Below are 57,671 nucleotides of genomic sequence, written 5' to 3' on the forward strand. Positions count from 1 at the left end.
TTTTAGGGATTTATGCATTTACCTTGCCGGCTTGTCCGCCCTTGCGTTCGAAATCTGAAAAGTCTACCCTTGCTGGACAACTCGGCCTGAAAGCATTTAAGCTATTTGCGAACTACAAGATGGCGCTATTCTTCGTGTTCTCGATGTTTTTAGGAGCGGCATTGCAGCTTACTAATATGTATGGCGATACGTTCTTATCTCATTTTGAATCGTATCCCGAATATGCGGATTCATTAATAGTACGCAATTCGACCATCATTATGTCTATTTCGCAAATCTCCGAGACCGTCTTCATCCTGGCAATTCCGTTCTTCCTCAAGAGATTTGGCATTAAACAAGTGATGTTGATTAGTATGCTGGCCTGGGTATTGCGCTTTGCACTTTTAGCCTACAGTGATCCGGCTGATGGCTTGTGGATGATTGTACTTTCTTGTATTGTATATGGTATGGCCTTTGATTTTTTCAATATCTCAGGTTCACTTTTTGTAGAAACTTCTACCACGCCAGATATCCGCTCTTCCGCACAAGGTATGTTTATGATGATGACCAACGGTTTTGGTGCTATCTTAGGTAGCCGCCTGAGTGGTTATGCGATAGATACTTTCTTGCTAGATGCACAGGGAAACATGATGTGGACGGAGATTTGGCTTTGCTTTGCTGGTTATTCGCTCGTGATCGCCTTCCTATTCTCCTTTATGTTTAAGCATAAGCACGATCCGGCGATCGCCGCGTAACATTTCCTTTCGAAAGATTTATTCCAGTCACAAATACATTAAAACGGCAAATGCCTTAGGTTTCCCTAAGGCATTTGAAATGATGGCGGTGGCGCATCCGCGCCCCAATCTCTATTGGGGCGATCGCCCATCTGAAATTCTAACACGCCGCCTTGCGCCAATTCTTGGTGGGTAAACCAAGGTTTGTTCCAAGTTTTGCCATTGAGCTTGGCCGACTGTATATATTTGTTTTTGGCAGAACGTCCGTTCGCACGAATAGTGAATTCTTTGCCATTTGATAGCTTCATCGTGATATTTTCGAAGAATGGTGTACCAATAGTATACACAGGAATACCTGGCGTTACAGGATAGAATCCAGCCATTGAAAATACCAAGAAGGCTGACATACCACCTCCGTCTTCATCACCCGGCATACCCATCAAATCATTTCTAAACCACTGATGGATCAAATCATCAATTCGCTTTTGCGACATCCACGGCTTGCCCGAATAGTTATATAAGTACGGAATATGTAAGCTAGGTTCGTTGGCCATCGAAAATTGTCCGACGTTACCGGTATGATCGGGTAATTGGCTATAAAATTCAAATTTGCTCTTGCCTAATGGTTCGCGGAAAGTGCGATCCAGCTCGTAATTGAATTGCTCTTTGCCACCCATTAACGAGATCAGATCACTTACATTGTGCGGTACATCCCAACGGTATACCCAACCGTTGTTTTCTCCATAATACTCACGCGCTCCTTGTCCACCATCATAGCGGTAATCGAATGGCATAATAAATTTGCCCTCTTTATCTTTCGGGTGGAAGAATTTCGTTTCGGCATTAAACAGGTTACGGTAATTCAAGGCATTTTTCAAGAACAAATCAGCATCGGTGGTATGTCCGAGCGCTTGTGCCAATCTGCCCAAGGCCCATTCATCGTACGAAGTACCTAAGGTAACGGCAATCGGCTGACGTCTTTCAAAACGATGTACTTCGGGCACTGTTTCTTCTTCTCCTGGATACAATGCCGGAATGTAGCCATGCTCTTTATAAAAATCATCTAACCAACCTGCAGGTGCAGCAGACCAAGGTGCCAATGTTTTTTCTTGCACGGCACGCTTGCCACTTTCATAAGCTTTCTCAATATCAAAGCTGCGCAATCCTTTGGCGTATGCATCGGCAATCGTCACCACACCGTGGTTAGAATTCATCCTTCTAGAATCGCCCGTAATCTCTGGGAATGTTGGCATCCAGAATTGATCCATTTGCTCGGCCATCCGCACATACGATTGCAAAACATCGGATTCTACTTTTTCATCGATCAACAAACGTAATGGATGCGTGGCGCGATATGTATCCCAAATCCAATCATCGGTATAAAACGGACGGGTATCAGTATGTACTTTTCCGTCGAATGCACTAAAATAGCGGTTGTCTTCACTGATATTTACGGGGCGCTCAAAACAACGGTATAACGAAGTGTAAAACACCGCACGATCATCGGCTTTACCACCAGCCACCTGTACGGTAGATAGACTTTCATTCCAGATATCGCGACCGGTATCGGCTACACGCTGCACATCAAAGTGCGAAATCTCTCGTTGCAAATTGCGCTTGGCTTGCTCGGCATCGATAAAAGAGATACCATATCTAAAATGCAAGGGTTGATCGCCTTTAGCAAACATCAACACAACAGCGGCTTGCTTGCCCGAAACTTCTGTTTTCTTGGTCACTAATTTTCCATTCTCCAAGACACCAGAAGCAGTGGCTTTTTGGTCAAATTCACCATATAAATATACGGTCGTATTATTTTGAAGCTGCTGGGAAGCGGTAATGCTATTGCCTTTCACTCGAACGCTGCCCGATCCAGAATTAAATACGACGGACTTATCTTTTCCTAGTAGAAAGTTCAACGCATAGATCCCTGACTGATGCGATGGCGCATACTGCACATCAATTTGCTCGTCCAACAATGAAACACCATAATAATAGGGCTTGATCTCTTCGTTGTCATACGCATAAGGATAGACATTTTTCCAAGATTCTTGTTGTTGGCTATTCACCGGACTCAGGTTGAATGCCGAACGTCCGCGATGACTCGTGACGACCAAAGGCAATCCACGTAGCTGATCGGTGGTAAAGTCATTGCGCTCGGGATACACACGCAGCATGCTATTGGGCAAATGAACGGTCGGAAAAGTAGGTACCAATAGGTGACTGATATTTCCCATGTATGGATTGACATAATCCACCGGTGTTTTGGATTTTTGACTGGCCGGATCGGATTGAGCAAAGGCAACCTGAGAGAGCGCTATAGCACTCGACAACAAGAAGACGGATTTCAACTTAAACATAATTAGTTTATTTTTTTGATGTTTCAATATAGGGATAATATATAAGTCTGGCGATACAAAAACGTTTTAGTGAATGTAAAATATTGATTGATGAATTGCTTTGAGAGATTTGTATTGGCGCTATATCACGCTTTGGCTAAAGTCTTAACGAGCACCTGCACCGTAGGAATAACACTAAAATTAAGTACCTTAAGGGTATAGAAAGCGGCAATAACATACTATTTTGGAAAAAGTATTTAAAATTGATAAACAAACCTATCAAGATCTGCAGATCTTTGGTGAGCACCAGCGTAGCGTTTTTTCCTGTTTTGATAGTACGGTTACGGCTGGCGGCAAAGAAGCACTTCAATACCTATTTTACACACCTTCTTCGGATCTGAAAGTCATTCAATCCAGACAAGATGCGATTCGAGCTTGCCTGCAAAGTAACGCATCCTTTCCTTTTGAACACACCCTGATTCAGGATTTGTCCCAATACTGGAGATCTGCTTTCTTCGATGCCGATCGGAAAAGCAAATTTTGGTCAATTTTATCATTTTGGCAGATTTACTCCGCAGAGTTCTATTACAAGAAGCGCTATATTCTAGACACGTTGGCGCTGCTTAGGCAACTGGAAGATTTTTTGGTGATCTTGAATAGCCAGAAAATTTCTATTCCAGAGTTTCATACCATGCAGGAAATATTTGCGCACTGTTTAGGTGTGATGACGGGAAGTGAATACAAGAGCAACAAAGCAAAAGTCACGCTAGCAAATATCCATCTATATGATGAGCATATTCGGTTGCATCTCGCGGAAGAATTCAAAACAATTTTAGAATTCATCTATCAACTGGATGCATATATAGCAATTGCCGCCACCGCAAAAAGTAGGCAATTGACTTTCCCTGAAATATACCTACCTACATCTCAAGATCAAATGCGAATAGATAATCTACACCATATTTTTCAGCAAGGAGCGGTTACGAATGATATCGTATTCGAGCGAAAATCCAATCTATGGTTTCTAACAGGTGCGAATATGGCCGGAAAATCGACTTTAATCAAAGCACTATCTATTGCGATCTACCTCACTCATATTGGATTGCCTGTACCAGCGACTGCGATGCATATGCCTGTGTTAGACGGATTGTTCACCACCATCAACCTACCCGATAATCTAGAAGCTGGCTATAGCCACTTTTATCACGAAGCGATTCGATTACGTGATATTATCGGCCAACTTGAGACGAACTCTAATTCATTTATTGTATTGGATGAGCTTTTCACAGGAACAAATTATCAAGACGCCTATGCTTCGACCAAAGAAGTTGTGGATGGGCTAACAAAGTTGGACAGGGCATTCATCATTATTTCATCGCATTTGACAGAATTGAGTGCCGAGATAAAGAGTTATCCAAATCTGAGGCTGTGTTGTATGAAAACCGATCTGGATAAAAATAATATTCCAAAATTCACCTACCGACTAGCTGATGGCGTAGCCAATGAAAAACTGGGTCTATGGCTGCTTGGACGCAGTGGTTTATTGGAATCTGTTGCAGATTTGACAGCCAAATACAACAAGTGATAAAAAATATTTAAAAATAATTCGCACATCAGATAATATTGATATTCAAGTCGGCGTTATATATGTAAATTTTCATAATTTAGGTTAATAATTGGTTTGGTTTAAATCCCGTAGCTCCCCGCTACGGGATTTATTTTTTTAGCCCTACCCGACCAATATTTCGCATTCTACCGACTTTTGATTTTCTATGTTTTTTTCCGCCGAGCAATTTCATTCATTCACCGAAAAAATCGGGCTCCTGATCTATTAGGCATTCTCTAGGCAGCATTTGCGTGCTACTTTTGAACCATAGAAACAAACAAAAAAACTTTAAAACATAGAAATCATGAAAAAATCAATCACCTCCATCGCAGCAGCATTATTAATGATCGCTAGCTTTTCATCCTTCGCCGCAGAGCCTATTCTTGTAAACGCTCCTACAGCATCGAGTAACACGTTGTCGGCATACGTTTCTTCTCTTACGGAAGGGCTAAATGACTTCAATAATATGATCTTCGCTAAAGACTTCGAGTACAGTAACTCCGCGGATCGCACCGAGAAAAAATATAACCGCAGGCAATACATGCAATTTTTGAAACAAAATAAAGGACTCAAATTCGAATGTACCACGACCTATCAGGTATTGGACGAGACGGGAAACACCAGCTTAGCAAAGGTTACTATGGTGTTCCGCGACTTCACACGCGTAGACTACTTAACATTACATGCAGCCAATGGCGGTTGGAAAGTAAGCAAAGTGGTTACGACCTACCCTACCGATAAAAAATAGATCCGCAGAGATACCTTTAACCTACTACCATATACAGCAAAAGCGCTTGATGAAACTGAATTTCATCAAGCGCTTTTGTTAATCTAAAGAAGATATACGATACTACTTATCCAACAATTCAGCCAGCAACGTATGCAATGCTTCGCCGGTCACATTACGCGCAACGATGATGCCGTCAGAATCAATTAGCAAGTTGGAAGGAATAAATCGAACACCATACAATGCAGGTGCTTCGGTATCCCAAAATGCTAAATCTGAAACGTGAGTCCAATCCAATTGATCATCTTCGATGGCTTTCAACCAGGATGATTTGGTACGATCTAAAGAAACTCCAAACACATCAAAGCCTTTGTCCTTATATTGTTGATAGGCTTTTACGATATTGGGATTCTCCGCACGACATGGTGGACACCAGCCTGCCCAAAAGTCTAATAGGACATAATTACCTTTTCCCAAGTGATCAAAGAAGCGCACCTGATTACCATCCGGATCGGTGGACACAAAATCAATTGCTTTATTACCAGGCAATACCGCTTCTTGCTTATCAGCCAGATCGTTTAAGATCTGTACATACTGCGTATGAGCCAAAGAGGGATCGAGCAAAGCCACATGCTCTCTAATCTCTTGCGGAGATAAATCATACGAATAGTTGCGAAACAAAGCGAAAGCCGCTACGATAGATTTCGGATCTTCTTGGATAAATTCGGCCGCCGTCAATTCACTCGCTCTCTTTTTATAACCATCGAATTGCGTTTGCCATTTCGAACCCGAAACGGTTGCTTTTCTAAAATCTTGATCCTTCCCTACCGTGATTTTAGTAGGTTGATCATCTAAGAATACTTGCAGATCTGTACCAGAAGGTTGCAAACTCACCGCATACAATTCTGGTAGAGGGACAGCGGTAGTAAAGGCAAATTTTCCATTCACCACCTGTGTAGAATCAACCAATTTAAAAACTTTATTGTCGTACCGCTGCAGGTAAACAGTACCCTCCTTCAGTCCTTTAATAGATCCAGAAAGTTGTAAGAGGCGATTATCCTGTGCATTTGCGCCAGCAAATGCCCCGAGCAGAATAGCAATAGATAGGATCAGTTTTGTAAACATGTGTAATTAATGATTTAGTACGTGTAGAATAGTCAGATAGATATCTTCTCTTGTTTTATTGGATACGAAGTTAGATAAAATCAAATAATCTACCAAACAGGTATACATTAATGTGACACGGCTTTAACGCAATATGCTAGACTATAAAATATGTGAAAACTATTTAGTAGCTTAACTGTTTCATAAACAACCTATTTGAATCACAAATAATTTACCTATGATTAGTTCACGTCGTCGATTTTTGCAACAACTCACCTTATCTGCCATCGCAGTACCTACGTTAAGTGCTTATCCATTCACCATTCCGGTGCAAAAAACGGAATTAGATAGGGACAAACCCATCTTAAAAGTGGCGCTCATGGGATTGGGTGGTTATGCAGAGCGCGTAGCAGAAGCGATGCAATCTTGCAGCAGAGCAAAGATCACGGGATTAATTAGTGGTACGCCAGAAAAACTAAATACCTGGGGCGAAAAATACCAGGTTCCGGAAGGTAGTCGCTATAATTACGAGAATTTTGACCAGATTATAAACAACCCAGAAATTGATGCCGTCTATATTATTACGCCGAATGCGTTGCATCATAGCCAGACAATTCGTGTAGCCAAAGCCGGTAAGCATGTAATCTGTGAAAAACCGATGGCGATCAACGCACAGGAAGGACAAGAAATGGTCGATGCTTGTGCCGCGGCAGGTGTACAATTACTCGTTGGTTACCGCATGCGCTTCGAACCTAATACGTTGAAGGCAGTAGAAATGCGAGAAACAGGACAATTGGGAAAAATTAAATTTTTCCAAGGACAAACGGGCTTTAAAATTGGTGATCCCAATCAATGGCGTGTCAACAAAGAACTGGCCGGGGGCGGCTCTATGATGGATATCGGTATTTACGCCATTAATGGTGCAAGATACATGGTGGGTGAAGATCCGATCTGGGTAACGGCGCAAGAAACGAAAACGGATTTTGAGACTTTCAAAGAAGGCGTGGATGAAACGATCCAGTTTCAATTGGGCTTTCCTAGTGGTGCGGTGGCTTCCTGTTTGTCTACTTATAATATGAATCATTTGGATCGCTTTTACTTAGTTGGTGAAAATGATTTTGTAGAAATGCAACCTTCTACCGGCTACGGCCCCATAAAAGGGCGCACGAAAAATGGCCCATTAAACCAACCACACACCGTACATCAAACCGTACAGATGGATGAGATGGCACAAATTATTTTAGATGGCAAGAAGCCCATTTTGCCAGTAGATGGGAAAGTTGGCTTGCAAGACTTGAAGATAATCGATGCGATTTATCGCGCTTGCAAAACGGGCGAGCGGCAGGAGTTGCAGTTGGGGTAAAAAAGAGATCAGTTAGAATAGGTCAAGATCTGCATTCATAAGATGCGGATTTTCTGGTGTGAGATACTTCCCAGCAGGTCAAACAGTTTACCGAAGCTCCCTTTAGGAGTTTACAATTAATTAACACATAGTCACCATTAACATAATCATAGATTAACCTCCTGATAACATTCTGCTTATAGATTTGCAACATAATATTAACAATGCTTTAGCTTGAAAGTCATGCTTCCTTTAGTAGGATAAAGGAACTCAAACTTTCCGGTAAAAAGACAACAATATCTACTATGCAATCTACCAAGCATTTATTTTTGGCGTTAGCCTTAGCCTTTGGCTTGTTATCTTTCGCTTCCGCACAACAACAGTATGGTATCAAAGGCGTCGTATTAGACGTGGAATCAATGAAGCCTATTGAAGGAGCCTCTGTTCGTCTACTCGAAAGAAATCGCGAGAGCGCCACAGACAAAGATGGAAACTTCTTTTTCGACCTTCCAAAAGATGGAAAAGAATATACCATCGTTGCTGGATTAATTGGTTATACACCGGATACTTTAGTAATTAAACGTGGACAGGACGATGTCGATTTTGCCACGCTATCTCTAGTCAGCAAAAACTCCGTATTGGATGAGATCGTGATTTCTCGGAGACGCGAACGCATTAGTGAGATCGCTTTGCTGGATATGCGCCGCCAATCCAATTTAATGGTAGAATACATGGGAGCACAAGAGCTCTCCAGAAAAGGCATTTCCGACGCTGGAGCTGCCGTAAATCGTATGACAGGCGTTTCTAGACAAGAAGGCAGCAACGAGGTTTTTGTTCGTGGATTGGGCGACCGTTATAATAACACTACGTTAAACGGACTCCCGGTACCATCTAACGATCCTGAACTCAAAAACTTAGAATTAGGTTTATTCTCCGCAGACATTATTGAGTATATCACTATCGATAAAGTGTACAGCACCTATCTGCCAGGCGATTTCGCAGGTGGAAATGTAGATATTGCTTCTAAAAATTATGAAGGAAAAGGTTTTCTGGAAGTAAAGTTGGGAACCAATACGAACACTAATATCTTAAAAAACTGGAACCGGTTTATATTGCAAGACGGCCCCAATCCATTCGGCTTTGTCAATTATGGAGTTCCAAATGATCCGTTAGGCGGCTTCAACTTCCAAAACAGCATGAATCCAGTCAAGAAGAAACCCATTGCAGGTAACCTTGGTTTATTAGGCGGCAAATCATTCCAATTCGCCAACGGAAATAAATTAAATTTATTTGCTTCGGCGAACTATTCTAGCGATGCCTATCGTCGTGAAGGAGTAAATAGACAACTTAGTGCCGGAGGAGAAACGATCAATAACCTACTTCAGGTTCGCAGTGGATACACGACTAACTCGACAGGAATGTTGACAGCTAATTATGCTTTCAATCCCAACCATAGTATTACTTACAACTTCTTGTTAATGAACTCCTCCGATCAATTTGATGATACATACTTTGGAGCCTTGAGAGACATGGCAGAAGATGGCAGCGGCTTAATAAGACGTTCTACATTTATCCAAAACACCGTAACTACCAATCAATTGTTAGGTAAACACAAACTTAACGATAAGATTGATGTAAACTGGGGATTGGCATACAACCGTGTAAAAACAAAAATTCCAGATCGTATTCAGAACTTTATGCAGTACGACGATGTGAACCAGCAATATGTCTTTATTCAAAATGCGGTAACCAACAATCACCGTTACTTTCAGGATCTCACAGAAAATGAAATTGCCCTTAATTTAGCAGCCAGCTACAAGCTGGATGATGATAAAGGTGTTTGGTCAGTCGGGTATAATGGCAAGATGAAAAAACGTGCATTCGAAGATTTTCAGGTGAACTTCTCAGTACCACGTAATCGTCCAATAGATCCACTTAATTTAGATGAGTTTTTCAACCAAGAAAACTTTAATGCTGGCTTGTTTTCTCAATTGGGTTTCAACGCCGACTTGCCTCAAACGTATGATGGCACGCAAAATATTCATGCACCATTTACCAACTTACAATACAACTTAACCGAAAGATTGAGTGGTACATTGGGATTGCGTTACGAAAATATCCGTCAGGATGTAAGCTTTATGACCCAGTTGGATAGAAGCGGCACCACCAATAGCATCACCAGAAACGAAGTGCTTCCGAGTTTATTGTTGAAGTATGTCTTAAAAGACAATCAAAACCTTCGAATGGGCTTAAGCAAAACCTATACATTGCCACAATTCAAAGAGAGAGCCTTCTTTATTTACCGAGACATCAACGAATCTAAGCAAGGTAATCCAAACCTTTATCCTTCTACAGATTACAACTTAGATCTACGTTGGGAAGCATTCCCGAAATCTTCGGAATTGCTGTCGGCAACTTTATTTGGTAAATACATTCAAAACCCAATCAACGAAGTACTCTTAGCCTCCTCTTCTAATGATATATCCTTCGTGAACATCGGTGATTATGGTACAGTGTATGGATTGGAAGTTGAATTCAAGAAAGATCTCCTGAGCACCGATCAATTTGGTAAGCTATCATTTGGCACTAATGCGGCTTATATCAAAACCGATCAGGTGATTGATCCCGAAAAAGTACGTCGCGAAACGCAGTTTCCATCCGGTGGTTCGTACAATATCAACTTGACCAACACACGCTCAGGATTTACAGGTGCATCAGACTTCTTGGTCAATGCAGACCTTTCGTACTACAAAGCTTGGGGCAATGCTTCAGACATTATGGCGACCGTCGTATACAATTATTTCTCAGACCGCCTGTATGCTTTAGGATCTGAAGGACGTGGCAACCAAATTGATCAAGGGGTAGGAACATTGGACTTTATCTTTAAATACAAATTAAATAACCGCTTTGGTATCGATGCTAATGTATTAAATGTCACCAATCCTAGTTTCAACCGTGTGCAGGAAACGGTCGCGGGTACAGATCAAGCGGTAGCAGCACCCGTATTATTTAATTACAAAAAAGGAATTCGTTTCTCAGTAGGTGTACGATACCGCCTTTAACAATAACATAACATTGTCTTAAACCAAAGGACAAACCGCAAGAGTAATTTTGAAACAGAAAAAATCTATCCACGAAATGAAAAACAAATTTTTGACCAATTTTAAACAAGCTGCTTTAGGAGCTGCTGTATGTTTAATCACGATGGTTTCATGTGAAAGTGACAATAACACAGAGAGACCTTCAAACTTTACTTTGAATCGCGATGACCTCAGAGGTACGATCACTGATGGCGAAGTAGTACTTAGCTCGGGCACGTACAAATTGACAGGTAAATTAGAGGTATCTAATGGCGCAACATTAACCATCGAACCAGGTGTTGTTATTGAGGCGACAGATGTCACTACGGCACAACAAGAAATTCGTTATATTGCAGTAGGTCAGGGAGCAAAAATTAATGTAAAAGGTACAGCTACCAATCCAGTTATCATGACTGCTACTAAAAAGAGCGCTGGTGCTTGGGGCGGTTTGGTAATCTGTGGTAAAGCGCCAATCAACAAAGGACAAACAGCTACTGCGGAGGTTTCTGAGTTGACTTACGGTGGTACAGATGCTAACGACAACTCTGGTTCCGTAAGATACTTACGTTTAGAGTACACAGGTTATTCATTCAACGAAGAAAAAGAATTCAATGGCTTATCTATGTTTGGTGTAGGTAAAGGTACTACTATCGAGTACATACAAGCTTATGAAGGTTCTGACGATGGTTTCGAGTGGTTCGGTGGAACTGTAGACTCTCGTTACCTTGTAGTTCTTAACAAAAGTACCCAAGGTGCTAGCTTTGTAGCTGATGACATGTTTGACTGGACTGAAGGTTGGAATGGTACTGGTGAGTACTGGTTCGGTTTGAAAACAAACGATGGAAACAGAGGTATTGAAGCAGATAACAATAGTGTAAACCACAATGCTACACCTATATCTAACCCAACACTTCGTAACCTTACTTTAGTAGGTAACAATGGTGGTCCAGAAAATCAAGCAGTAAAAATGCGTGTTGGTACTAACGGTACTTTAGACAACGTAGTAATTGCAAACTGGGGTACAGGATTTGATATCCAGCACGACGAAAGTATTGCTTTTGTGAATGCAGGATCTTTGAAAGCAACCAACGTAAGATTTGTGAATGTTGCTACAAAAGTAAAAGGATCAAACACTGCTGGCGGTGCTGTTGATATCAACAAAATGGTTACTGAAAATGCCAATGCAGTTGGTGCTGGCAACGGCGTAGATCAACCGGAATGGGCAAAAGGCTGGACTGTTGGTTTCTAGTACAATCCAAAAATATATAAGGCAATAGCGCCGACAGATAATTCTGTCGGCGCTATTATTTTTACCGCTAATCTCTATTTCTGTATCTTTTTCAATAGATAGCCACTCCTACCCGTCCAAATTAGTTTAAGCCTAAAAAAAGTGTTAATTTGCACATAAAAAGAGGTGAACTTATGAACAACTATGTGCTGCAAACAGAAGGTCTAACTTTTCGTTATGGATCGCAAAGCCCTACGCTGGCTTTCAAAGATTTCCATATCCACAAACAGCAACATACCCTATTGCTTGGCGACTCCGGCACCGGAAAGAGCACGCTGCTCAATCTTCTGGGCGGTCTTTCTAACCCGACAAGTGGACAAGTACGCATCAACAACGAAACTATCTACCAGCTGTCGGAATCTGCATTAGATAAATTTCGGGCGCAGAACATCGGTTTCATCTTTCAAGAAGCACATCTCTTAAAAAATCTTACGCTCTCTGAAAACATCCGATTAGCGCAATCACTCGCTGGATACAAAGTAGATCAAGAGCAAATAGAAGCTTTGCTAGGGCAATTACAACTTGCAGAACACACCGCAAAACATCCCAATCAACTGAGCCGCGGACAACTGCAACGTGCTGCCATTGCACGTGCGATTATCAATCGCCCTGCGATCTTATTAGCCGATGAACCAACGGCATCGTTGGATGATAATAATACGCAACGCGTACTGGCATTACTACGGGAAATGGCCGACACACACGGTTCTACGCTCATCATCGCGACGCATGACAAACGCATCAAAGACGAATTCACCAACACCTACTTCCTTTAATAGATAGCATTGATATGAGCACATTACAATTAGTTTGGAAGAATATTACTCAGCAGCTTGGTTCGGCACTATTAAGCATTTTACTGACGGCTTTTGGTGTGGCCATTTTGGTGGTGATCTATATTACGAGTGATACGTTTGAAAAGCAACTGGACAATAACAGCAAAAACATTGACTTAGTGATCGGAGCCAAAGGCAGTCCGTTACAATTGATTCTAAGTTCCATTTATCATGTGGATTACCCGACGGGTAATATTTTACTGTCGGATGCGCTCCAATTTCGCGACAATCCCTTAGTGGATTTGGCCGTGCCCATGTCGTTGGGCGATAATTTCAATGGACATCGTATTATCGGAACCGATAGCACTTATTTTGAGCTATATGAATTGGAAATCGCACAGGGCGGTATGTGGAACAAAAGCTTTGAAACAGTTATTGGGAGCGAAACTGCACAGAAGAACAACTTGAAAATTGGTGATCCAGTACATAGCGCGCATGGGTTAGCAGAAAATGGTCATGTGCACGATGAGCATCCATTTACTGTAGTTGGTATTTTAGCGCCTACTGGAACAGTCGTCGACAATTTGCTATTATGTGACTTAGCCAGTATCTGGGATGTACACGATATTGCACATGATGATGACCACGTGCATGCAGATGGAGATCATGCACATAATCACGAGTCGCACGATCATGAACATGATCACGATGATCATCATCATACGATGGATGCACATGACGACGATCATGACCATCAACACCCTGAAGAAAACGCGCACGTGCATGAGCAAGATACGGCTAGCGTACAAGTCGTGAAGAGCATCGGCGATGATGTGTACAAATCACAAGGTTTGGAGATCACTTCTTTGCTGATCAGATACAGTAGTCCAGCTGCGATCAGCACCTTACCGCGTATGGTCAACCAATCCACTGCTATGCAAGCCGCTTCTCCTGCGATGGAAACTACACGCTTGTTCTCCCTGTTAGGTGTAGGCATTGATTCTCTAGAAATACTGGCTTACGTAATTATGCTAATTGCCGGATTAAGTGTATTTATTAGCTTATACAACGCGCTAAAAGAGCGGAAGTACGATCTGGCTGTCATGCGATCATTAGGTGCTGGAAAGACTAAACTTTTCACTTTAGTGATAGTCGAAGGATTAGTTATTACACTAATTGGCGGTGTGGTTGGATTATTATTAGGTCATTTGGCCTTGTATTACATCAGCACACAGACGGGACAAAGTGCCGATTTTATCCAAGCATTGGCCGTGAGTCCAACAGAATTGTTGATTCTAGTCATTGCGGCAGCAATCGGGACCATTGCCGCTATATTACCCGCTATCAAAGCGTACAACACAACGATATCCACCATTTTGGGTGACAAATAACATGATAAACAACACGATGAAACAGATATTTATAGCAATTCTCTTTTCTATTGCGACTTATACAGCACAAGCGCAGATCGGTGGTGGCAATCAGTTTCCGGGTATGGAAGTACCGGATCATACACCGATGATGAATAAAACTTGGGAGGCCATCGACAAGATGATGTACAAAGTAACGACCCAAGGAAATAAGAAAATCTATACGCCAGAATATCCGCCAGTGCTTAAGGCCATGGAAAATAAACAAGTGGACTTGCCGGGCTATATGGTACCGCTCAAAAGCGGCAGAAATCACAGTACGTTTATGATATCGGTGCTTCCACTGGCGCAATGTCAGTTTTGTGGTACAAATGGTATTCCGCCGATGGTGGAAATCATCATGAAAAATGGCACAACGGTCAAATTCTCCGACGAACCAGTCAAACTAAGAGGCAAAATGGTCTTCAACCCAGAACCACTGAAAGGCAATTCTGAAATCCAGATTGTGGATGCCGTTGTGGTTAAATAATCGGATATTTGATACGCATAAGAAGGGGTTTTCTGCCGATGGCAGAAAACCCCTTCTTATGCGTTGTCGTGTTGTTATTATCGGTTCAATACCGACACTTCAGCTGTAGCCATCAATGCCGCCGTTTCGGTACGCAGGCGGCTTTCACCCAGCGACATCATCTGGAAGCCATCGGTCATTGCTGATGCGATTTCCTTTTCGGAAAAATCACCTTCTGGTCCTATCAAAATGAGGTAAGCAGATTGCGATGGAAAGATCGTGTTGAGATATGCCTTTTCCATATCGACGCAGTGCGCGATCGCTTTATGAACCGTCGCACTAGCGGCACGTTGTTGCTCCATAAAGTGCGCAAAAGAAATGGCTGGATTGATCTGCGGAAGGTACGCCTTCAGCGATTGCTTCATGGCCGCTACCGCTACTTTGGTCAATCGATCCACCTTGACTTCTTTTCGCTCAGAATGCTCACAGATAATCGGTGTAATCTCGTCTACCCCGATCTCCGTCGCTTTTTCGATAAACCACTCCAGTCGATCTATATTCTTCGTTGGTGCGATCGCGATATGTAGGAAATAATTTCTTTTTTGAAATTCGCGTTCGTACGATAAAATCCTTAACGCGGTACGCTTTGGATGGGCATCAATGATTTCTGCTTGCAGCAGATCGCCTGCACCATTCACCAAGTGCACTGTACTGCCTATTTGCAAACGAAGCACGCGAATGGCGTGCTTGCTTTCTTCCTCCGAAAGGAGGTATTCGGTGTGCGTATGCTGCACATCTGGAGTATAGAATAACAACATAAATTAATCTTCGTAATCGGAATCATCGTGTGGCTTTTCTACCAAATCTAATTTCACAAATTCTATATTTTGCTGTGTCTTTTTCATGATGGTGAAAATATATCCCAGATCTTCACAACTATCTCCCACGTCAGGAATGCGCTCAAATACGTGGCTCACCAATCCAGCTATCGTATCATAATCAGAGCTTTCTGGCAATTCCAAAGGCAAGAATTCATTGACATCGTGCACGTTTGCACCTGCATCTACCATAAATTCGGTATCCGAGATACGCTCTACTAATGGCGTTTCTTCATCGTACTCATCTTGGATATCACCCACTAACTCTTCCACGATATCTTCGAGCGTCACCATACCGGCAGTACCACCAAATTCATCCAATACAAAAGCAATCTGTATACGTTTCTGCTGGAATTCGGCCATTAGATCGTTGATCTTTTTGGTTTCTGGAATGAAGTATGGCTTACGCATAATGCGCTTAAGCACCACTTCTTTTCCTTTAGCTACGATTGGAAGTAGATCTTTGGTATGCACCAAACCAATAATTTGGTCAATATTATCTTGATAGATAGGCACCCGAGAATATCCTTCTTCTGTAACTCGATTAATGAAATGTTCTGGCGTCTCATTCACTTCAGCTGCCAGGATCTTCGTGCGCGGAACCATGATATTCTTAACAATACGCTCGTTGAAATCAAATACATTCTTGATCAGCTCGTGCTCTGATGTATTCAGGGCGCCACTTTCGCGGCCTTTTTCTAATAGATATTGTAATTCTTCGGATGAATGGCTGACTTCATGTGCATTGACCTGAATACCAATTAGCTTGAGCAATTGGTTAGCGAAGCCATTCAAGATCCAAATGATGGGTTTGAAAACATAATAAAAAAACTGTAGCGGCAATGCGATGCGCATCGTCGTAGCTACTGGTTTTTGGATGGCGATAGATTTAGGCGCTAGCTCACCAAAAACAATGTGTAAGAATGTGATGATAGCAAAAGCTAGTACATGTCCCAAATTGGTCGCCCAGCGTCCGGTCAGTTCCACATTGAAGAAACCAAACATGTTATTCACAATCTCTGTCATCACCTTCTCACCTACCCAACCTAAAGCCAAGGAGGCCAAGGTAATACCCAATTGAGTAGCGGCAAGGTAACCATCTAGGTGTTCGGTAATATTTTTGGCCATCGCGGCCACTTTGCTACCAGACTTTGCTTGAAGCTCAATCTGTGATGCCCGGACTTTTACGATTGCGAATTCTGCCGCAACAAAAAATCCGTTAGCAAGAACCAAGAAGATTGTCCAAAAAATATCGAGACCCATTTACTTTTCGTATCTATTTATTACCAAACTCTTTCTTATACAATTCAATGCTCTCTAAAATAACATTTTCTGCATAAGTTCTGCCATATAAATTTTCGATCGTCACGTTTTTATTCTCCAGAGCTTTATAGTCTTGGAAGAAACGGACAATTTCTTTCATCGTATGCGGAGGTAATTCCGAAAGATCATTGATGTAATTCACTGACATATCATGTTTAGCAACCGCAATGATCTTATCATCTTGCTCACCACCATCTATCATGTGCATTACGCCTACAACTTTAGCTTCGATCAGACTCATTGGGTATACATCTACAGAACAAAGCACTAAGATATCTAAAGGATCTTTATCATCACAATAGGTCTGTGGGATGAAACCGTAATTCGCTGGATACATCACCGAAGAAAATAGCACGCGATCCAATTTGATTAAGCCGCTATCTTTGTCGATTTCATACTTTGCTTTTGATCCTTTTGGGATTTCGATAATTGCATTTACGGAACTAGGCAAGTCTTCGCCAGGCGATACTTGATGCCAAGGGTGTTGTGTACTCATGTAATGTATTAACTATTTAATTTTTTGTTTTTAAGGTCTTTGAGTCGACGTCTGAGCAACGCAATAGCGATCGGCAAGAAAGCCACTACAATCAATCCGACGATGATATATTCCACATAATTAATTACTTCAGGAAATTTTACCCCGAGGTAATAACCGGTCAATGTTAGTAAGGACACCCACAAAAAGGCGCCAATAAAATTATATAAAACGAATTTACGGAAATTCAACTGTACTACACCCGCAAATATGGGAGCAAATGTACGTATAATTGGAACAAAGCGCCCGATAATCAGCGCAGTACCGCCCCATTTCTGGAAAAACTCTTCGGCCATCACGACATATTTGCGCTTGAATAGGATTGAGTCTTGACGCTTAAATAGCATCGGCCCGGCTCGATTACCAAACCAGTAACCGACAAAATTACCTAGTACGCCCGCGCTAAGTATTCCTAAATAAAGTGTGATAATATCTACGTCTATTTTGCCCAAAGCGCAGAATAAACCGGCTAAAAACAACAAGTAATCGCCAGGTAAAAAGAACCCAAAAAATAGACCCGTCTCTGCAAAAACGATAAGACAAACGATGTAAAACCCACCGTGACTAAGTAGGTATTCAGGATCCATCAATTGCTGAAATGATAATAGAAATTCTTGCATATTGATCAAATTACGTCCCTAGTATCCATCTGCACCTTGGGTTGCAGAAAGACAATTCTCCAAAATTGTAATCTGTATAATGGATGACTCGTATGGGAGGTCGGTGGCTTATCCATGCGTGACTTTAGAGATGGATTCTCGTATTTCTTCAGAGATCGCTAACATATCGTCCTCAGAAAATTCCAACTTTGGCTTTTCAAAATTCAAATCCGAAATCGCATTGATGGGCACTAAGTGGATGTGCGCGTGTGCTACTTCTAATCCGACAACAGCAATGCCCACTCGTTCGCAAGGGATTGCTTTTCTGATACCTTGTGCCACAATTTTGGCAAACATCCACATGCCCATGTAAGCATCATCACCGATATCAAATATATAATCTGTCTCTTCTTTTGGAATCACTAGCACGTGTCCTTTGGCAATCGGTCTTACATCAAGAAAAGCGAGAAAATCATTGCTTTCAGCCACTTTGTATGCAGGTATCTCACCAGAGACGATTTTCGAAAATATTGTAGACATAACTACTTTTAATGTATAATAAACTGGGATCTACTCATGACAACATCTCACTTTATACTTTGTTTGATATCCTCATCGCTGCCCAGCAATCATTAGCAAATATAACAAAAAAAAGAAAGAAGTCGGAACATGCTTGCTTGACTTCTTTCTAAGTTATCGCGAGGATTTGTGCGGTTATGGCAGAACCGCACATAACCACTACTACTTTTCTAGCGAGATATTTCTAAGACTTCTAGGTTCAACTCGCCCGCAGGTACCGTAACCGTAGCGACATCACCTACTTTCAATCCTAAAAGACCCTGCGCAATCGGTGACTTTACAGAGATCTTACCAGACTTGAAATCTGCTTCTGTCTCCGACACCAACTGATAGGTCATTACTGCGCCATTTTTCACGTTTTTGATCTTCACGATCGACAGAGCCAATACCTTCGATGTATCTAGGTTGGATTCATCAATCACACGTGCTGTAGACAATACCGTTTCTAATTTGGCGATCTTAGCCTCGTGCAAACCTTGCGCTTCTTTTGCGGCATCATATTCCGCATTCTCTGAAAGATCTCCTTTGTCTCTCGCTTCGGCAATGGCATTTGCGATCTTTGTGCGTCCCTCCGTCTTCAAATACTGCAATTCTTCACGAAGCTTGACTAATCCCTCTTCCGTATAATAAGTTACTTCTGCCATAATAAACTATCTAATTAGCACCATGTTATTTAATAATAGACAATAAAAAAGGCAAGACCATACTATCCGTAATAGGACAACATGGCCTTGCTCATTATCACGAAAATAATGATCCGTATCTATAAAAGCAAATTTAATCTGGAATTTCAGACGTGTCATCGACAAACTTGTAGCCCAATCCGCGGACGGTCTGCAAATACGATGGTTTGTCTGGATTTTTTTCAATTTTCTTGCGCAAGCGCACTACGTGCATATCCAACGTGCGCGTATTCACGTTGGAACTGTAGCCCCATACTGCTTCCATCAGCTCGTCGCGTGTCACGTCCTTTCCCTTGTTCCGAAGGAAGTGTAGTAAAATGCGATTTTCTAAAATGGTCAACTCAATTTTTTTCCCATCACGTACCAAAGAGTGGATATTAGGATGATGTTCTGTCTGTCCAAAATGATATACTTCGGCGCCGGACTTAGGCACGAAGAAGCGTACTTTATTTTCGATCATGGCTACCAATACATCCATGTTGAACGGTTTGGTGATGTAGTCACTGACGCCGTAGCTATACGCATCGATTTTATCTACATCTTGTGATTTGGCCGTCATCATGATAATGATATTTTCAAATCCTGCCTTCCGCACAGACTGGCATACTTCGATCCCCTCTTTACCTGGTAACATCCAATCCAGCAACACGATATCGGGTTGCTTAGCGAGTATTTCTTTCTCAGCTTCTAAGCCATCTCCAAGTTGCAGTACCTGATAATTTTCTGTTTGTAGCCGATGACTTACCAAAAAACGTAAGTTTTCATCATCTTCTACAACAGCAATCGTTATTTCTTTTTCCATGTGATTTTTTTGATCTTATTTGGGAAAGGTCAACGTAAATGTGGTGCCTTTACCCAATACACTTTCCACTCGGATTTCTCCGCCCATAAACTCCGTGATTTCTTTGCAAAAAGCTAAACCCAAGCCTATGCTACCACCTTGATTATATTGATTCTGTATACGATAAAACTTCTTAAATATATTTTTCAATTCATTCTTCGCAATTCCTATTCCTCGGTCGCTAAATATGATAACAAAGTTTTTCTTTGTTTGCTCTACCTCGACATGAATAAAACGATGACCAGCTTCAGAATATTTGTAAGCGTTGTCTACCAGATTGTGAAAGACAGACGCTAAAAGAATAGGGTCAGTGTGCAATTCGTCCGTAACATCGATATTATATGTTAAGCTAATATCACTGTATTTGATACGACAAGCCTTAAATATCTCTTCGCAAAAGTCGTGCAAATTAATCCAATCCCCTTTATAAGGGATAGATTTGTTTTCAATTTGCGCGTAGGACAACAGCTTATTCATCAAGTTGTTGAGCTTATCTGCTTCTTGATCCAGAATACGGCCATACATTAGTCGCTCTTCGTCAGAAATTTTTTGTGCACTCTTGATATTATTCCCAGCGATCTTAATCACGCTCACTGGTGTTTTGAATTCGTGTGTCAGGTTATTGATAAAATCGTATTGCAGCCTGTACAGTCTATTGTTGTTATTAATATTACGATAAATTAGATATACTATCGATAACAGAATAAGATATAACACCGAAATACCCATCACTACCGGTATTAACAATCGATATACCTCTTTGGTTATAAATTCTTTTGAAGAGTCAAATTTTATCTTAAAATCAGACAAGGCACCGGGCAGCGGCAGTTCGGTGGTATAATAGGTCCTCTCCTCCATCGCCGCAGGATCGGTCAAAGGTGTAATGGATATCTTCTCATAATATCGTGGCTGCGTGTTACTCAACCGAAGTTTTTGCGGATTGATTCGAAAAAGAAACATATCTTGCTCAAAGAAAGCATCTGGCAAGCTATCATTGAGGAGCAAGGTCTTGTATAGTAAAAGATCGCTAATGCGGGGAATGTTGAGATATCCAATTTTGCCGGGCGAAAAGGAATAGAACACCCGATAGATTTCATCTTCTGTCAAGGTGGTAGATTCATTTACTTTCGCCAGATAATCAAAAAACTTAATAGCTGCATTATTAAAGTCACCCGCATATGGATCAGGTTCTTCCTGAAAGTTGGACTTGCTGTGCAAGCGATATTGATTATCCAAATTAAAACTAATGATCGATTTGGGATGAAAAAGCAAATTATCCCGATAGCGAACGCCACGACTTACGGTGCGCGAATTAGTTATAGTGACATCATAAAATACGACCTCCTCTACAAAAGGATTTTTGCGAAGTGCTTGTTCTGCGTACTGCCTTGCTTGTATAGAATCCAAAAATCCCTGATAATAAGATAGCTCTGGAATACCATTGTACAGAAATTCATTGAAGGGTTTTATCGTCGCGTCGAATACATCGGTCTTTCGATTATAGAACTCAGATTCTACGTGATTGGCAATCGTAGATCTTGCCAAACCAACGGCTACCACATAGAGTATGGTCACGATAGCCAGAAAGGCAATCAGCAAACCAAAATTCTTCTGATAGCGGACAACAGGTTGTGGCACTTAGATTCCTTTTTTAGTGTAAATATTGTTTCAAAAAGCCTTCGATTTCCTGAAAGTATAAAGCCATATTTTCTTCGCTCTTAAAGCGGCGACCTTCCTCCTCTTTGAATATATAACGTACCGGAATGTTATTTTGCTTTAAGCGCGCTACGAACTGATTCGCATCGGTCACTGAAGTATATTTATCCTTCCCGCCTTGAAAAAACAGAACAGGCTTCTTGACCTTGCCCGCATGAAACAGCGGTGATATTGTCTTGAAAAATTCTGCTTCACGCTCAGGATTGCCGATGATCTGATAATACATCTGCACATAAGGTTTCAAATGTGGTGGTATCTCTTTGAAATAGGTAAACAGATTGCTATAGCCCGACGAGGAAATAATACATTCGTACATCGATGGGTTGAAACTCGCGGCATGCAATGCTGAATAGCCACCAAAACCCGTCCCCATGATCGCCATACGGTTTTTATCCACCTTGCCTTCGTGAATAAGCCAAGTGACACCGTCGGTAATATCAGACTGAATTCGACCGCCCCATTCGCGAAATCCGGCCGACCAAAAAGCTTTGCCATATCCCGTAGTGCCGCGGTAATTAATCTGAAAAACGGCATAACCGCGATTAGCTAAGAATTGTACTTCTGGATTGAAACCCCAATCGTCCCGACGACTTGGTCCATCATGCACCAGCACTACAAGCGGACAATTTTTCTTCTTACCTTTCGGATAGGTGATAAAACCATTTATTTCTTGATTGTCGCGCGCATTGAACTTTACAAACTCCATGGGCAACATTTTCTCTTCCTTCAAATCAGGATATGACGTCATGAGCAATGTAAATTCATCTGTGCTTTTATTGTAATAATACACTTCTCCCGCTCGCACATCGCTATAAACCCGAATGATAAAACGCTCTAAGTCGCGATCCATATCCAAAAAATCTACCGCAGAACCTTTAAAATGTCGCTGAATGATTTCATAAGTTGATTTTAGCTGAGTATCAAAAAAGCGATATTCTTTTCGACATGCACTTGTCGTGGCAAACAACTGTTGGTGCAATTGATGAGAAAAGCCCTCATTGTTCACATCTACCTGATCATCAGCGAATAATTCGCGAATCTCTTTTCCGGCAGATACATCGTATTCCACTATGGCAAACTTGTCTCTATTCTGATTGGACATGGCCACGACAGACGTGGTCGATTCACCTAAATATCCAACAGGATGCACCGAGGTCTTGAAGTCGTATACCGCGACTTCTCGAAACTGTTGTTGCTCGTTGGCTCGGTACAAAATAGATTCTTGCACACTATCGTTCGTTAGAGCCAGCCGTACCACGCCATCTGGCGAAGGTATCCAAGAAGTGATCGATCCAGGATTTTTGTATACCAACTCAGGCTTTCTGCCATCTAAAAATATCTTGTAGAGATCAAATACACTGGAGTCTCGCGTATTTAAGGAGGCGTACATTGCGCCCTGATAATCCCGAATCGGCTGCATAAATTTCAAACGACTCTTGACGGGTTCGAGCAGCGCATGAATGGAATCTGTGGCAATATCTACCGCATGCAATCGCAAGATATCGTCGGTGTAATGTGAATTAGAAAACACAATGATACTATCATTGGCCCAATTGAAATTTTGAACGTTAAGATTATCTTGATAGGTCAATTGCTTGGATTTATCCCCGTCGGATAAATCCATAATAAAAATATTCTTACAATGATCGTGAAGACCTAAATAAGCAATCTTACTGCCATCAGGTGAAAGCTTAAAATTGCTTCGATCAGGCTTGTATATAAAACTTTCTATTGGCAAGATCTCATTTTGCTCCGTAGCAGAGCCGCATGCCTGCACCAATAGCGACAGCATGAATAGAAAACAGATCGTATGTAAGTACCTAAAATTCATAAATTGCGACAGCACCTTTTCCAAATATTGGAATTATTTAGTGATTTGCACGAAGTGCAACTTTAATTTTACAGGGAAGGGAATGTTTCTTCTTTCACATCTCAGCTCGCAAAAAAAAACGTAATTTTGAGCCATGTATTTGTACAACATCTCTATCATTGTCGAAGAATCTGCACATGCTGATGCTATTAATTGGGTTACTACTACCTTTGTACCAACTCTACCAAGCCAGCACCAGCCACAGTTATTGAGCTTATTGGATTCGCCTCACGAAGGCCATACCTACTCGCTACAACTAAAATTTGATGAGCGAGCTACGTTGGAAGATTTTAAAGCCGAATTTTTGCATCAGTTGCAGCATTATTTAGCGACTAATCACGCAGAACGCGCATTTATCTTTGATAGTACAATGCAGTATTTGTAGCATTTCGAACCTCATTTTTGAGGTTATGGTATGATCAGAGAAACTTACGCTGTGGTTTTACTCTGTACTTCTTATACCACAAAACACCTATTCCTGCACCAATAATGAACGGCATTGCCAGAAGAAAAAGGATACCATCATTCAGACCTTTTCCCTGCATATTACCTTCCTTGGTACTATTTTCTGCATTGAGCGTACACATAGCACATTGTGCTTCGCCGCGAAGCGGAATGATTGACGATGCGGCAATAGTAAACACTATAGCCAGAACGAATTGCCTGATATAAACCATAGGGCAAAAATAAGTAATTAAATATAGTTCGGGGAATCGGATTAGAGCAAGGTGTTGAACTTTTCCCAAAATCCATCGACTGGAACTGTCGCCTCAATACGCATTGGCTCATCCTTTACAGGATGCTCGAAAGCTAAAGCGCGAGAATGCAAACAGATGGTTCGCTGATGGCTACCTCGCGGGTAACCATACTTATTATCACCTACAATAGGACAGCCCATATACGCTAATTGCGCTCTGATTTGATGCGTACGCCCTGTCAGCGGTTTTACTTCTAACAGATAAAAACCATTCAACTCGCCGATCACTTTATAATCTAGTTCGGCTCGGCTTCCATTTTTCACTTCGCGATCGTATGCTTTCGTAATCATTTTCTTACGATCGCGTAGCAACCAATTCACCAATTTTGCCTCCTCTGCTGGAGGTTGATTGCGCACCACCGCCAAGTAACTTTTCTGCACCTTGCGATCGTGAAACAAGCGATTCATCCGATCCAACGCTTTACTCGTTTTTGCAAATAAGATCATGCCACTCACCGGCCGATCCAATCGATGAATCACACCTAGAAAAGCAGCCGGCTTATTGTACTTTTTCTCCAAGTATTGCTTGGTCATGTCTTCGAGCGACAAATCTCCCGTCACATCTACCTGTACGATATCACCACCACGCTTATTGATCGCGATGAGGTGATTATCTTCATAGATAACATCTTTATCCGTAATTCCCATGAGCACTGCTATACCTTTTCCTACCGGCTTTTATTTGCGTTTTTAATAGAATCTTGACGCGCTTTTTCTTCCGCCTTTGCACGTTTCTTGAAGAAACCGCGTAATAAAAAGTTGCTCTGCAAAGCTTCCATATTTTCATCGAGCTTCTCTGTGCTCAGGTTGAGGTTTCTCAGAATCTCCTTAATCTCTTCTGCCGCCGCTGGATCATTTGTCAACACGCCTATGGCATTATCCTTTTCATTTAAACGGTCGGAGACTTGATTTAGATTGACCATCAATGCATTGGCCGTCTGCGTTACACCCTGCAATTGAGATGCTGATGCTCTCAAGCTAGCAAACACGGCTGTATCCGTAGTCAAGTCATGAATCAACCCTTGCTCGCTGTTCAGTTTATTGGTCAAGGTCACGACATTTTTCATGCTGCGATCTACACTGTTCATCGAGCTCTGCATCGAAGCCAGCGATGCTTTCAATGAGTTGGCAATGGATTCGTCTGCCAACAATGCCCCTACAGAGCCTTTCCCTTCTACGAGATTAGCAGACAGCACAGCAAAGTTTTTGGTAATTTCCAACAAGTTTTCGTTGTTGATTTGTAGCGTGTGTAGCATCGCTTCTACACCTCCAGCGGGTTTGGAGCTAATCTGGTCACCACTTACAATAGCGGGTGCTGCAGGCGATCCGCCTTCGAGACTGATAATCGCATTACCAATCAATCCATCAGAGCCTAATGTTGCTTGTACATCTTTCCGGATGTACTGGCTAGACTTTTCTTCAATATGCATGACCACACGCACATTTTCGACGCTTTCGAAGGCAATTTGTTTAACAATACCTACCTTCACGCCCGAAAACCAAACATTGTTGCCGACCTTCAAACCCTTGACATCGTGAAAGTATGTAGTGACCTCTACATTTTTGCTAAATCTATTTTGTAACGTACCTAGCACCAATATACCGGCAACTAAAATAACCAAACCTACCAAAACAAAGAGGCCGACTATTATAGAACGTTTAGTTTCTTTTGTATTGCTCATAGCTTATATTACCTTATAAAATTGTAATCATAAAATGGTTTGACACGGGCATCATCTGTGTCAAAAATTTCGTGGAATGTGCCTTGACGTTCAAATCGCCCGTCTAACAACATCACCATCCGATCGCTTACCTGCTTGGCGCAAGCAAGATCATGCGTAATAATGATTGAGGAAGTGTTGTAGCGCGCTTGCACATCGTTTATTAAGTTATTTATTTCCAAGCAGGTGATAGGATCCAAGCCTGCAGTGGGTTCGTCGTACAACATAATATCTGGACGTAGAATCAATGTTCTAGCAATACCAATCCTCTTTCTTTGCCCACCACTCAATTCCGAAGGCATCTGATTGATAGCTTGCGAAAGACCGACGCCTTCTAGCACGTCTTCTACCTCTCTATCTATCTCTGCTCTGCTGAGGTTTCGCTTATTGCGCACCAAGGGAAATTCTAGGTTTTCGCGCACGGTCATACTATCGTACAGCGCACTATTTTGAAATGAAAAACCGATGCGTAACCGCAACTTTTGCAATTCTTTTTCGGAAAGCGCGGTCACTTCCTGACCCAACACACGGATTGATCCGGCATCCGGCATAAGCAGTCCGGAAATCATCTTAATCAATACAGACTTTCCGGTACCCGATCGCCCTAACACCACCAAATTTTCTCTGTTATATAATTTAAGATCTACATCGCGCAAAATGTGTAGATCTCCGAAAGATTTGCTCACATTGTCCACATGTATGACCACGTCTTGCGGGTCTATTACTGGCTTATTTTTTTCCATAACTTATGTGAGTAATGATAATAATTGAACAATCAGCAATTCTTCAATGAACACAATAAACATGGAGGCCACCACGGCGCTATTCGCCGCCTTACCAACGCCTTCTGTCCCTTTAGAAGAAAAGTAACCGACATAGGTACTCACAAAACCAATGGTAAAACCAAACACGAGTGCCCGAAAGGTCATCGCGAATACATCCACCATCTTGATCGTGTTGAATACTTGAGAGAAAAAACTCAACATACTCAATTGATCCTTAGAAATAATACTGAGATAACCGCCCATTAGCCCGATCCCTGCTACATAAAAGGTAAGTACGGGAATCATGAACGTGGTCGCTAAGACGCGACTTACGATTAGAAATTTGAATGGATTCGTACCAGACACTTCCATCGCATCAATCTGCTCCGTCACGTTCATAGAGCTGAGCTCTGCACCAATCTGGGAACCAATCTTGCCCGAACCGATCAATGCCGTTACGAGTGGTGCTAACGCACGCACAATAGCGATCGATATCAAAGCAGGAATCATCGACGATGCACCAAATTCTTCTAGCGACGGCCTCGACTGTTTTGTAAACACAAAACCTACAATAAACCCTGTTAAACTGATTAGTGGAAATGACTTCCAGCCGATCTCATAACATTGCCTAATAAACTCTTTAAATTCAAATGGCGGACTGACCACTTCGCGAAAAAAACGCATCAAGAAACGATGGATTTTTGCAAATTCTAATAGTAACACCCTGATCTTCTTCCACATGGAAATGAGTTGCTTTTCTAATACTGACCGAAACCAAAAACAGGTCAAAGTTACAAACTTTTTTAGTTTCTATGGAGCTGATCTTAATTATTCATGTATGAATTAACACATTGCATTCTTCAAATTTCACTTGAGGCTACTACACACGCTTTAAGCCACTTCCAACTTCCTCGAACTATACTGAAAAATGCACCGGATATGGCGCTTAGATGAAGGAGTTACCTATACTTTTGTGGCAGTTTCTTTAGGCAGCGCAAATGTCATACCTCCGACAATTCCAGATGAGATCTCTGCGAGAAATTTGAATAATGCGCACATAACCATTAGCACCACCGGAACAAGTGTCCTTATGTATGATAAAGAGATCATGACTGTTAGCGGCAATGGCATCAACCGTGTGAACTTACTTTTAAGACCCTTAAAACCATTCATTAATGTTAGAATTAATGCTGCACAGACTGGTCAAAATATTACGGCAGTCGAAGGTGCATTTCGACCGCACAATAATGGTATGACTGGCACTCTTTCAGACGAATCTCATAGCCAAAGTGGCGTTGCTTCATCAGCTCTGGTTACCCATGGTACTAACGGAGTTTTTACTGCTACATCACACCTACAAAAAATTACAAACGTAGCGCTTCTCCTACATTTTACTGGAAATAAGTTGAAGTGATTTTCACCATACGATACACATGTATACTTTTACGTAAAAATCATCATATGGCATATTAATAAGTGCCTGCCGTGTTTAACAAAAAAAATTCACCATTGAATTGATCTCACAAAACCTACCCAAATGAATACTTCACTCAAAATGATCATAGTGCTCACTATCGCGCTCTCACTGATAGCAATGTTGCAAACATCATGTAGCAAGTCTGATTCAAATGGCCCGGAAAACTTATCTACCGCGCTTGTTCAAGTGTCTTTAGCTGGCGCTACCTACGACTCTGAAGAGACGATCGGAAATAGAGCCGCTACGCCGACAGAGGTCGCCACACAACGCAGTACCATCGCACTAAACGAGGATTTTTTGATGGTGGCCGAATTACGACCAGAAGAGCAAATGACTTCACTGAAAGATAAGGGTAAAGCCGCCATAGAAGTTACTGATCTTGATCAAAACATCCGTTATCGTTTGCTTGTCTATAATCAATCTGGAGCATTCGTCACAGAGCGTGATTATATACGGGGTTCAGAAGCTAGTACGCCGGAATTGAAATTAGATCACGGAACTACCTACACTTTTGTTGCGATCTCCCTAAACAATAGCAATACCTTAGCCGCCACTTCCCCCGCCATAGCAACACGCACCTTAGACAATTCGCAAATTGCTGTCACTGGCGGAACTACTCAACTCATGTATTATAAACATACGATGACGGTAACTGCCACTGATATCAATCGCCTTGACATCATCTTCAAAAACAAAAAACCCTATATTAATACAACGATAAATTCCTCACAGACAGGCTACAATATTACCGCGGTCACAGCGAATTTATCACCACATAACAATGCTATGCTTGTGCGGTTATCCGATGGCTCACATACCCGAACCGGTAGCGCAGTAAATGCCGCTCCAGCCTTCGCTCCGCTAAATAGTCAGATAGTAACAGGAGGAATTTCGATTAATGCGGCAGATAATAATACGACTACGTTTACTATTTCTAACATTACGATCGGCACGATTACCGCAACTAACCTAGTACCTTTCAACAATCTAAATGTGACCGCTGGAGTTCGGTATAACCTGATCATAAATATTGTACCAAACGATGCAAACATAACACATCAGGGTCAAGATGCTGTGCGAATTAATGGACAAATATGGATGAAACGTAATTTGGGCGCATCCACCACACTAAATCCTGATGTAGCTCCCTTCAATAATCTCATCGGGAATTTCTATCAATGGGGTAGCTCAGCGGTAGTAGCTACTGGCACCACCGCTGCTGGCGCCATAAGCGGATGGAGTAACAATTATACCGGCATACCGGCAAATAGATGGAATTTGGGAAGCGAAGCCTCACCTACAAAAAATACATCTTTTGATCCATGCCCCAGCGGTTTTAGAGTTCCTAGTCTTGCGGAAATGACTACTTTACTGAACTCTACACGGCATTCAGATATCGGAAACTTTTCCACCGTGGATCCATTAGGTACCGCGAAAGTATTAACCAGCCCTCGCAATGCAAATGCAAAACTAACGTTCCCATTAGCAGGAAATCGCAATTGGAACAATGGAGCAAGAGAGGTGAGAGCAGTTTCTGGCTATTTTTGGAGCTCCACTCCGGTAAACACGGATGCAAGACACTATGGTTTTCATCAAGGTCTAGAAAACATTGGCGAAAGTGTGAAGGCATGGGGATTTAATATACGATGTATTGCCCAATAACTTTAAAACAGCTATGCATACCGAAGGCGTCTTTAAATACGCCTTTGGTATGCATAACTAAATCAACATCAGTATAATATCAAACGAAGTAAGCCTAATATACTACCATAAAATCGTACAATTCGAGAATAAATCATACATAAGGGCGCCAAGTATTAAACCTTATATTTTATTACGTAGTCATAATAAAAGATATAATTGAAAAACTAAAACTTGGAGCCATGATACGATTCTTAAATTCAACCGTTGTAGTGACTATTTTAGCCACACTTCTGAGTGTACTCCCGACCAAAAGTATATTAGCACAAGGGCAGATATCGTTCGGTATTTTTTACAACGAACTCTCCCCATACGGACATTGGAGCAATGACCCTAATTATGGAGACATTTGGTTTCCGCAAGTTGGTGGTGATTTTATGCCTTATGGTACCAATGGTTATTGGATGATGACGGAGTATGGAAATACATGGGTTTCCGACTACGATTGGGGCTGGGCGCCATTTCACTATGGCCGTTGGGTTCGCACGCCACACAGAGGATGGGGTTGGATTCCTGGATATGAGTGGGGACCAGCTTGGGTAGAATGGCGTAACGGCGGAGGCTATTACGGATGGGCACCCATGAGTCCAAATTTATATGTAGCCAATAATTTATCTATAAACTTCTGGCTTTTTGCGCCAACGCGCAGAATACACTCACGCCATATTAATCGTTATTATTCTTACGGAAACACGACGATCTATAACCGTACTACCATCGTAAATAATACGTACATCGTAAACAATAATCGTTATTATGGTGGTCCTTCTGTCCGAAATATGGAACGTAACGTGGGTGGCCGAGTTCGTGTTAATCAAATCGCATACACTGACCGTCCTACTGCTCGCGGTGCATCGAGTAATACGGTCAATATTTATCGACCAGATCGTCCTGTAGCTAATAATGATCGAGTTAGTAGTGGCAGAGCAACAGCATCTGGCAATGCTAGATCATCTTCAAGAAATTCATCTTCTCGTGCTGCTGCCAACAACGCCCAAAATACGGGTACGGTAAATCGCGAAGCGAGTGGCCGAACAGCTACTCCGTCTAGTCGAGGGGCTGCTACGACGAATCCTTCTCGTGCAACAACGGTTTCTCGAGGAGCAGGCAGCACGTCACGATCTGCTGAACAAACGACAAGTCAAAGCTCTTCTGGCAGAGCGACAAATTCGCAGCCATCGCGCGAAGCGACCAGCCCAAGAGCTACAGCTCCCACAAACACAGAGAGCCGTGCGGGTAATCGTGCGGGCGCTAGCGGCTCACAACAGAGTCCAGCAAACGCATCATCAAGTAGTGGTAGAGCTACTTCACGAGCGCAAAACACACCAGCATCGACCTCTCGTGCAAGCACGCCAAGTCGTGGAGCAACTGCATCTGGTAGCTCAACGAGTAGAGGGTCTAGCCGCAGTTCTTCTGGTGGAGAAAGCCGTAGCTCTGAAAGCTCTTCTTCATCTGGTAGAGCATCATCAGGTAGAGCTGGTAGATAGGGCTTCTCAAAGCAAATTCTATTTAATTAAACATCAATATCAAGATGCGAGAAAGAATCTCTTTCTCGCATTCTTTTATGAACACAGTAAAGTCGAAAGTATTTACTATTTTCACCTAACGTAATAAATACTGCTCGCATGCCAAGAATATCTTCTATACTGGATAATGATTTTTACAAATTTACGATGCAATTTGCCGTCGTCAAATTGTTTCCGAAAGCCAGAGCAAGATATCAATTGATTAATCGAGGTCAGCATACTTATCCTTCAGGTTTTGGCGATAAATTGCGCGAGAGAGTGCACGAAATGGCACAACTTCGCCTTACACGGCAAGAAAAAGATTTTTTTGCAAATCGATGCCCTTACATTGACCCGGCTTATTTTGATTTTTTGCAAGGATATCGTTACGATCCTGCAGAAGTTACGATCCGTCAACAAGGCGAGTCACTTAGTATACATATCGAAGGTTATTGGTATCGTACGATACTCTGGGAAGTACCTATCATGTCACTGATCTGCGAGTTATACTATCAAATGACCGGGCAAAAGAGAATCTCTGATACAGACGTTGTACGAAACGTTAGAGACAAAATCATCAAATATGATGATTTAGACATTACCATAGCCGACTTCGGCACCCGTAGACGCCATTCATACGAAGTACACGATTTAGTTATACGTACTTTACAGTCTCATCCTTCTTCTACATTTATTGGCACGAGCAACGTTCATTTTGCAATGAAATATGAAACTCGTCCTATTGGTACGCATGCACATGAGTGGTTCATGTTTCATGCTGCAAAGTATGGCTACAAAATGGCTAATCTTCTGGGACTAGAGCATTGGTCGGAAGTGTATCGAGGAGACTTAGGTATCGCGCTATCTGACACGTATACGACAGAGGTTTTCTTTAAGCAATTTGATAAGAAATTAACAAAACTTTTTGATGGTGTGCGGCACGATAGCGGGGATGCCATAGAGTTTGCGACCAAGACTATTCAGCATTACAAGAGTAAAGGCATCGACCCACTCTCTAAAACTATCATCTTCTCCGACGGGTTAGATTATGATAAAGTGGCTCATATAGTCGGTTTTTGTCGCGACAAAATAGGTTATTCTTTTGGTATCGGCACCGATTTCACCAACGATGTAGGCCTGCCTCGCATGAATATTGTACTGAAGATGACGGAAGCTTTTCCTGACGATGGCGAATGGACACCTGTTATCAAATTATCCGACGAACCTTTCAAACATACCGGCGAGCAGGATGAGATCACGCTAGCCAAACACGTACTAAACATTCACTAATCTTTATGCAACATGATCCATATGGTGAGGCACTATTAGCAGCCTATCACCAATCGTCTATACGACCACCACTTTATCTCCATACCAGCTATGGCGATAAAGATGAAATGCCGGTTGATGTGTTTTTTCGAACTGAAGAAGATTTTTCTGAATTGGAATCCATCGCATTAGCGCTTTGCGATGGTCATGTATTGGATGTTGGAGCTGGGGCAGGTGCACATGCATTGTATCTGCAATCCAGAAATTTTTTGGTAACGTCTATAGAGAAATCATCGCTTGCAGCAAGTGTTATGCAGCAACGAGGCGTGGCAGATATTGTTCAAGGCGATTTCTTTACCCATCAAAATGCGAAATATGATACGTTATTATTTTTAATGAATGGAATAGGTATTGCAGGCACATTAGCGGGTTTTCGCACTTTATTAGAGCACTGTAAAGATTTACTTACCGAGCGTGGCCAATTACTATTTGACACTTCTGACATTTCGTATCTGTACGATGACTTTGATATTGAAAAGCCTTCTCATTACTTTGGTGAGATATCGTATCAGTACGAATATAGGGATCGTAAAGGCACCGAGTTCCCATGGTTGTATCTTGATCAGCAAACCCTTATTGATATAGCTAATGAAGAAGGTTGGGTAGTCCAGATACTCTTTGAAGATGATCAGGATCAATACTTAGTGAGGATGGAGCCAAGATCAATCGCGTCTTCCTGATTCATCTATATATCGCGCACAAACAGTTAATTATTGTTAAATTTAGTAAAAATAAACCATTAGTAAAAACTTTGTCACTGTCAATTGGTTATGTTTATTGAAAGTAGGTAACTAGCAATAGTTATTGGATTAGTAAATATAATATAAAGGAAAAATCATGAAAAAGCTTTTTTTAACAGGAATTGGTTTATTATTTGCGGTAACATTGACTTTTGCACAAAGTGCTGAATCGCAAGAAGGCGCTCGTAAAAAGGCAGCTGAGCTAACAGAGAAACTGCAACTTACTCCGGAGCAGCAGGGATCAGTCCACCAAATCATTTTAGATGGTTACAAACAAAAAGATGCACTAAAAGCGGATCAAACAATCACAGAAGATGTGAAAAAAGAGCGTTTGAAAGAAGGTGCCAAAAAGGGACATGAAAAAATTAAAGAAATCCTTACTCCAGAGCAAAAAGATCGCTATGAAGCATGGGTAAAAGAGCATAAAGCGAAACATAAAGATCACTAAGCTCTTCAATGGCAGATAAAAAGGTTATGAAACCAATGGTTTGATAACCTTTTTATTTAAAATATGCTTGTCTTGCTTAGTCTATATACTCAAAACCAACGTATGGAATCAATACAGCAGGAATTTTAATTCCTTTTTCTGTTTGATTATTTTCCAACAAGGTGGCTACAATACGTGGCAAGGCTAAAGCTGAACCGTTCAATGTATGTGCCAATGTCATTTTACCATCTTCATTACGATAGCGTACTTTCAAACGATTGGATTGAAAAGTTTCAAAATTTGAAACGGAAGAGACTTCTAACCAACGTTGCTGCGCTGCACTATAGGTTTCCATATCGTATGTAAGTGCCGAGCCAAAACTCATATCTCCACCACACAAACGCAATACACGATAAGGCAATTCAAGTTTTTGCAGTAACGATTGTACATAGCTACTCATATCTTCGAGCGTTTCATATGATTTTTCAGCCTGCACAATTTGCACCGTTTCTACCTTATCAAATTGATGTAAGCGATTTAGTCCGCGAACATGTGCGCCATAGGAACCAGCTTCACGACGAAAACACGGCGTATAAGCGCAGTGCATAATTGGAAACTGTTCTTCTTTTAGTATTTCATCCCGATACAGGTTGGTCAATGGAACCTCAGCCGTAGGAATCATATATAGATCATCTTGTGTGATATGATACATCTGGCCTTCTTTATCTGGCAATTGCCCCGTTCCGTATGCAGAAGCCTCATTTACTGCATGAGGAACTTGTGTTTCTGAGTAACCTACCTTTACGGCCTCGTCTAAGAAAAAATTAATCAATCCTCTTTGTAGACGAGCTCCCTTACCAGTGTATACCGGAAAACCAGCACCTGCAATCTTAGTGCCCAACTCGAAGTCGATCAGTTTGTACTTTGCCGCCAATTCCCAATGGGGTAAGGCATCAGCATGCATTTTTGGGATTTCGCCATGTTCTAACACAACTTCATTATCATCAGCCGATACACCGTTCGGTACGGAATGATGCGGAAGATTGGGCAATTGTACCAATTTATCATGCAGTTCTTGCTCAACACGTGCTAATTCATCACTTAGATCTTTGAGCTTGGCTTTATGACTAGAAGTTGTCAATTTAATTGCGTCAGCCTCTTCCCTCTTGCCTTGTCGCATCAAATCTCCGATTTGTTTGGCACTGGCATTCGCTTCCGCAGCGATCGACTCCGAGCTGCTTTGTAAAGAACGACGCGATTCATCTAAAGCGATCACCTCATCTATCAAATGTAACTCTTTGAAGTTTTTCTTCTGCAATCCAGCGATTACCTCGTCCCTATTCTCACGGACATAACTTATCTGCAACATAAATATTTAATATTAATTGTCTTGTTTCTAACTCGATTCTCTTTCCCTAAAAGTGACATAGCTATCTATCCAACAGGAAGCAATTCTAAAGTGTCGGAGTATCTCCTGAAAATCGTAGTACAAAGGTCTGAAATAAACTGTCAATTTTTAAATATATATCAAGTTATCCAATTATAGCATCCCAATCGAGATGATCCTTACGACTTTGAAGTGTTAGACATAGCATCAATCTCTTGATTTTTTGTTACAAAAGCAATAATGATCACACCACTGTTAAAAAGAAAAATTATATCATTAGACAAATAAACCGTAGTGCTATAGCTACAATTGAATAATAATAGATCTTTTAATAAAAAAATATTTCTTAATTGAGCTATTTTTGGATATTGTAAAGAAATTATAATTCTTAAAAAAACATCAACTTACACAAAATATACTGACTTATGAACACAACATGGAAAAAGCTTGATTACCTTATACTTCTATGTTTTAGTCTTGCTATAATATCGTGCAACAAATCCGATTCTGCGGGAATGGAAGGAACGGCAACCGTTCAAGTAGCTATCGCAGACGCTACTTTCGAATCGGAAGAAACGATAGGCAATAGAGCAGCAACGTTAGCTGAGACTACCATACAGCGAAAAACCATTGAACTAAATAAAGACTTCCTTATGGTGGCTGAATTACGACCAGAAGATCCAGCTTCCACTTCTTTAAAAGACGGCAATAGAGCTGCATTAGACACCTCTGCACTAGGCGACGACATCCGCTATCGCCTATTGGTATACAATCAAGCAGGAGCCTTCGTCACCGAACGCGATTACATCCGTGGCCAGGAAGCTGCTACGGCAGCATTAGCCTTAGACGGTGGCAGTACGTATACCTTCGTCGCCGTTTCGTTGAACCAAACCACTGCTTTGCCCGCTACGACTCCAGCGGTAGCAACGCGAACCTTAGCTAATTCGCAAATTACAGCTTCTACCGGTGCTAGTTTACTCATGTACTACCAGCATACAATGACACTAAATGGCAATGCTACTAACCGCCTAGACATCATACTAAAACACCGCAAACCCCAAGTAACGGTAACCATCAATTCCGCACAAACAGGCTATAATGTCACTGCGATAGAAGCCCGTTTATCGCCGCATAATGATGGAATACTGGTCAACTTATCGAATGGATCCTATACTCAAAATGGCACCACTACCCCTCGCATAGTCACGTTTAGTGCTTTGGGTAGTCAGAATATTATCAGTAATCCCACTTCATTCAATTGGACAAGTAATAACGCAACAAGTTTCATTTTGAATAGCATTACCATAGGACCGCTGACCGCAACGAATTTGACGCCTTTTACCAATCTCAATGCCAACGCGGGTGTACGATATAATATACTATTAAACATCGTACCAAATGATCAATTTCTAACCTATCAAGGTAGACCTGCGGCTAGAATAAATGGCGTCATCTGGGCAAGGCACAATATAGGAGTAGCTACCACACTCGCTGCGGATGCTGTACCAATGACCGCAAATAGACATGGGGATTATTTTCAATGGGGAAGACTGACAAGATCTGGTACGGCTACCTCTACTGAACCCAATCCATATATCATAGACCCTCAACCCCCAAACAATGCTTGGAATGCCGGAACAGAAGCAGCACCTCTAAAGGGAGCGTCAGACCCTTGCCCAGCAGGATATAGAGTCCCAACAGTTCCTGAATTTGAAGCTCTTGCGCAAAGCACAACATTAAGTACTATAGGCAATAGAGAAAATAGTAATACAAACTTCGCCTATGCTGCTGTAATGACAAGCAGGAGAAATAGTATGGTTAGACTCACTCTTCCAGCACAGGGATGGTTTTCAGTGGCTGCTAACTCAACGATCAGTCAAGGATTACAGTTGAGAGGGAACAATGTAATTTATTTTGCATCATATGGGCTCGGTGCCGGGACTACCTCAAGAACTGCAAACACAGCACTTAGCGCAGCAGTAGATAACCTAAATATAAATCGACGTCCTGAAGCGATAAACAATAAATTGCTTAGTACACCACTTCGATGTGTAGGGATACAGTAATAGATATCCATAACTTAAACGTCGGAAAAAAATCCTGAAAATACTAGAAAGACAAGTATCAACACGAGAACAGATAATATGACGTAAAAAAAATCATTAAAAGAGACAATAGTTTTACCAAAGATGTATCAAGGAAAGAATAGAATCTTAACATATGTTGCATTCTCAATATCAATGGTTAAAAGTGAATCCAGCAGTAGCGCGCTGTAGTTTTTTATCTACAAGAGTCAGGAAAAACTCTTAATATATTCTTTGCAAAGGGAATATGTGCGGTAGTTTTAAGTCACGCAGCAACAAAATGCACTTAAATACCATTCAACTATCTTCAAAATTAAAATTATGAAAAATAGTTTGCTAAAATTTACCCAGAATATCATCTATGCATTTCTCCCACTCTTGTTTACAGTATCGTGTAACAAATCCGATTCTGCGGGAATGGAAGGAACGGCAACCATTCAAGTGGCGATCTCAGACGTTTCGTTTGAGGCTGAAGAGACCATAGCAAACAGAGCAGCTACCACCACAGAAACTACAATCCAACGCAATACCATGGAACTGAACAAAGATTTCCTGGTGGTCGCCGAATTACATCCTGAAAATCCAAACTTATTAAAACAAGATCAGTCTAAAGCAGCTCTAGACACCACCGATTTAGCAGCTGATATTCATTATCGATTGTTAGTATATACCCAAGCTGGCGCCTTCGTCGCCGAACGAGATTATATTCGAGGACAGGAAGCTGCTACGGCAGCATTAGCCTTAGACGGTGGCAGTACATATACCTTCGTCGCCGTTTCGTTGAACCAAACCACTGCTTTGCCCGCTACGACTCCAGCGGTAGCAACGCGAACCTTAGCTAATTCGCAAATTGTGGTAAATACAGGAACATCTGCATTGATGTATCAAAGACAAGCACTCACCGTTAGTGGAAACGCAATCAATAGATTGGACATCGTTTTCAAACATCAAAAACCTAGCATGAACATTACGATTAATTCCACACAGACTGGCTACAATATTACCGCTATTGCTGCCACAATAACACCGCATAACAGTGGGATGACAGTCAATCTCTCCAGTGGTGCATTCACACAAAGTGGGAGTAATGCTTCTACTTCCGTTAACTATGGGACAAATATTAATTCCCAGATTATAACTACAGAAGTTAACATCAATGCCGCAAATAATAACATAACTAGATTTTCTCTTAATAGTATCACCATAGGCTCCATAACTGCAACCAATTTGGCACCATTCACAAACTTAAACGTGACAGCAGGAGTTCGGTACAATTTGATTTTAAACATCGTACCAAATGATCAATTTCTAACCTATCAAGGTAGACCTGCGGCCAGAATAAATGGCGTCATCTGGGCAAGACACAACGTTGGCGTAGCCACCACTGTTAATGCAGATGCAGCACCAATGACCGTAAATAGACATGGAGATTATTTTCAGTGGGGAAGATTAGCCAGATCCGGAGCGGGCAACTCCAACACTGCAAATCCTTTTTTTGCGAGTAATGCACCCGCCAACAATAGTTGGAATAGCGGTACGGAAGCAGCACCCATAAAAACCACGCTTGATCCTTGCCCTACTGGCTACAGAATACCAACAAGAGCAGAATATACCATTCTACGGAACTCTGTTACCATATCAAACTTAGGTCCTTTCACAGAAGGAGCAACTCGTTTCGATTCGGCTAAAGTGTTAACAAGCACCCGAAATTCGCAAGTGCGATTAACCCTTCCTGCACAGGGATGGCTTACGGTAAGTGGAAGCGCTCCGTATGTCGACGTAGGGATAGCAAACAGGGGGACAGTTGGCTATTACCATACTAGCTTTGGATCAAATAATCCTTTGACAATGTATTCATTTTTTAATGCTGCTAATCTCGTTGAATCAAATGGAGGAACTAATGCTGCTTTCAAAGTTGTGAGTATGAACATAAGATGTGTAGGCATACAATAACAGCTTGTAAAATGCAAAAATATTTATCACACCACCAAGGTGTCCAATTGGGCACCTTTGCTGATTTAACGTCATCCCATTCCGTTTACCAAGGTCAGCCGCATTTTGTGTATACTTGTATCCACAAAATAGCAACACCATGATTCGGTATTTTTTCTTCTTGCTTCTAACTTTATGCTGCACAAATAGTATGGCGCAGCCGCAAGTCATTCGTGATTTTATCGTAAAAGAAAATCTATCGCAGAACGGCAAACTGGCTATTATTGCGGTGGATACTACCGAAAAAGCAAATGATCAAATACGAGGAAATTTCTTATTTAGTGTCAATGGTTTCCAGCAGAATCTAAATTTTCAAGATGGTGTAGCCGTTATGGCTGATCCGGTCGAATCGTCAACGTTCGTATTTTTCAAACACAAAAATCTGGAAGACGAAGTAGGGAAATTCTACTTTATCCGCAAAACGGATAATGGGTTAAGCCCTTACAAGGTCAATGGATTGACGCTGGTGCTCTTGCCTTTGATCATTCTTTTGGTTGCTTACGCCTTCAAGCGTTTGCTTGTGGTGTTTGTGTTGATTGCTTTGGTATATGGCTACCTACATTTCTCCAAAGGCTTGGATCTTTCTCAACTATTTGAAAGCTTCTTCTTTGGTTTGCGCGGCTTATTCTAGAAGGGCATCCCCACCCCAAAATTATACTGAATAAAGCTATAACGATCCGGCCTAAATTGTGCATTATACGCATCTTTGAAAGCTCGAGAATTGAAGAATTCTTTAATTACCCACTGATCTGATCCCGTAAACTGCGGATCTTTCACCTTTAATCCAGCATCTAGACGAATTGTAAAATAATTCATATCAAAGCGAAGACCGAAACCCGTTCCGATCGCAATCTGCTGGAAAAATCGATCTGCCCGAATTTCCCCTCCCGGATTGAGGTTGGGCGTTAGTTCGCGCAGTCGCCAAATATTACCGGCATCGATGAATGTCGCACCGTTCAATCTTGCGCCCAAAAACTTGTTCAAAATCCGAAAACGGAATTCAGCATTCGTCTCCAACTTTACTTCTCCCAACTGATCTAAGTTGCGAAGATTGACCCGTAAATCCTCTGTCAAGTCCGCCCGGCTATAGTTACCTGGCCCCAAAGTTCTGGCTTGCCATGCGCGAATACCATTCATACCGCCCGCAAAAAAGCTCTTTTCGAAGATCAACAAGGTGGAATTGTTACCATAAGGCACCGCCAAGCCCGCATTCAGGCGAAATACAAATTGTCGATTTCCTCCCAAATGTCTATATAAGCGATAATCCGCCTCTCCCTTGATATATTGCAAGTAAGGCACTCCAAACAATAAGCGCTGACCTTGATCGTCGGTATTAAAATTAAATAGATTGCTCAGCAAGCCCAAGGTATTTCCACTCACATCCACCATACCACGGATAAAGGAGAAATTTTCGAGGCGGTTTAGCTTATTACCATTGTAAGTAATCGCGTATTGCGATCCTAATCCAAAGTACTGCCGATCATTGGTCTCTACGTACAACTGAAAGCCTTGATCACGCAGGCGCTGACTAAATGCTTCGTTCAAGCGCCCGACGCGATATTCCAGCACAATCGGCGTATAGCTATGTAGAATATTTTCGGCCTGATGCCAAGAATAATTGAGCGTATTGATAAAGTAGCGATTCGAATACGTATTGTCTTGAAAAAAGAGTTGTAAACTTGATGAAATCGTGGTCCGCGGCAAGCCGTACCAACCCACGCTGCGCACTCGAAAGGGAGTCAACATCCGCGGAAATACAATACTGGCGCCGATCTGAAAATCATTATTAAAGATCTTATTCGTAATGCTACCTGGCAATCTAGGATCAAATAGCACGCCGTAGCGAGCGCGTATCTCTAGCAATTCGGCTCCGCCGAATATATTGCGATGCGAATAGGTATTGGCCACATTGAAACCACTCATGCCCGAGCTAAATACGAATTCTCCCTCTATCTGGTTGCTCATCGTCGCGCGTGGCAGTAGCTCATAATGTATATCTAGCTTAGTCGAATCGACCTTCTCATAATTGATCTTGACCGAGCGAAAGCCGTTAGTTTCGAATAAGCGATTGTAGGATAACTCTTCGCGGTGCAAGCTATACGCCATGTCCTCGCGCAAGAACATATAACGCGCTAAAGGTCGTAAACGAAATTTGCCGGTTTGATCTTCAAATTGAATCCGTCTTATAGTGTCTACCGTAGTTTTGGTGTGCACTTTTGATTGCTCATCCTGCTGGCGAATGCGCACATACACTTTATTGATGTGAAAAATCTGATGCTGTGAAGAGTCTGGATTAGTAAAATCAATGAGCAATTTAGTTTGATTTTCGCGTCCAATGGTATCCACACCAACACGCATATACTGTCTCAAATATTCGTAATAACCCTGATTTTTCATAGAAACATACATGCGTTCGCGTTCATCAAAAAGATGACGCTCCATGTAAGGCCCACCGATGCGCACTTGCGTACGCGGCAATACTTCGCTCCAATAGATAGCTTCGATATTTTCATCAGCAAAACTGCGGTCAATGTCTGAAATATGATAGCGTGTACCCATATCTGCACGAAAATCGATGGCCGCCTTCCTTTTACGAATTTGGATCTCGGGCGTCACCACCGCGTCAAAGTATCCATAAGTCTTCAAAAAACGTTGAATCTGATTGGCGGAAAGATCTACCATGGCCGAATCAAGGATTCGCGGTGGCTCGCCCACGTTCTTGATTCCTTCGGTCTTATAGCGACCATTCTTCGTGTTGAATAGATTGTAAATCTGGAGATAGAGGCGGGAGTTGGGGCGAATGTCGTTAGCGATATAAAGCGAGGCAGGTTCTTTCAAACCAGAAGGCACACCCACGATATCGACATCTTTGACCAATGCTTGGTCTTCATCCAAATATTTCGCGGATCGGCAAGATGTGAATATTAGGGTGAAAAGCGTTATTATTGCACCTAGAATATACGTCTGATATCTTATCATCCTGCCATGTTATCAAAATCGCTCATTCGTTTAATTACTTCGCTGCAACATAAAAAGTTTCGTAGACAACATGGTCTATTTTGTGTGGAAGGCATCAAATCTATTTTAGAATTTGTAGACTCTGCCTACGTGGTAGATACGATACTTGCGACACCATCTGCCGCTGCAAAATTGAACAAAATCCCTGAAAATATAAAGCTTGTATCTGTTAATGAGGAGGAATTAAAAAAAGTGAGCTTTTTGACCAACCCACAAGGGGCGCTGGCGCTGGTGAAAATCCCTTCGAGCAACGATATCACAATCACAGACCTACGGGGCAAACACAGCTTGGTGCTGGACGATGTGCAAGATCCTGGCAATTTAGGCACCATTGTGCGTACCGCAGAATGGTTTGGTTTCCAACAGGTGATCGCATCACTGGACACGGTAGATGTCTACAATCCAAAAGTGGTGCAAGCCACCATGGGATCTTTGGCTCGTATGCAGGTCATTTACACGGATATTGAGACTTTGATTCAAGATCAGGCGATACCATCTTATGGTGCGTTATTAGAAGGTGAATCTATTTATGAAACTGATTTTCAGCTAGAAGGGTTGATCATTTTGGGCAATGAAGGTAATGGGATTCGCCCGACCTTATTGCCACATATCACGCAAGCGGTAACCATTCCGTCTTTCGGCAAAGCCGAATCGCTCAATGTAGCGGTTGCAGCAACGGTTTTTTGTTCTGAAATTGCCCGTACGAAGCAAACATTATAATCAATCAGGGGTTATTGTAAGAATATATCGTGGGGAAATACACATCTACGCTAATAATACCTATTATCTAACATGGAAAACGAAAAAAAATCATTCCCCTATTCGGTGGGGTTAGCCAGTAGTTTGCTGGCTATGATCTTGATTATTGCTATTCTTTACTACACGAGCAGTGTCGTATTGCCATTATTGTTTTCGATATTGATTGCGATCATGCTCTATCCGCTAGCGCGGTTTTTTGAGCGCCTGCGGTTGGGGAAAGCTTTTTCTGCCATATTAGCAGTGATCGTTTCTATCGTGGTGATCTCCGGATTAGGTTGGTTCATCGTGTACGAAAGTATCGTGATTGGTCGAGATGCATCGGCTATTACCGGCAAAGTCATGTCTATGTTGGAGAATTGCGAAGCCTGGCTACAAGCCACTTTTGGTATTGAGCGCAATCAAGTCATGACGCAGTTGCGTGACCAGGGCGACAAAGCCATGGAAAACATGGGTGGCGTGCTTTCATCCACCTTTGGCTCAATCGGCAGTATGTTGGCAGCCACCGTTTTGGTACCACTATTTACTTTTTTCCTACTGTATTATCGGGTATTTTTCCGAGAGTTTTTCTTCAAAGCATTTCATTCTGTACCCAAGCAGAAAGTGCACGATACGCTTGATCGCATTTACGACGTCGTGCAAAGTTACCTCCTAGGCTTGATCACCGTGATGGGAATCGTAGCCGTCTTAAACACGATCGGTTTAATGATTTTGGGTATTGATTACGCTTGGTTCTTTGGCACGTTAGCATCGCTATTGATGCTACTACCTTATATCGGCATCGCGATCGGCTCCATTCTTCCTGCTCTATTCGCCTTGGCGGTGAAAGATAGTGCGTGGTACGCCGTGGGCGTTGTCGCTTGGTTTCAAGTCGTGCAGTTTTTAGAAGGCAATATTATCACACCGAATATTGTGGGAAGCAAAGTGAGTATCAATCCACTTATGGCCATTATTGCCATTTTATTGGGTGGTATGGTTTTCGGATTGGCGGGTTTGATTTTGGCGTTGCCGATGGTAGCCACCATCAAAGTGATCTTCGATGCTATTCCGTCGATGGAAGCGTATGGCTTTTTAATTGGTGAACCAGATAAATCCCATTTACAGCGCAATTCTACCCAGCAGCTGCTGATGAAATGGGGCATCGTGCGTCGACCTGTTGTCAAAAAAGATAAAGTCGTGATTGAAACTGAAGTAGCCGAAGTAGAAATCGATGGGCGTAAAGAAATCACGGAGCAATCACAGGTAAAAACCACAGAAGTTGACCGCGAAGTGGTTGATCCTAAACAAGAGTTACCGAAAGAGGACGATCTGGAAACCGATTCTGATTCGAGCAAGCCATAAAAAAATCAGGGTGGTCACTAGACCACCCTTACTAATAATCCTTTCAAGTATTCTCCTTCGGAGAATGATGCCCGAACGGGGTGATCTTCCGGTTGGTGAAACTGATGAATAAACTGAATTTCTTTACCAGCATCCAAGGCTGCCCAAGCAATAACTTGCTTAAAGGTTTCGATATCCATGGCACCAGAGCAAGAATACGTCGCCAACAATCCGCCGCTTTCCAACAATAACAAACCGCGTCTATTCAGATCCTTATAAGCTCTAGATGCTTTTTCTAACGTAGATCGAGATGGCGCATATTTGGGTGGATCGAGTACAATCACATCAAACTTTTGGCCTTCTTCTCCCAATTGACGCAGGTATTTGTTTACATCAGATTGTACGGGCGTATTACGTGAGGCGTCGAAACCGTTCAATCGCACATTATCTTTTAAGGTGGAGATGGCCAAAGCCGAACTATCTACCGAGGTCACATGTGACGCGCCAGCCTGCAAGGCATTTAAGGTAAATCCGCCAGAGTAAGAGAAGCAATCCAACACCGATTTGCCCTCCACAAACTGAGAAACTATTCGCCTATTGTCTCGCTGATCGCAATAAAACCCCGATTTCTGTCCTTCAACAATATTGATATGGTAACGAATACCATTCTCTACCACTTCCACGTATTCTGGTGGTGTTTCACCGTAGCGTACGCCATTGTCGTCAGCCAATTGTTCGTATTCTCTAGATTTAATATCACTACGTTCGTAGATCCCTTTTGGTGCTAGCAATTGGACCAATTCGGCTACGATCAGATGCTTAATTTGATCCACGCCAGCGGCATGCACTTGTATGGAGATAAAATCACCATAGAGATCGGCAATCAATCCCGGCACAAAGTCTGCTTCGGCAAATATTAAGCGGCAAGTGGTATTTTGGTCATTCAACAAGTGGCGACGTGCTTCCACGGCTTTTCGCACGCGATCGCGCCACCAATCTGCATCGGGCGTGCGCTCTGGATGCCATTCTAATAATCGCACGGCAACGCGAGAAGCCGAATTGAAGATGCCGTAGGCGATAAATTCGCGCTCAACATTGAACACAGAAACCAGATCGCCCGACTTTAAATCGCTATCTTTTTGTGAGATCGCTCCCGAGAAAATCCATGGATGTAGCTGCCATGCAGCCTTATCTTTTGTCTTGTGAAGAATAATTTTTTTCATACCTACCGCAGCCTGCCTTGCTAAGCGCAAAGCCTTTATTTAGTCGGCAAAGGTAGGATATCTTTTTTAAACCTCATCGCAATCTACGGTGACGACACGCACAAAGAGTTCATAAAACTTTTCGGTGAGGCTACCATCATTATCATAATGATAGATCAGATCATTCACCTGATTCCACCAACCATATGTTAGTACATAGTCAAAAGCGATTTCGTACCGTTGATCGAGCTTTATATTGGCTTCGTATTTTTTCCACAATGCGTCTGGATACGCATTGCGTTTCATTTGCTCCTTCACTAACAAACCGTATTCTTCTAACAGTTCGTCTCCTCCTGCAACCAAGGCATTCACATATTGTTTTACCTGCTTATTTTCCCCAAATGCACCTTTGAGTACTTCTGGATTATCTACTGCTTGAACCCGTACTTTCTGGATCGCATACGATTCTTCGATATAACGCAGCATCGAATCGCGAGCCAAAATAAATTCCGGTGTTTGTACAATTTTCAAGCTGGAAAATTGATTTTTCATGGCCGTGTAGCTATTTTCTAACTCCGTCAAATCATCTCCATCAAAATACAACGTGGCGCGCGTCAAGAAATAGGTATCGTTTAGCACCGTGTCATTGTACCGATCGGCATCGTAATACCCTTTGTACGTACACAGATCATCACTAAAGTCCAGCACAGCTAACTTTTTCTGCGCCCATACTGGTGTACTACACAATGCTGTGAACAGCAGGACTACACTAAACCATCCATTTTTCATCGCCCATCCATATTTACATCAAAAATACATCTTTTTCCACACAATGTTACCTTCGTTCGGCTAGCTATCAGCCCTAATGCTAAAATATAAACGATCCTATGTCTCAAAATAGGATTATTCACCTTATAAGCTCAAATAATCTCCAGTGAAATAAAATATTTTTCCATATTTTTAATACATTCGTAATACCATGTTTGAAACCAATCCCAGTGTTTTTGATCACAAAACGCAGACAAGCATACTTAACCTACTAACTTATAATTAATACGATTATGAATAGGCGACAACTAATCAAACAGGCAGGATTTGCAGCAGCAGCTTTTGCGATGAGCCGCGATTTATTTGCGAGAACCAACAGCACGCACATCTCAGCACCTTCTCTCCACAACATCATCTATCTTGGGTCTAATGAAAATCCGTACGGACCATCAAAATCAGCGCAGCAAGCTATGATGAACGCACTGCTCACGACCAATCGATATCAGTGGGTCGAAAGTAGTAAATTGGTAAAAGCCATTGCGCAAAAACATGCCGTAACGGATAAAAATGTGCTTCTCGGCGCTGGTTCCTCCGAGTTATTGGGGCTCACGACGCAATTGGCATCATTGAACAATAACACGCTCATTGCTCCTGATCCTACTTTTCGGATTTGGACAAATGCCGTTGCACATATGGGTATGAAGATCAAATGGATTCCGCTAACTGCTACGAAAGACACTGATCTCGCTGCGATGCAAGCAGCGATTAACTCTGATACGGGTATGATTTACTTGTGTAACCCAAATAACCCGACCGGCATACCAATTCCAGATCAAGATTTACGAGATTTTATTAAAGCAGTACCACATCACATTATCATTTTGATGGATGAGGCCTACACGGAGTTTGAGGACACGACGAGTACCGTAGATATGACGCAGGAATTTCCAAATTTGGTCGTCGCGAAAACCTTCTCTAAAATCTACGGCCTCGCTGGCGCGCGGGTGGGTTATCTGCTCGGCAACGAAAAGATAATTACACAACTCGGCAATTTGCAGCCGTGGCAAAATGCAGGCGCCAGTGCGGTGAGCGTGGCAGCAGCCCTCGCTACGATACAAGATCAGGATTTTGTAACGCATTGTAGAACGGAGAATGCCAAAAGCAGAGGCATCTTTCAAAAGGGTCTAGCAGATCTTGGGCTCACGCATACCCCATCGGTGACCAGTTTTGCGTACTTCGATACGGCCAACTATCCCGGCGGTTTTGCGGAAACACTGGAGAAAAATAATATAACTGGAGTACGAAGTTTTGAAGAAAACAGTGCTTGGAAGCGCTTAAGTATCGGTACCGCCGAAGAAATGGAACAGGTAATACGCGTACTAAAAGCAGGTGGTTAACCCAACAAAAAAGGTTTCATCAGATCTGATGAAACCTTTTTTACAAACTGCTATGCAATAATCAATTACAAATTCGGGTTTTGCTGTTGCTCTACCAATGGTATAGCAAAGATGTAATAACGACTATTTGCTTCGAATGCATTGCCATCTGGGAATCGTACCACGCGGTGTCCTTGCCCATTCACCTGTTTTTGTTCGCCGGAAGGCGTGGTGATCGTCACCTTGATCGGACTTCCTGCATCATCCAAGAAAGATTTACGCACGACCGATTTCTGGTTGCGGATAATATCTGACAAGCCAAATCCTTCGCCCCACAGCTCTTTTCGTCTTTCCAACAAAATAGCTTCTACTAAATCGCCTTCTTGGGCGGTGTATAGCGTAGCATTTCTAGCTTCACGTAAGGTATTCAGCGTATTCACGGCTTCCGCTTGTTGACCTGCACGCGCGTAACCTTCTGCCTGTATCAACCACATTTCCGACGAGCGCATGTACACGATATCGCCAATCAGATTTTGCTTAAACTTAAACTTCTTGTATCTCAAAAAGCCTTCGCGGCCTGGCAATCCGTCCCACTCAAATAAAGCCGTACGCACATCTTGTGGTGCAAAATGATTTTTGAAAAAAGGATCGGCCATGAAACTAAAGTAAAACGATCCCGACGAAGAAACATCTAAATAATGAAACGTATAACTCGCTGTGCTTTGATCGGTTGTTTGCAAATGTCCCCAGATCCATTCCGGATTTTGTGCATCGTTGAAACCAGCATAATACGCTTCCGCATTCATCAACGGGAATCCTTCCGCTGCATTCGCGGCAGCCGAAGCAGCCAATTCCCATTGTCCCATATTTAGATACGCACGCGCCAACAAGCCATTAGCTACATGAGCATCCACGCGATATTTTTGCGCACTTGGACGATTATATCCTTCCAATTTCGTGATTGCATCCGTCAAATCTGCCGTAATCAAGGCATAAACCTCTTCCAAACTGGCTTTTGGCTTGCCTTGCGTACCGGTTGTACTTGGCTCGGTATAGATTGGCACGGTCAACGCATTCTTGTCTTTCAAGTAACTAAACTGGTAATACGACGCAAAGTTTAGGTAAGCAAAAGCCCGCAATGTTTTGGCTTGACCGATCAACAGATCCTTATCTTCTTGCGTGCCTTCCGCTTGCTCAGTTTTAGCGATTACATTGTTCGTATTATCGATCACTTTATATAGCAAAGTCCAAAAGGCATTCACCCGATTCGTCGATCTATCAAATAACTCGGTAAAGGCATAAGGATCCCGATAACCATATTTTGTGGTCACCGCCACATCATTGGCCATCGCATCACTCGTACGCATAAACGCAGAATAACCCGGATTAGCAAAGGTGAAATACGTATCATTCAGGTAACGCCACGTTCCGTTGATCACCGTTTGGATATTGCTCGTATTCTTATAAATCTCCGTATCGGTTACCGCATCGGTCGGCATGGTATCCAACTGATCTTTACAGCCCGACAGCGCCAAGACAAAGATCGAGAGCAGGTATATTTTATATTTTTTTGCGAATAAATTCATGGTCATTTTTTAAAAGTCTTACAATGCGATTTGTACTCCTCCGGAGAATGTCTTAATAGCCGGATAACGGAAATAGGTCGCGCCCTCTAAGGTTTGCTCCGGATCCATTCCTTTGTGTTTGTACAAGGTGAATAGATTTTCTCCCTGAATAAACACGCGTAGTCGGCCAATGCCGATACGGCTCATCGTCGCTTCTGAGAAGGTATAACCTACGCTCAAGTTTTTAAGACGAGCAAAGCTGCCGTCATACAAAAAGCGCGTCGATGCCGAAGTCCAGTTTAAGTTATCTGTCGTCAAGCGTGGTACATCCGTGTCACGGTTCTCTGGCGTCCAACGATTCAGCATCTCGGCGCTCCACGCACGCCCTGGATTATTTCCATTGTGTAGCAACTGGATATAATCATTATCCAAGATCTGGCCACCCAAACTGAAACTCAATAAAGCGTTTAAGTCGAAGTTTTTGTAGGTGATGTTGTTCGTGATACCACCTACCAAAGTTGGTAATGAGCTACCTTGGATGAAGCGACCTGCATCACCATACACAGAGGTAGTTTCTTCAGTTTGTGTACCATTAGCGTCTGCTTTGTACCACAATGGTGATCCGTTCTCCGGATTGACACCAGCCCAAGTTGGTAGGTAGAAATCGTAAATCGATCCGCCTATGCGTAGCATCTTGTTACCACGAGGTATATCGTTTTCTGTTGGCAATTCGGTAATGCGGTTCTTAAAGTGTGAGAAGTTTAGATCCAAGTTCCAACGAAAGTTTTCATTACGTACAGGAATAGTACGAATATCTACGTCGATACCTGTATTACGCATGGTTCCAATATTGGCATCATATCCAGTATACCCTGTAGATAAAGCCATCGGCATGGTGAACAATAAATCTTTACTTTGGCGATTGAAATACTCTACCGACAAGGCAATGCGGTTTTTCAAAATCGCCACATCGACTCCAGTATTGAAATTTAAGTTGGTTTCCCATTTCAATTCTGGCGTTGCCAAACGATTGGTCACCGTACCGCCCTCACCCAAGCTGTTGAGAATAGAATATAAGCCTTGGTACGCGTAGTAAACTCCTAGATTATCATTCCCTTGACCACCGTAACTCGCTCTCCAAGTCAATTGATCTAACCAATTTTGGTCTTGTAAGAATGACTCATTAGAGATCTTCCAAGCAGCACCTAACGACCAAAATGTACCCCAGCGCGTATCAGCCGCAAAGCGAGACGAGCCGTCTGTACGGATAGATCCCGACACCAAATAGCGGTTGTCATAACCGTATTCAGCACGACCCAAGAAACTCAATAAGCGATAATCTTGACTCAAGCCAGTGAATGAATTCAGCTGCGATGCCGCTACCGGCTCATCCAAGCCTGGCAATACAAAACGTTGGCGACTACCACTCATATTCGTAGTTTGGAAGCTGTAAAATTCCTGACCTCCCAATACATTCAGGTGATGCAAACCAAATTGCTTATCATACGTCAAGATATTGTTCCATGTCTGTCCGACGGTACGTACATTACTTTTGTTTACAGATCCTAAATACTCTACTCCTCTTCCGACAGAAGGATTCACATAAAAGTGATCGTTTCTATTGATGTAATCTACACTGTACGTAGAGCGGAATTTTAGGTTATCACTGAACACCGCTTCTAAATACGTTCTTACAGAAGCATTCTCACGTTGAATATCGTTTTTGTCTAGCGGTAAAGAAGCGGCCAAATTCGAGCGGGGAATAGCGGCACTCGGGCGATATTCTCCAAAATCCCAAATACGGTTGCCTGCGGCATCTAAGCGGTAGCTACCATCTGCCTCACGCTCAAAATAAGGATAGAAACCTGGCGTAAGTCGCGTGAAGTTGATGATGTTTGCAGTGTTGCTATCTTCCGATTGTGGAAACTGTTGCAAAGCACTGCTGGCTGCCACGTTGAAACCGGCATTTAACCATTCGCGTGCTTTCGCATCAATATTGGCACGTACATTATACCGTTTGAATCCAGATCCAATCGCGATCCCTTGATCGTCCAGATAACCACCAGAGATAAAGTAACTGTGTTTTTCGCCACCGCCACTAATGCTCAAATCGGCTTGCGTGCGTTGACCTGTGCGCTGCAACACGTCGGTCCAGCTATCATCCCACAACGCTTGCGCACCGGGTACCAAACGACCATCCAATCCTACCGGTTGCGGAAAACTCGATCCATAAGGATTAATCCCCAAATCTGTCACGACAGCAGCACTGGCATTACGCGCAGCGACATCTGCCGCCAAACCATTGGATAAGTTTTTATTGCGCAACGCTTCCCAGTACAACTGGAAATAATCGTCGGTAGATAGTTGCTGATAATCTTGGATGGCGCGGTTAGACACACCTTTGGTCACGTTCAAGTTGATCGCCGCACGATCGCTAGCGCGACCTTTTTTGGTGGTCACGATAATCACACCGTTGGCACCACGTGAGCCGTATAAAGCGCTAGAGGCAGCATCTTTCAACACGCTGATGGACTCAATATCATTGGGATTGATCGCGTTGATATCTCCTGCGTACGGGTTTCCATCCACCACATAAAGCGGATTGCTCGACGCATTGATCGAACCGATACCGCGAATACGTACGGTGGCATCAGTTCCGGGTTGTCCGGAAGCTGCGACGGCTTGTAAGCCGGGAACTTGACCTTCCAAACCTTTAGAAAGGTTAGAAATTTGTCTGTTTTCTAATTGCTTGCCATTGATTGTACCGACCGAACCAGTGATATTCTCGCGTCGCGATGTACCATAAGCCACGACCACGACTTCACCCAAATCGCGACTGGCAGCTTCTAAAGCCACATCCAATCGACCAGCGGTAGCCGGGCGTTGCACGGTTCCGTAGCCCACGTAAGAGAATTCCAAACGAGCATCGGCTTGCTTGACTTCGATACGATAGCGGCCATCTTCTTGCGAAGAAACACCAAATTGTTGCCCAACAACACGTACGCTCACGCCAGCAATCGGTTGGCCGGTAAGCGATTCAGTAATCAGCCCTTCTACCACGCGTTGCTGCGCAGAAACCTGATGCGCCGGCAATATTACGAACGCCAGCAAGAGGCTGAAAATAAGGGGAATAGTAGTAATTTTTCTTTGCATATAAAACAAAAATTTAAATGTAGATGCTAGACGAAAGGACAGAAACCAACTCTCTCAGATTAGATAAATGCCTCGCATCAGTAGATGTATTATTACGAATAGTAGTAATTTGCGAGCAAATATAATATATAATCTATGTAAATGGTAGTCTTTTTAGTGTCATAAAGACACTATCCCCTCGAAATCAGCTCATTAAATTTTTGCAATACGAATACTATTCAGATTCGCTATTCATGCGAATCTGAATAGGTGGCAATCCAAGGTTGATCTATACCGTATTTTGTGGGTTCTTTCGAAGTTTTGATTTCCAAGGTTCCACCCTTGGCGATTTCTTTTCTACTGATCCACAGGCGTCCTAAGTCTTTTCCATTCAACAAGATCTGCTGAATGTAACGATCAGTAGCTCCCCCAGTTCGCTTAATATGAAAGGGTTTTCCATTATTCTCCAAACGAATGGTTTCGAAAAATGGAACAGAAAGGTAATAGATCGGCTCGCCGATCAGCGGCTGATGCAGACCAATGGCTGAAAGCACCCACCAGCCCGACATGGCACCCGCATCATCATCCATCGTACGCACAAATGCTTTTGGTTCATTCTTGTAAATCCGATCAATATGCGCGCCTATACCGCGACTATTATCATTGAAATAATATTGCACCACCGTATCTAATGCTAAGCGGTGCACCCATTCTTGGTAGCGCCACGGCGTTGTCGTTGCATTGTACAAGGTAAATGACTGCAAATCGGGCTCATTCGCCCTATTGAAATAATAGTTGTCGTAGAAATCATCCAATTGTTCGGTAAATTCCTGTTGGCCACCGGCCAAATCCACCAGTCCTTGCACATCAAAAGGCACATTCCAACGGTATTGGCGGATCGTTCCTTGATACATATTGCGGGCAGACATACGATCCACATCACGTTTAGACAAATCTTTGAATTCTTTGTCCCAGACGGCTTTATAGCTCTGCGCGCGCTGTTTGTATACTGGATCCTTGCCTTCAAACAGTTGGTCCATGGCCCACATATCATACGCTGCTTCGAGGGCTTTATCTGGTTTGGCAAAATCGAATCGTGCAGTATCACGAATCAACGAATCTCGAATAGCCTTTAAGTGAGCATCATATCCTTTGCGTTGGGCATCGAGCAATACAACCGCAGCATGCTCCGTACGCACGGAATTGGCTGGTTCGAATGGCCCTGCAAAATCATGCTTGCCATAACGATACAAGTCAGATAATGAGGAGGCCACCTGCTGGTAAAATGCAGGATACGCCAATTCTAACAAAGGCAATTGCGTTTTGTAATTATCCCAAACTGCCCAGCCATGTAGGCGCGGTGTTTTGCTTTGACGGATCTGACCATCTGTTGCACGATACCTGCCATCTATTTCGCTTATGCGATAAGGTGATTGTATAGCACGATAAAATAGGGAGTAGAATAATTTTGTAAGTTCTGGATCGCCCTGTACTTGGATCGCCCCCAACCACTGATTCCAATCTTGTTGTGTTGCCTTTTTTAAATCCCCATAGGAAGTTGGCATATTCCGTTCCAAACGTGCTAAAGCGGATAGGCTGTCGACTGCGGAAAATGCAATGTTTAATGCTGCTTCTTTCGTGTCTTCTGGCAGCGTAATCCAAACCTTATTGCCTTCGATGCGCCAATCCGCTGCCAAAGTAACTTCTATAGCATAATAAATCGTGTAAGTACCTACGTGGCAGGTAGTTTTGGCGCGCACTGCTCCTACCAGTCGATCTCCCTGTTTTTCGAAATGATTATCGACAAATGCATTGTTAAAGGTATGCGATAGATCGATGTAAAAACCCTTTGCTCCGGCAGGAAAGCGAAAGACTTCTCGACCATAATCCTGAAAAGAAACGATCTGTGCAGAGATACCTTCCTTTGTCCCAACTTCGTAAAAACCAGGCCCAGCATTTTCTGCATTCTTATGCAAGACTGGGATCTGCTCACCAGAACCTAAATACGGCTGAATCAACAATACGCCGCCTGCACCTTGGCAACCTACGCCTTCCATGCGATTATGGGTAAAACCGCGGATTTCCTTGGCCAAAAATTCATAACCGGTATGTGTCGTCGGATTGGTGAGTGGTACAATGCTGAGTTGATGAAAGGCAGACGATGCCGCCGGGGATAATTGACCATGATCGCCAGATGATCCTAGAAAAACATTGACTTGCTCGACTTGAGCAAATACGGCATGAGCTGCTATGGATAGGTACAGCAAGAATATTTTTTTCATAAATAGCTTGTCAGAAAGTATATCTACAAAGATATAAAACGCCTATTAAGTACATGTTAATGAAACCTAAATGCGGACTATCTCCGACAAGAAATAGAGCTCCTTATCACTTTTCTCAACCTAAATAATTTTCCTATATTACACCTGAAAAACTAAACCAACACCTATGTTCGAACCATTTACATTCGTATCGTCGCTAATTGTCTTCATTTTTTTCATCATACTATGCTATAACGTCTCAACTATTAAAAAGGAATTGGTCAATCAAACCAAGTTGCAAAGTGCCATTCTCCGGAAATTGGAGTCGTGGAATGACCCAAAATCTGTACAGAGTGCCGCCGAAAGCCTACCTTTTTACTTATTCATTTACGACTCCAAAGACCGTAAGTTTTTACTTCGAAACATTAATACGAATGGCTATGAAACGCTGTCAGCGACGGCGCAGTATGCAACGCCCATGACATCCGAAAAGTCAATCGTTCAACTGGAAATCATCCGGCAAAGTGGCATTACCAACACGATGGAAAACGTAGAACTTACGTTAAAGTCAGTGGTTGATAATCATATCGATATAGCAGATTATATAGCCTAACAAAGTCACCATTTAGTATCAATATTTACCATTTGGTAAATGGAGTGTAGTCGATAAGCAGTATCTTTCACCATGCATAAGATGATTGATTTCATTCTACAATTTGGCATCTTGAATCAACAGCAGGTTGATTTGCTGTTAAGTAAGGCGCAGACTATAGAATTGAAAAAAGAGGATTATTTTTCAGAAGCTGGAAAGATTCCAAAATATTTAGGATTTGTGATTGAAGGCGTGTTGCGCTTTTGTTATTACAATAATAAAGGCGAAGAAATCACGAACTACTTTATCGACGAGGGCAACTTTGTGGTGGACAACCAGAAGTTTGAGAGTCAAATAGCCGCTTCTGATTATATTCAAGCAGTGACCGATTGTAAAATACTAGTTTTTAGCAAAAAGGACTGGGATGAGATCTCTAACACGATTATCGGTTTCCCTCTCATTCAGGCCAATATTGTGAAGAAATGTTTGACCACGGCGATGGATCGAAGAAGTCCTTTAATTTCCGAAGATGCTACTACACGGTACTTGTCCTTCATGGAATCGTTTCCCAGCCTTCTTAATAGAATACCCTTATCATATGTCGCTTCGTATCTAGGTATTACGCAACAATCGCTGAGTCGAATACGAAAAAACATCCGCTAGCATTGCTTTTTACCAAATGGTAAATGGCTTGCTCTCCTTGTTCCCAATCTTTGTATTACTCATTTAAAACAATAAAAAGATGGAAAAGAAAATAGTTTTGATCACAGGAACAAACAGCGGCTTCGGCTGGTTAATGGCGCATAGTGTGGCTGCCCTTGGGCATCATGTATATGCAGCGATGCGGGATACGAAAGGTAAAAATGCGGATAAAGCGGCGGCATTGTCCGCGGTAGAAAATGTAACTGTCTTGGATGTTTCCATCACAGATGAGCAGAGCGTAAAGGAGGCCGTTTCTACGATCTTGTCTACTGCAGGTCACATTGATATTCTGGTAAACAACGCTGGAACGGCCGTCCATGGTGTGACGGAAAGCTTCACATCGGAAGATCTTCAAGCCATGTTTGATGTCAATTTTTTTGCTCCTTGGCGATTTATAAAGCAGGTTTTGCCCGCTATGCGTAATCAGTCTGAGGGCTTAATCATCAATATTTCCAGTGGATTTGGTCGAATTTCCTTCCCCTTCACCTCCATGTACAGTGCTTCAAAATTTGCACTAGAAGGCATGAGTGAAGGTCTTCATTACGAACTTCGCCCATTGGGAATCGATGTGGCGATGATCGAGCCCGGTGCTTTCCCTACCGAAATGCAACAAAAAGACAACGTAGCTTCGGATACAGCTGTATACGCAGGTTATGGCGCCATTGAAGCAATTCCTTCGAAAATGAATGCTGCGATCGGCAGCCTGATGGAGAAGCACCAGCCGAATCCACAAGCTGTGGCAGATGCTGTTGTGCATTTGATAGGATTACAATCTGGAACAAGACCGTTGCGAACAGTCGTAGATCCGATCACTGGAAAGTTTATTGAAGCGGCAAATCAAGCTACTGCCGAAGAGTTTAAAAAAGGAATGACACTTTTTGGCCTCGGCGAATTGCTTTATTAGATTTTAGGTCTGTAAACAAGTCATTTATGAGGTCATAGCATAGCGTACTTGGTCAGTTAACTGACCAAGTACGCTATGCTATTGTAGAGTGGCTTACCGCATGCCAAATAATTTGATTATTATTGCTATTAAGCTATTGTTTATACCGCAATAGCTAATCATACCAATGACATTAATTTCTTAAAATGATCTTTTCTAAACGCACTACTATTTTGACCTTATTGCTTGCCCTGTTAGGAAGTATGCGAACAGTTTCAGCACAGCAGCGATCTCACCAAGAAATGATGTCAATATTCTTGGACATTGTCGAAAAGGAA

At 42.4% G+C, this 57,671-nt stretch carries 48 protein-coding genes (2 of these 48 cut by a window edge); 26 read left to right on the top strand and 22 right to left on the bottom strand.

Annotated elements, in window-relative coordinates; genetic code table 11:
* Positions 1-734: the 3' portion of a nucleoside permease gene (locus GKO22_RS13945; RefSeq protein ID WP_166336066.1), read on the top strand. Its footprint begins 511 nt before the window's first position; only the last 734 of its 1,245 coding nucleotides appear in the window; the start codon falls outside the window, past its left edge; the stop codon is at positions 732-734.
* Positions 735-799: 65 nt separating this feature from the next.
* Here the strand turns inward: GKO22_RS13945 and GKO22_RS13950 are convergent, their stop codons facing one another.
* Positions 800-3,070, bottom strand: a complete 2,271-nt coding sequence (locus tag GKO22_RS13950) for a GH92 family glycosyl hydrolase (RefSeq protein WP_166336068.1) — start codon at positions 3,068-3,070, stop codon at positions 800-802.
* Between the two features lie 223 nt (positions 3,071-3,293).
* On the opposite strand from GKO22_RS13950, the gene GKO22_RS13955 reads away from it, so the two are divergent.
* Both GKO22_RS13955 and GKO22_RS13960 read left to right on the top strand, forming a co-directional pair.
* On the top strand, positions 3,294-4,634 hold the full coding sequence (locus GKO22_RS13955) for a MutS-related protein (RefSeq protein WP_166336070.1): 1,341 nt from the start codon (positions 3,294-3,296) through the stop codon (positions 4,632-4,634).
* Positions 4,635-4,959: 325 nt separating this feature from the next.
* Entirely contained in the window at positions 4,960-5,403 is a 444-nt protein-coding gene (locus tag GKO22_RS13960; protein WP_166336072.1) for a nuclear transport factor 2 family protein, read from the top strand.
* Positions 5,404-5,505: 102 nt separating this feature from the next.
* Here the strand turns inward: GKO22_RS13960 and GKO22_RS13965 are convergent, their stop codons facing one another.
* Positions 5,506-6,507 (bottom strand): TlpA disulfide reductase family protein, encoded by a 1,002-nt coding sequence (locus tag GKO22_RS13965; RefSeq protein WP_166336074.1) that lies wholly within the window; start codon positions 6,505-6,507, stop codon positions 5,506-5,508.
* Positions 6,508-6,724: 217 nt separating this feature from the next.
* Between GKO22_RS13965 and GKO22_RS13970 the strand changes: the two genes are divergently transcribed.
* The 6 genes from GKO22_RS13970 to GKO22_RS13995 all read left to right on the top strand — a co-directional run bounded on the left by GKO22_RS13970 (position 6,725) and on the right by GKO22_RS13995 (position 14,871).
* Positions 6,725-7,849 (top strand): Gfo/Idh/MocA family protein, encoded by a 1,125-nt coding sequence (locus GKO22_RS13970; RefSeq protein ID WP_206367910.1) that lies wholly within the window; start codon positions 6,725-6,727, stop codon positions 7,847-7,849.
* 284 nt (positions 7,850-8,133) lie between these two features.
* Positions 8,134-10,890, top strand: coding sequence for a TonB-dependent receptor (locus GKO22_RS13975; protein WP_166336076.1), 2,757 nt, complete (start codon positions 8,134-8,136; stop codon positions 10,888-10,890).
* Positions 10,891-10,966: 76 nt separating this feature from the next.
* Positions 10,967-12,157 (top strand): hypothetical protein, encoded by a 1,191-nt coding sequence (locus tag GKO22_RS13980; RefSeq protein ID WP_166336077.1) that lies wholly within the window; start codon positions 10,967-10,969, stop codon positions 12,155-12,157.
* A gap of 173 nt (positions 12,158-12,330) precedes the next feature.
* Positions 12,331-12,972 (top strand): ABC transporter ATP-binding protein, encoded by a 642-nt coding sequence (locus GKO22_RS13985; protein ID WP_166336079.1) that lies wholly within the window; start codon positions 12,331-12,333, stop codon positions 12,970-12,972.
* A gap of 14 nt (positions 12,973-12,986) precedes the next feature.
* Positions 12,987-14,363 (top strand): ABC transporter permease, encoded by a 1,377-nt coding sequence (locus GKO22_RS16770; protein ID WP_166336081.1) that lies wholly within the window; start codon positions 12,987-12,989, stop codon positions 14,361-14,363.
* 16 nt (positions 14,364-14,379) lie between these two features.
* Positions 14,380-14,871: a DUF3299 domain-containing protein gene (locus tag GKO22_RS13995; RefSeq protein WP_166336083.1), complete on the top strand. Its 492-nt coding sequence runs from the start codon at positions 14,380-14,382 to the stop codon at positions 14,869-14,871.
* Positions 14,872-14,948: 77 nt separating this feature from the next.
* Here the strand turns inward: GKO22_RS13995 and GKO22_RS14000 are convergent, their stop codons facing one another.
* The 9 genes from GKO22_RS14000 to GKO22_RS14040 form a co-directional block, all read right to left on the bottom strand.
* Positions 14,949-15,668, bottom strand: coding sequence for a 16S rRNA (uracil(1498)-N(3))-methyltransferase (locus GKO22_RS14000; protein WP_166336085.1), 720 nt, complete (start codon positions 15,666-15,668; stop codon positions 14,949-14,951).
* A gap of 3 nt (positions 15,669-15,671) precedes the next feature.
* A complete protein-coding gene (locus tag GKO22_RS14005) occupies positions 15,672-16,991 on the bottom strand; it encodes a hemolysin family protein (RefSeq protein ID WP_166336087.1) in 1,320 nt (439 codons plus the stop codon).
* 13 nt (positions 16,992-17,004) lie between these two features.
* Complete coding sequence (locus tag GKO22_RS14010) at positions 17,005-17,547, bottom strand: inorganic diphosphatase (protein WP_116776748.1); 543 nt, start codon at positions 17,545-17,547, stop codon at positions 17,005-17,007.
* Positions 17,548-17,555: 8 nt separating this feature from the next.
* Positions 17,556-18,206 (bottom strand): DedA family protein, encoded by a 651-nt coding sequence (locus tag GKO22_RS14015; RefSeq protein WP_166336089.1) that lies wholly within the window; start codon positions 18,204-18,206, stop codon positions 17,556-17,558.
* 108 nt (positions 18,207-18,314) lie between these two features.
* Positions 18,315-18,725: an HIT family protein gene (locus tag GKO22_RS14020; RefSeq protein ID WP_166336091.1), complete on the bottom strand. Its 411-nt coding sequence runs from the start codon at positions 18,723-18,725 to the stop codon at positions 18,315-18,317.
* A 209-nt stretch (positions 18,726-18,934) separates the two neighbouring features.
* Positions 18,935-19,408, bottom strand: coding sequence for a transcription elongation factor GreA (gene greA / locus GKO22_RS14025; protein WP_166336093.1), 474 nt, complete (start codon positions 19,406-19,408; stop codon positions 18,935-18,937).
* Between the two features lie 133 nt (positions 19,409-19,541).
* Entirely contained in the window at positions 19,542-20,249 is a 708-nt protein-coding gene (locus tag GKO22_RS14030) for a response regulator transcription factor (RefSeq protein WP_166336095.1), read from the bottom strand.
* Between the two features lie 15 nt (positions 20,250-20,264).
* Positions 20,265-21,926, bottom strand: a complete 1,662-nt coding sequence (locus tag GKO22_RS16815; RefSeq protein WP_166336097.1) for a sensor histidine kinase — start codon at positions 21,924-21,926, stop codon at positions 20,265-20,267.
* A gap of 13 nt (positions 21,927-21,939) precedes the next feature.
* On the bottom strand, positions 21,940-23,835 hold the full coding sequence (locus GKO22_RS14040; protein ID WP_240920317.1) for a S9 family peptidase: 1,896 nt from the start codon (positions 23,833-23,835) through the stop codon (positions 21,940-21,942).
* A 133-nt stretch (positions 23,836-23,968) separates the two neighbouring features.
* Here GKO22_RS14040 and GKO22_RS14045 point away from each other — a divergent pair, with 133 nt between their 5' ends.
* The gene (locus tag GKO22_RS14045; protein ID WP_166336099.1) at positions 23,969-24,259 is read left to right on the top strand and encodes a DUF4286 family protein; all 291 of its coding nucleotides are present in this window, start codon (positions 23,969-23,971) and stop codon (positions 24,257-24,259) included.
* A gap of 333 nt (positions 24,260-24,592) precedes the next feature.
* On the opposite strand, the gene GKO22_RS14050 is transcribed toward GKO22_RS14045, so the two are convergent.
* From GKO22_RS14050 to GKO22_RS14065, 4 genes are read right to left on the bottom strand one after another with little or no spacing between them, the layout of a single operon-like run.
* The gene (locus GKO22_RS14050) at positions 24,593-25,279 is read right to left on the bottom strand and encodes an RluA family pseudouridine synthase (protein WP_166336101.1); all 687 of its coding nucleotides are present in this window, start codon (positions 25,277-25,279) and stop codon (positions 24,593-24,595) included.
* 20 nt (positions 25,280-25,299) lie between these two features.
* Positions 25,300-26,313, bottom strand: coding sequence for an MlaD family protein (locus GKO22_RS14055; protein ID WP_166336103.1), 1,014 nt, complete (start codon positions 26,311-26,313; stop codon positions 25,300-25,302).
* An 8-nt stretch (positions 26,314-26,321) separates the two neighbouring features.
* Positions 26,322-27,095 (bottom strand): ABC transporter ATP-binding protein, encoded by a 774-nt coding sequence (locus GKO22_RS14060; protein WP_166336105.1) that lies wholly within the window; start codon positions 27,093-27,095, stop codon positions 26,322-26,324.
* Positions 27,096-27,098: 3 nt separating this feature from the next.
* Positions 27,099-27,857: an MlaE family ABC transporter permease gene (locus GKO22_RS14065; protein WP_166336107.1), complete on the bottom strand. Its 759-nt coding sequence runs from the start codon at positions 27,855-27,857 to the stop codon at positions 27,099-27,101.
* Positions 27,858-28,044: 187 nt separating this feature from the next.
* Here GKO22_RS14065 and GKO22_RS14070 point away from each other — a divergent pair, with 187 nt between their 5' ends.
* The 6 genes from GKO22_RS14070 (at position 28,045) to GKO22_RS14095 (ending at position 34,316) form a co-directional block, all read left to right on the top strand.
* On the top strand, positions 28,045-28,530 hold the full coding sequence (locus GKO22_RS14070) for a hypothetical protein (RefSeq protein ID WP_166336109.1): 486 nt from the start codon (positions 28,045-28,047) through the stop codon (positions 28,528-28,530).
* A gap of 123 nt (positions 28,531-28,653) precedes the next feature.
* Complete coding sequence (locus GKO22_RS14075; protein WP_166336111.1) at positions 28,654-30,255, top strand: FISUMP domain-containing protein; 1,602 nt, start codon at positions 28,654-28,656, stop codon at positions 30,253-30,255.
* Between the two features lie 221 nt (positions 30,256-30,476).
* Positions 30,477-31,781 carry a DUF6600 domain-containing protein gene (locus tag GKO22_RS14080; protein ID WP_166336113.1) on the top strand — a complete coding sequence of 435 codons (1,305 nt, stop codon included), beginning with the start codon at positions 30,477-30,479 and terminating at the stop codon, positions 31,779-31,781.
* A 138-nt stretch (positions 31,782-31,919) separates the two neighbouring features.
* Positions 31,920-33,089: a nicotinate phosphoribosyltransferase gene (gene pncB / locus GKO22_RS14085; protein WP_166336115.1), complete on the top strand. Its 1,170-nt coding sequence runs from the start codon at positions 31,920-31,922 to the stop codon at positions 33,087-33,089.
* Positions 33,090-33,094: 5 nt separating this feature from the next.
* Positions 33,095-33,808, top strand: coding sequence for a class I SAM-dependent methyltransferase (locus GKO22_RS14090; protein ID WP_166336117.1), 714 nt, complete (start codon positions 33,095-33,097; stop codon positions 33,806-33,808).
* Between the two features lie 157 nt (positions 33,809-33,965).
* A complete protein-coding gene (locus GKO22_RS14095) occupies positions 33,966-34,316 on the top strand; it encodes a hypothetical protein (protein WP_166336119.1) in 351 nt (116 codons plus the stop codon).
* A 76-nt stretch (positions 34,317-34,392) separates the two neighbouring features.
* Here the strand turns inward: GKO22_RS14095 and serS are convergent, their stop codons facing one another.
* Positions 34,393-35,664 carry a serine--tRNA ligase gene (gene serS, locus GKO22_RS14100; protein ID WP_166336121.1) on the bottom strand — a complete coding sequence of 424 codons (1,272 nt, stop codon included), beginning with the start codon at positions 35,662-35,664 and terminating at the stop codon, positions 34,393-34,395.
* 533 nt (positions 35,665-36,197) lie between these two features.
* Between serS and GKO22_RS14105 the strand changes: the two genes are divergently transcribed.
* From GKO22_RS14105 to GKO22_RS14115, 3 genes are all read left to right on the top strand, one after another.
* Positions 36,198-37,748, top strand: coding sequence for a hypothetical protein (locus GKO22_RS14105; protein WP_166336124.1), 1,551 nt, complete (start codon positions 36,198-36,200; stop codon positions 37,746-37,748).
* A gap of 339 nt (positions 37,749-38,087) precedes the next feature.
* Entirely contained in the window at positions 38,088-39,719 is a 1,632-nt protein-coding gene (locus tag GKO22_RS14110; RefSeq protein WP_166336126.1) for an FISUMP domain-containing protein, read from the top strand.
* Positions 39,720-39,909: 190 nt separating this feature from the next.
* On the top strand, positions 39,910-40,389 hold the full coding sequence (locus GKO22_RS14115) for a hypothetical protein (RefSeq protein ID WP_240920318.1): 480 nt from the start codon (positions 39,910-39,912) through the stop codon (positions 40,387-40,389).
* Here the strand turns inward: GKO22_RS14115 and tamL are convergent.
* On the bottom strand, positions 40,386-42,737 hold the full coding sequence (gene tamL / locus GKO22_RS14120) for a translocation and assembly module lipoprotein TamL (RefSeq protein ID WP_166336130.1): 2,352 nt from the start codon (positions 42,735-42,737) through the stop codon (positions 40,386-40,388). The genes GKO22_RS14115 and tamL overlap by 4 nt on opposite strands.
* A gap of 6 nt (positions 42,738-42,743) precedes the next feature.
* On the opposite strand from tamL, the gene GKO22_RS14125 reads away from it, so the two are divergent.
* Together GKO22_RS14125 and GKO22_RS14130 are read left to right on the top strand one after the other, a co-directional pair.
* A complete protein-coding gene (locus GKO22_RS14125) occupies positions 42,744-43,496 on the top strand; it encodes a TrmH family RNA methyltransferase (protein ID WP_166336132.1) in 753 nt (250 codons plus the stop codon).
* A 72-nt stretch (positions 43,497-43,568) separates the two neighbouring features.
* Positions 43,569-44,873 (top strand): AI-2E family transporter, encoded by a 1,305-nt coding sequence (locus tag GKO22_RS14130; RefSeq protein WP_166336134.1) that lies wholly within the window; start codon positions 43,569-43,571, stop codon positions 44,871-44,873.
* A gap of 17 nt (positions 44,874-44,890) precedes the next feature.
* Here GKO22_RS14130 and GKO22_RS14135 read toward each other — a convergent pair whose 3' ends face one another.
* Together GKO22_RS14135 and GKO22_RS14140 are read right to left on the bottom strand one after the other, a co-directional pair.
* The gene (locus tag GKO22_RS14135; RefSeq protein WP_166336136.1) at positions 44,891-46,075 is read right to left on the bottom strand and encodes a class I SAM-dependent rRNA methyltransferase; all 1,185 of its coding nucleotides are present in this window, start codon (positions 46,073-46,075) and stop codon (positions 44,891-44,893) included.
* Positions 46,076-46,141: 66 nt separating this feature from the next.
* Positions 46,142-46,843, bottom strand: coding sequence for a hypothetical protein (locus GKO22_RS14140; protein ID WP_166336138.1), 702 nt, complete (start codon positions 46,841-46,843; stop codon positions 46,142-46,144).
* A gap of 272 nt (positions 46,844-47,115) precedes the next feature.
* Between GKO22_RS14140 and GKO22_RS14145 the strand changes: the two genes are divergently transcribed.
* Entirely contained in the window at positions 47,116-48,219 is a 1,104-nt protein-coding gene (locus GKO22_RS14145) for a pyridoxal phosphate-dependent aminotransferase (protein ID WP_166336140.1), read from the top strand.
* Positions 48,220-48,284: 65 nt separating this feature from the next.
* Here the strand turns inward: GKO22_RS14145 and GKO22_RS14150 are convergent, their stop codons facing one another.
* The 3 genes from GKO22_RS14150 to GKO22_RS14160 all read right to left on the bottom strand — a co-directional run bounded on the left by GKO22_RS14150 (position 48,285) and on the right by GKO22_RS14160 (position 55,177).
* The gene (locus tag GKO22_RS14150) at positions 48,285-49,784 is read right to left on the bottom strand and encodes a RagB/SusD family nutrient uptake outer membrane protein (protein ID WP_166336142.1); all 1,500 of its coding nucleotides are present in this window, start codon (positions 49,782-49,784) and stop codon (positions 48,285-48,287) included.
* Positions 49,785-49,802: 18 nt separating this feature from the next.
* Entirely contained in the window at positions 49,803-52,916 is a 3,114-nt protein-coding gene (locus GKO22_RS14155; RefSeq protein ID WP_166336144.1) for a SusC/RagA family TonB-linked outer membrane protein, read from the bottom strand.
* 227 nt (positions 52,917-53,143) lie between these two features.
* Entirely contained in the window at positions 53,144-55,177 is a 2,034-nt protein-coding gene (locus GKO22_RS14160) for a glycoside hydrolase domain-containing protein (RefSeq protein WP_166336146.1), read from the bottom strand.
* A 166-nt stretch (positions 55,178-55,343) separates the two neighbouring features.
* On the opposite strand from GKO22_RS14160, the gene GKO22_RS14165 reads away from it, so the two are divergent.
* The 4 genes from GKO22_RS14165 to GKO22_RS14180 all read left to right on the top strand — a co-directional run.
* The gene (locus GKO22_RS14165; protein ID WP_166336148.1) at positions 55,344-55,769 is read left to right on the top strand and encodes a hypothetical protein; all 426 of its coding nucleotides are present in this window, start codon (positions 55,344-55,346) and stop codon (positions 55,767-55,769) included.
* Between the two features lie 72 nt (positions 55,770-55,841).
* Positions 55,842-56,411 carry a Crp/Fnr family transcriptional regulator gene (locus tag GKO22_RS14170; RefSeq protein ID WP_166336150.1) on the top strand — a complete coding sequence of 190 codons (570 nt, stop codon included), beginning with the start codon at positions 55,842-55,844 and terminating at the stop codon, positions 56,409-56,411.
* A gap of 79 nt (positions 56,412-56,490) precedes the next feature.
* A complete protein-coding gene (locus GKO22_RS14175; RefSeq protein WP_166336152.1) occupies positions 56,491-57,354 on the top strand; it encodes an SDR family oxidoreductase in 864 nt (287 codons plus the stop codon).
* Between the two features lie 185 nt (positions 57,355-57,539).
* Positions 57,540-57,671: the 5' end (the start) of a S41 family peptidase gene (locus GKO22_RS14180; protein ID WP_166336154.1), read on the top strand. Its footprint extends 945 nt past the window's final position; the window shows 132 of its 1,077 coding nt (coding positions 1-132); its start codon is at positions 57,540-57,542; its stop codon lies beyond the right edge, outside the window.

Origin of the sequence: Sphingobacterium chungjuense (assembly GCF_011316935.1) — a bacterium.
GTDB lineage: Bacteria > Bacteroidota > Bacteroidia > Sphingobacteriales > Sphingobacteriaceae > Sphingobacterium > Sphingobacterium chungjuense.

What these genes read in the sequence shown, in the direction of transcription:
- GKO22_RS13950 (WP_166336068.1), bottom strand. Translation starts at nt 3,070, where the DNA reads ATGTTTAAGTTGAAATCCGTCTTCTTGTTGTCGAGTGCTATAGCGCTC.
- GKO22_RS13960 (WP_166336072.1), top strand. Translation starts at nt 4,960, where the DNA reads ATGAAAAAATCAATCACCTCCATCGCAGCAGCATTATTAATGATCGCT.
- GKO22_RS13965 (WP_166336074.1), bottom strand. Translation starts at nt 6,507, where the DNA reads ATGTTTACAAAACTGATCCTATCTATTGCTATTCTGCTCGGGGCATTT.
- GKO22_RS13970 (WP_206367910.1), top strand. Translation starts at nt 6,725, where the DNA reads ATGATTAGTTCACGTCGTCGATTTTTGCAACAACTCACCTTATCTGCC.
- GKO22_RS13975 (WP_166336076.1), top strand. Translation starts at nt 8,134, where the DNA reads ATGCAATCTACCAAGCATTTATTTTTGGCGTTAGCCTTAGCCTTTGGC.
- GKO22_RS13980 (WP_166336077.1), top strand. Translation starts at nt 10,967, where the DNA reads ATGAAAAACAAATTTTTGACCAATTTTAAACAAGCTGCTTTAGGAGCT.
- GKO22_RS13985 (WP_166336079.1), top strand. Translation starts at nt 12,331, where the DNA reads ATGAACAACTATGTGCTGCAAACAGAAGGTCTAACTTTTCGTTATGGA.
- GKO22_RS16770 (WP_166336081.1), top strand. Translation starts at nt 12,987, where the DNA reads ATGAGCACATTACAATTAGTTTGGAAGAATATTACTCAGCAGCTTGGT.
- GKO22_RS13995 (WP_166336083.1), top strand. Translation starts at nt 14,380, where the DNA reads ATGAAACAGATATTTATAGCAATTCTCTTTTCTATTGCGACTTATACA.
- GKO22_RS14000 (WP_166336085.1), bottom strand. Translation starts at nt 15,668, where the DNA reads ATGTTGTTATTCTATACTCCAGATGTGCAGCATACGCACACCGAATAC.
- GKO22_RS14005 (WP_166336087.1), bottom strand. Translation starts at nt 16,991, where the DNA reads ATGGGTCTCGATATTTTTTGGACAATCTTCTTGGTTCTTGCTAACGGA.
- GKO22_RS14010 (WP_116776748.1), bottom strand. Translation starts at nt 17,547, where the DNA reads ATGAGTACACAACACCCTTGGCATCAAGTATCGCCTGGCGAAGACTTG.
- GKO22_RS14015 (WP_166336089.1), bottom strand. Translation starts at nt 18,206, where the DNA reads ATGCAAGAATTTCTATTATCATTTCAGCAATTGATGGATCCTGAATAC.
- GKO22_RS14020 (WP_166336091.1), bottom strand. Translation starts at nt 18,725, where the DNA reads ATGTCTACAATATTTTCGAAAATCGTCTCTGGTGAGATACCTGCATAC.
- greA (WP_166336093.1), bottom strand. Translation starts at nt 19,408, where the DNA reads ATGGCAGAAGTAACTTATTATACGGAAGAGGGATTAGTCAAGCTTCGT.
- GKO22_RS14030 (WP_166336095.1), bottom strand. Translation starts at nt 20,249, where the DNA reads ATGGAAAAAGAAATAACGATTGCTGTTGTAGAAGATGATGAAAACTTA.
- GKO22_RS14040 (WP_240920317.1), bottom strand. Translation starts at nt 23,835, where the DNA reads ATGAATTTTAGGTACTTACATACGATCTGTTTTCTATTCATGCTGTCG.
- GKO22_RS14045 (WP_166336099.1), top strand. Translation starts at nt 23,969, where the DNA reads ATGTATTTGTACAACATCTCTATCATTGTCGAAGAATCTGCACATGCT.
- GKO22_RS14050 (WP_166336101.1), bottom strand. Translation starts at nt 25,279, where the DNA reads ATGGGAATTACGGATAAAGATGTTATCTATGAAGATAATCACCTCATC.
- GKO22_RS14055 (WP_166336103.1), bottom strand. Translation starts at nt 26,313, where the DNA reads ATGAGCAATACAAAAGAAACTAAACGTTCTATAATAGTCGGCCTCTTT.
- GKO22_RS14060 (WP_166336105.1), bottom strand. Translation starts at nt 27,095, where the DNA reads ATGGAAAAAAATAAGCCAGTAATAGACCCGCAAGACGTGGTCATACAT.
- GKO22_RS14065 (WP_166336107.1), bottom strand. Translation starts at nt 27,857, where the DNA reads ATGTGGAAGAAGATCAGGGTGTTACTATTAGAATTTGCAAAAATCCAT.
- GKO22_RS14070 (WP_166336109.1), top strand. Translation starts at nt 28,045, where the DNA reads ATGCACCGGATATGGCGCTTAGATGAAGGAGTTACCTATACTTTTGTG.
- GKO22_RS14075 (WP_166336111.1), top strand. Translation starts at nt 28,654, where the DNA reads ATGAATACTTCACTCAAAATGATCATAGTGCTCACTATCGCGCTCTCA.
- GKO22_RS14080 (WP_166336113.1), top strand. Translation starts at nt 30,477, where the DNA reads ATGATACGATTCTTAAATTCAACCGTTGTAGTGACTATTTTAGCCACA.
- pncB (WP_166336115.1), top strand. Translation starts at nt 31,920, where the DNA reads ATGCCAAGAATATCTTCTATACTGGATAATGATTTTTACAAATTTACG.
- GKO22_RS14090 (WP_166336117.1), top strand. Translation starts at nt 33,095, where the DNA reads ATGCAACATGATCCATATGGTGAGGCACTATTAGCAGCCTATCACCAA.
- GKO22_RS14095 (WP_166336119.1), top strand. Translation starts at nt 33,966, where the DNA reads ATGAAAAAGCTTTTTTTAACAGGAATTGGTTTATTATTTGCGGTAACA.
- serS (WP_166336121.1), bottom strand. Translation starts at nt 35,664, where the DNA reads ATGTTGCAGATAAGTTATGTCCGTGAGAATAGGGACGAGGTAATCGCT.
- GKO22_RS14105 (WP_166336124.1), top strand. Translation starts at nt 36,198, where the DNA reads ATGGAAGGAACGGCAACCGTTCAAGTAGCTATCGCAGACGCTACTTTC.
- GKO22_RS14110 (WP_166336126.1), top strand. Translation starts at nt 38,088, where the DNA reads ATGAAAAATAGTTTGCTAAAATTTACCCAGAATATCATCTATGCATTT.
- GKO22_RS14115 (WP_240920318.1), top strand. Translation starts at nt 39,910, where the DNA reads ATGGCGCAGCCGCAAGTCATTCGTGATTTTATCGTAAAAGAAAATCTA.
- tamL (WP_166336130.1), bottom strand. Translation starts at nt 42,737, where the DNA reads ATGATAAGATATCAGACGTATATTCTAGGTGCAATAATAACGCTTTTC.
- GKO22_RS14125 (WP_166336132.1), top strand. Translation starts at nt 42,744, where the DNA reads ATGTTATCAAAATCGCTCATTCGTTTAATTACTTCGCTGCAACATAAA.
- GKO22_RS14130 (WP_166336134.1), top strand. Translation starts at nt 43,569, where the DNA reads ATGGAAAACGAAAAAAAATCATTCCCCTATTCGGTGGGGTTAGCCAGT.
- GKO22_RS14135 (WP_166336136.1), bottom strand. Translation starts at nt 46,075, where the DNA reads ATGAAAAAAATTATTCTTCACAAGACAAAAGATAAGGCTGCATGGCAG.
- GKO22_RS14140 (WP_166336138.1), bottom strand. Translation starts at nt 46,843, where the DNA reads ATGAAAAATGGATGGTTTAGTGTAGTCCTGCTGTTCACAGCATTGTGT.
- GKO22_RS14145 (WP_166336140.1), top strand. Translation starts at nt 47,116, where the DNA reads ATGAATAGGCGACAACTAATCAAACAGGCAGGATTTGCAGCAGCAGCT.
- GKO22_RS14150 (WP_166336142.1), bottom strand. Translation starts at nt 49,784, where the DNA reads ATGAATTTATTCGCAAAAAAATATAAAATATACCTGCTCTCGATCTTT.
- GKO22_RS14155 (WP_166336144.1), bottom strand. Translation starts at nt 52,916, where the DNA reads ATGCAAAGAAAAATTACTACTATTCCCCTTATTTTCAGCCTCTTGCTG.
- GKO22_RS14160 (WP_166336146.1), bottom strand. Translation starts at nt 55,177, where the DNA reads ATGAAAAAAATATTCTTGCTGTACCTATCCATAGCAGCTCATGCCGTA.
- GKO22_RS14165 (WP_166336148.1), top strand. Translation starts at nt 55,344, where the DNA reads ATGTTCGAACCATTTACATTCGTATCGTCGCTAATTGTCTTCATTTTT.
- GKO22_RS14170 (WP_166336150.1), top strand. Translation starts at nt 55,842, where the DNA reads ATGCATAAGATGATTGATTTCATTCTACAATTTGGCATCTTGAATCAA.
- GKO22_RS14175 (WP_166336152.1), top strand. Translation starts at nt 56,491, where the DNA reads ATGGAAAAGAAAATAGTTTTGATCACAGGAACAAACAGCGGCTTCGGC.